Source organism: Allosphingosinicella indica (assembly GCF_900177405.1).
In the GTDB taxonomy this organism is placed as follows: Bacteria; Pseudomonadota; Alphaproteobacteria; order Sphingomonadales; family Sphingomonadaceae; genus Allosphingosinicella; species Allosphingosinicella indica.
In genome coordinates this window covers 911,283-968,953 of the sequence record NZ_LT840185.1, presented here as the reverse complement: position 1 = coordinate 968,953, position 57,671 = coordinate 911,283, and the positions used below count along the sequence as shown (strand labels likewise).

The window sequence follows — 57,671 nt, the reverse complement described above, 5'->3', positions numbered from 1 at the left end:
TTCCTGATCTGGTGGGGGCGGCGCACACTCGCCATCTGGCTTGCGGGGGATGCCGACATCTTCGCCCGCGCCGCCACGATCGCCTCGGCCGCGATCATGGCGCACAGCTTTGTCGATTATCCTCTGCGCACCGCGGCGATCTCCGCTCTGTTCGCCGCTTGCCTCGCCTTGATGGTGGAGCCGCGACCTTTCCGCGGGCGGCGCGACGAGGAAGAGCCGTCGGTGCGGCATCTCAGCGCGGACTAGCGCGTCAACGCGATGTCGAGCGCTTCGCGGTAGCGTTCGATGACGATGCGCTCGTCGAATTGGGTTTCCACCTTGCGCCGACTCTTGGCCCCCATCGCTGCGCGCTCGACCGAAGACATTTCGGCAATCGTGGTCATTCGCTCGGCGAGCGCGCACACGTCGCGCGCAGGGAAACGAAACCCGTTCCGCCCGTCCTCGACGATTTCCCGGCATCCCGGCATATCGGAAGCAATCAGGGGCCGGCCCATCGCAGCGGCTTCCAGAAGCGAACGGGGCGTGCCTTCGGGATAATAGGTCGGCAGTACAATACAATCGGCTGCCGCGATGAACGGACGCACATCATCGGCGCCGCCAAGAAATGTTATCGCACCCTCATTGACCCAGTGATCGATCTCGGCGCGCGGAATAGCGTCCTTCCCGTCCTGAACGAGACCAAGGAGCTGAAATTGCGTGTGTGGATGCTTCGTGCGCACCATTCGGCCTGCTTCGACGAAATCGGCCACGCCCTTCGAGCGCAGAAGGCGAGCCACCATCAGGAAGGTGACGGCGCCATCTTGCCGGCCGGTCGCGGCGGGGGGACTAAACCGGTCCAGGTCCACGCCGGAGCCCGGCAATAGCCGCGTTTGCGCGTCGCGGACGATCTTTCGGGACAGGAAGAGTGCGCGGTCGTCGGGATTCTGAAAGAATATTACCGGCGAACGGGAAAGAGCCAGCCGATACAATCCCCGCACCAGCCGGTTCAGCCACGTATTGCCGATGAACGTGTCGCCGAGACCTGCGATATTGTTGATCACCGGAATGTCCAGCATCCGCGCGGCGATCGAACCGTAGATGTTGGGCTTGATCGTGTAGGCGAGAAAAGCCGCGGGCCGCACCTCGCGAAGCACTTTTCGATACCGCCGCAGCAGATCGAGATCGGCGGTGACGGAAGTCCCGCGAGGGTCAAGATCGATCGGAATGAAGGTGATGCCGTGATCGGCGAGTGCGGGACTGAACCTGTCCGGCGGCGCCAAGGCTATGACTTCATAACCCGCCGCCTGCAGACCCCTGACGAGTCCAAGTCTGAAATTGATGATGTTCCAGGAAGCGTTGATCGCGAGCACGATGCGTTTGTTGGCCAACTTCGATCCCACTGCTGGTCCGGGAACGCCGAAACGACCGGCTATGCGCGACGCGGCTTTGCCCGTCGGTGCCCGGAAACTTGCGCCCCGTCCCATGCGAGGTTAGGCGCCACGGCGCAAGATCGATTGCCGCCGGACGCCCGGCGCCGGAGGATATGTGTTTCCCTACTGGGTTCTGTTTTCGGCCTACGCCATAGGCTCCGTCGGCAACAGGCTCGGCTCGCCTGAGACGGCGCGCCGGTCGATGCTGTTCGCGTTGCTCGCCGGCTTTACCGTCCTCTTTATTGGCCTCCGCTATCAGGTTGGCGCAGACTGGGACAATTACGAGATCATCTACGACACGGTCAGCCGGATGAGTTGGGACGCGATCCCGACTCAAAGCGACCCTGCCTATATGGCGTTGAACGCCGTCGCTTACGGGCTCGATCTCGACATCTGGTTCGTCAATCTCATCTGCGCGGCGATTTTTATCTGGGGGCTTTCACAATTCGCGAAGCGGCAGCCCAACCCGTGGTTGGCCTTCGTGGTTGCGGTGCCTTATCTCGTGATCGTCGTCGGCATGGGCTATACGCGTCAGGCCGTAGCCATCGGTCTCGTGATGGCGTCGATCGGCCGTTTCGAGGGTGGACGCTACGTCAGGTTCATCTTGCTGGTCATCCTCGCAGCGGCTTTCCACAAAAGCTCGATCATCGTTCTGCCGCTGATCGCGCTTTCGGCCGTTCGCCACCGGTTCGTCATCTACGCGACCGCGGCAGCGATGGCGGCGATCCTTTTCCTTCTGTTTCTCGACGTTTTTCTGGATGCGATCCTTTCCAGCTATTTCGAAACCGAAATGAGTTCGCAGGGCGCCGCGATCCGCGTTGCGATGAACATACCGCCCGCGCTGCTATTCTTGGCATTCCAAAAACGATTCGTGATTTCGGAGCAGGAGCGGCTGATCTGGCGCAATTTCTCGTTCGCCGTCATCGCGTCCATCGCGGGGCTCGCGGTTGCGTCCTCATCGACGGTGGTCGACCGCTTGGCGCTGTACCTCATTCCGCTGCAGATATTCGTTTTGTCGCGCCTGCCTTATGCGTTCCCGATCAAGCGGCGGGAGAACATTCAGCTGCTGATCGGCGTCTTTCTTTATTCGGCCGCCGTCCAAGTCGTCTGGCTGCTTCTGGCCGATCACGCCGAATATTGGCTGCCTTACCAGGTCAGCGCTTTGACCTAGCTGCGATTGCCTGCCAGTGACCGTCCAACCATGCCGCCCGGTTGCGGACTCCCTTTTTCAAGAGTTCAAGACATAAATGACTTTCTCTGGATCGAACTTCGCGCTCATCGGCGCAGCCGGTTATATCGCGCCGCGTCACATGCAGGCCATCAAGGCGACCGGCAACAGGGTCGTGGCCGCCATGGACCCCAATGATTCCGTCGGCGTGATCGACAGCTATTTCCCCGACAGCGCCTTCTTCGTCGAGTTCGAGCGGTTCGATCGCCATATCGACAAGCTGAAGCGACGGGGCGACGGGAGCGCCGTCGACTATGTCGCGATCTGCTCGCCCAATTACCTTCACGATTCGCACATTCGCTTCGCCCTGAAGGCCGGGGCGCATGCGATTTGCGAGAAGCCTCTTGTCGTCAATCCGTGGAACGCGGAGGCGCTCAAGGATATCGAGGCCGAAAGCGGGAAGAAGGTGAATACGATCCTGCAGCTTCGCCTCCACCCGAGCATCATCGCGCTTCGCGAGCGGGTCGCAGCGGCGGTTGCAGCCAATCCAACAGCGAAGTTTGCGGTCGATCTCACCTACATCACCAGCCGGGGCGCGTGGTATTTCGCGTCGTGGAAGGGCGCCGAGACGAAATCGGGCGGAATAGCCGCTAACATCGGCGTCCACTTCTTTGATATGCTGCTGTGGGTATTCGGCCCAGTGGTGTCCCAAGAAGTCGATCGGCTCGATTGGGATGCCGGAAGCGGCACCTTGGTTTTCGCCAATGCTGAGGTGCGCTGGTTCCTTTCGGTCAATGCGGATCATCTGCCGGATGGCGTAAAAGCGAAGGGTCAGCGGACGTATCGCAGCATCACGATGGATGGCGACGAGATCGAATTCTCAGATGGCTTCACCGATCTCCATACCGAGAGCTATCGTCATATCATGAAGGGCGAGGGCTTCGGCCTGGATGACGCCCTGCCGGCCATCCATCTCGTCCATGATATTCGCACGGCGCAACAATCCGGATCGACGTCGCCCTCCCATCCCTTCGCGGACGACCGGCAAACAGCGGCGGGATGAGCGTCTCGATCCATAGCAGCGCCATCGTCGACGAGGGCGCCACGATCGGAGACGGCTCGCGCGTCTGGCACTTTGTGCACATCTGCGCCGGCGCGGTGATCGGCAAGGCCGTCTCGCTTGGCCAGAACGTGTTCGTCGCCAACGATGTTGTGATCGGAGACGGCTGCAAGATCCAGAACAACGTGTCGGTCTATGATGGCGTTCGGCTCGACGAGGGCGTGTTCTGCGGCCCGAGCATGGTATTCACCAATGTCTACAATCCCCGCTCGCTCGTGGCGCGGCGGGACGAATATCGCCCGACGCACGTTCGCCGCGGAGCAACCTTGGGTGCGAATTGCACCATTGTGTGTGGCGTGACGATCGGAGAATATGCCTTCGTCGCAGCGGGGGCGGTCATCAACAAGGATGTCAAACCCTTCGCTTTGATGGCGGGCGTGCCTGCGCGGCAGATCGGCTGGATGAGCCGCCATGGCGAGCGCCTCGAACTGCCGATCCTGGGCTCAGGCAAAGCGGAGTGCCCCCATACCGGCGACCGCTATGTTCTCGATCCCGACGGTCTTCGATTGGATGACCGTTCAGCGTCCTAGCTGATCGAAGCGCCCTTCAGCACGCGTTCGCCGGTGCCGCCTTGGGCGATGATCTTCGCGGGAACGCCCGCAAGCGTTAGACCGGCCTCGGGAAACGACCTGGTCACCACCGCATTCGCTCCGATCGTGCAATTGTCGCCGATCCGGACGGGGCCATAGATCTTTGCGCCGGGGCCGATGTAGACATTGTCGCCTATACGCGGGGAGAATTTATGTTCCTCCCCCGGTTCGCAAAACTGCGCCGCGCCGCCGATATGGGCGCCCATGTGGATCCGGCAGTTTCGCCCGATCCGCGTGGTCGGATCGATCACCAGCAGACCATGATGGACGATCGCGACGCCGGGGCCGAAGATGTTGGGTCCGAGACTGAAGCCCAGCCGCACCGAAAGCCGCCGGAACCAGAAGAGGACCGGGAGCCGCAATAGCCGCGGTTTGCCCGTGTTGAGCAGATATTCGTTGCAGCGCATCAGGATGATAAGCCGGGCCACCGGGTCGAGAAACCATGTCTTGAGGCCAGCGCGGACGCCCATACTGGCAAGGTCCGCGCGGATATAAGCCTTCAATTCGGTCCAGTTGCTGATCAACCACCATTCCCTTCCGGCACTCAACGCGCCGGCTAGTGCCATAATATTCGCAAAGCTGATAGCGTAGCGCGCCTGGGCGTTGGGGCTGCCGTCGAAGCGGCCTTGACGTTGCCCTCACCCTTCGTCCAACGCCATCGCGAAGCGCCAGTCAGCGCCAATTTCCATTCTTTCGGTGTCTTATGGATGTAACGATCGTCGATTGCGGCATCGGCAATATCAAATCGGTCGAGCGGATGTTCCAGGCCGCCGACGCGACCGCGGAGATCGTGTCGGATCCGGCTAGTCTCAAGGACTGCCGGCGGCTGGCCCTGCCCGGCGTTGGGGCGTTCGATGCAGGGATGGCCGCGCTCAATGATGGCTGGCGCGCCGCGCTGGACCAAGTCGCGCTGGAGCGCCGGATCCCGGTGCTCGGCATTTGCCTTGGCATGCAGCTGCTGTGTCGTGGCAGCGAGGAAGGCGAGGCCGCGGGTCTGGGGTGGATCGCGGGGGATGTCGTCACACTCGATCTCGGCGGCAACGCCGCGCTTAGGCTGCCGCATATGGGCTGGTCGGTGGTCACCCCGGCGCGCAACAACCCGCTGATCCCTTCCGATGCGGGGGAGCAGCGCTTCTACCACGTTCACAAATATCGTGCCGTTTGTGATCGCGAGGAGGATGTGCTGGCCACCACCGAATATGGCACCCGCTTCGTTACCGCAGTCCAGCGCGACAATATCTTCGGGGTCCAATTCCATCCCGAGAAAAGCCATCGCTTCGGGCTTCAGCTCATGCGCAACTTCCTGGCGCTGCCATGCTGACCCATCGCGTATTGCCCTGCCTGTTGCTCAGCCCCAGCCGCGGCGGGCTGGTGAAGACGCTAAAGTTCGGCAAGCCGAAATATGTCGGCGATCCGATCAATGCGGTGAAGATCTTCAACGAGAAGGAGGTCGACGAGCTTCTGGTCGTCGATATCGACGCCACGCGCGAAGGTCGCGGCCCGGATTTCGAGCTTATCGAGCAGCTCGCGAGCGAATGCTTCATGCCGCTTTGCTACGGCGGCGGCATCCGCAGCGCGGAGGATGCGCGACAGTTGTTCAGCCTTGGCGTTGAGAAGGTCGCGTTGCAGAGCGCCGCGATGCGCGACCCCAACATCGTTCGCCAGATCGCCGAGCGGGCCGGGCAGCAGGCGGTCGTAGTGTCGATCGACGTCAAGCGGAACTGGCTGGGCAAGCCCGGGCTCTACAGCGCCTTCGGCGTGAAGAGCTCCTATTCAGACTGGCGTGACGCAATGCGCGGCGCGATCGCGAGCGGGGCGGGCGAAATCCTGCTCAACGCGGTGGATCGCGATGGCACCCTGACGGGGCCGGACCTCGATCTGATCCGCGAAGCCAGCGCGATCGCCGACGTGCCGCTCGTCGCGCTGGGCGGCATTTCCTCGCTTGCCGACATGAAGGCTGCGACCGATGCAGGCGCGAGTGCGGTTGCGGCCGGCGCCTATTTCGTGTTTCAGGGCCCCCACCGCGCCGTCCTCATCACCTATCCGCGCTATGAGGAGCTGCGCGCGCTGTGGAGTTCCGCCGAGTGATACCCAACGTCCGGACCTGTACGCGGTGCATCATGGACACCACCGCGCCCGACATCGTGTTCGACGATGAAGGCGTCTGCAATTATTGCACGGAATTCCTGCGCAAAAAGGAAAAGCATCTTCCGTTGAACGAAGAAGATCGCCTGCGCCGGCTCGACGCGCTGGTCGATATGGTCAAAGCCGCCGGCCGCGGGAAGCGCTACGATTGCATCGTCGGCCTCTCCGGCGGGGTGGATTCGAGCTGGTCGCTGGTGCAGGCGGTGCGGCTGGGGCTACGGCCGCTTGCCGTTCACATGGACAGCGGCTGGAACTCGGAACTTGCCCAGAACAATATCGCCAATCTGGTGCGCGGGCTTGGGGTCGATCTCTACACCCATGTCATCGACTGGCCGGAAATCCGCGGGCTCATGGAAGCGTTCTTCGCGTCGGACGTGATCGATGTGGAAGTGCTGTACGACAATGCGATGCTGGCGGTGAACTACCGGCAGGCGGCCAAGCACGGCCTCAAATACATCCTCGCGGGGACGAACATCGCGACCGAGGGCGTGGATATTCCCAAGACCTGGAATTGGCACAAGGCCGACAAGCGCAACATCGTCGGCATCTCCCGTCGTTTCGGCGGTCCGCGCCTGAAGACCTTCCCGGCGATCAGCACGCTGGACATGGCGCGCTACGTCGCGGTGAACGGCATCAAGTGGGTGTCGTTCCTAGACTATCTCGACTATCGCAAATCGCACGCGCTGGAGGTGCTGCAGAAGGATTTCGGCTACAAGCCCTATGCCTACAAGCATTATGAGTCCGTCTTCACGCGCTTCTATCAGGGCTATCTCCAACCTTACAAATTCGGCGTCGACAAACGCAAACCGCATCTTTCCAGTCTGATCATGACCGGCGAGATGACGCGCGACGAAGCCATGGAGCGCGCCGCCGGCATCGCCTATCCGAGCGAGAAGGATATGGAGGCGGACCGCCTTTACTTCATCAAGAAGATGGGATGGTCGGAAGAGAAGTTTCAGGACTACATGTCCCGTCCGGAACGCCCGCATACGGACTACCCGTCCGAAGCAGCCTTCTTTCACAAGCTGCTCGCCCTGTACCGGCGGATGAACCTCAAGATCGGGCGGATCACATGGAACTGATCATTCGAGGCGGCCGCGGATAGTTCTCGCAGGGTTTCCGCCGACGATCAAATTCGGCTCCGTGATGCTTTTGGTCACGACCGCCCCGGCTGCGATCACTGACCCGGGGGCTATCGAAATCCCCGCTAGGATCGTTACGTTGGCGCCGATCCAGACATTTGCCCCGATCGATACGGCTTTGCTTTCAACCGGTTGATATTTGATCGGGACCTTTTCGTCTCGGAAGCCATGGTTCGTCGTGACGATCGAGACACGATGGCCAATGGCCACGTTGTCGCCGATCTTCAGACCACCGGACGCGGAAAGGTTGCCGCTTCGGTTGATCGAAACATGATCGCCGATTTCAAGCCCCTCGAACCCCTCGATGAATACGTCCGGGAAGACAAATAGGTGGCGGTGCGCGCGCCCCAGCAATGCGTCGATGATCATCCGGCGAACGGGCATGAAGCGTTCGCTCTCGATGCGGATCGTCCCGCGATACAGGCGCACAAGCAACTTGTTCAGGATTTTGCGGCCAAAGTTCAGATGCCGTTGTCGCGGCTGGCTCATGGTTCCCGACGCTCCGCTCATTCTGTCGACGCCCATTATCGCGCCGCTGGTGCAGCCGAGCGTTTCGCCACGAGGATCAACGCGATCCCGAACAGGGCATATTCTAGCGACAATAGCCATGCCGCGGCGACCAGAAATTCTCGCGGCTGCAAATCACCGAGGTAGGCAAGAAGATAGGCCATGCCCAACACCGCAACATTGGCAACATTGTGAAGCAAGAGCCACTGGGGACGCCTCACCACGAAGACCGTCGTGCCGATCGACATGACGAGGCTGCGGATCGCGAGCATCGGCGCCAGGATGATCAGCATGTCCGCGGCCGGCTCCCAGGTCTTGCCGAGATAGAGGGTGATGAACGGACGCGCGAGCAGCCACATTCCCAGCAACACCGCTACCGACAGCGCGCCGGAAACGGCGAGGTTGAACTTCATCTCGTTCCAGAACCGGCCGGTCGCCTCGAAGGCCCGCGCCGCTTTCTGGAAAAACACCTGTCCTAGGGCGTCGTTGAAGAGTTGCAGCGGCACGATCGCGATGCGGCTCGCCAAGGCATAGAAGCCGACCACCCTGTCGTCGTAGAGGGCAAGCAGCGCGAAGGTCATGAGGTTGAGTGACACCGCGGCGATGAACGTGCTGGGGATGTCCACCGCGACTTGGGCGCGAAAACGGTTGAACATCGCGCGCATCCGGCGGCGATGCGGCCGGCCGGGCGGTATGTAGCGCGCGATGGCAAGCCCCAACGTCGCAGCCTGCAAAACCAGCCCCACGGTGAAGCCCAGGATCAGCGCCATCGGATCGCGCCAGACGAACGCAAGGCCGATCTGGACCAGCACCGTCGCACCGGTCCGTATGAGCAGCGAAACGGAGTTCAGCTTATAGGCGTCGTGCCGCATCAGATAGAGCGACGAGGCCGCACAGAAGCCCGTGAGGAAAACGCACAGCCCCAGCAAAAGCGAAAAGACGGGTCCGGCCTCGGTCGTCGCTAGGCGGCCGAAGACCATGAACCCGGCGGCCGCCAAGATGCCGACCAGGGCGCTCAAGGTATAGCAGAGCCAGAGGATCGCGAACCGCCCGTGGCGCGGCGCTATCGGCACCGCTAGATCGAAACGGAGACAAGCAATTGCCCCGGGGATCGCCGAGAGCGCGACGAACATCGCGAACACGCCGAAACCCGCTGGTTGATAGAGTCGGGCGAGAAACGGGTAGCTCACGAGGTTGGCCGCCTGCGCGGCAGCGGTCCCCGAGAAGAGGATCAGGAAGTGCCGGAAATATTGTTTCCGGTCCATGGGCGGGTCTACCTCGCGACCGGAGTGGGGTTTCAGGCCGCGATGCCGGCCGTCTCGCCTCGGCCGAGAAACGCATCGACGTCAGAAAGCGCCGTCCGCAACGTGCCCCAGAAATCCGCGACGAACTCGATCCCGAGCTGCTCGCGGATCTTTGCATTCGAAACGTCGAATTCCATGATGTCGCCGACCAGCGGCTCGCCATGTTCGATCATCAGCCGGCGCTCGGGATCGAGGATGTCGAGCATGCCTTGCGCGAGCTCGTTGATCGTCACGCGAATGCCCGAAGCGGCATTAAAAGCCTGGCCCGTCGCCGCGGGGTCTACGGCGGCGCGGATATTCGCCTCGACGAGATCTTTGACCCAGGTGAAGGATCGAACCTGATCGCCATGGCCGAATACGATCGGATTCTGCCCCTGCGTGATCCGGCGAAGGAAGATCGACACGACGCCGCCGAACTCGTTCGACTCCTGCCGCGGTCCATACACGTGGAAATAGCGCAGGATCGTGGTGTCCAGGCCGTAGAGCTTGTGGAACACGTCGACGTAGCGCTCTCCCGCAAGCTTCGAGACGCCGTAATAGGAAACCGGTTCGAACGGATGCGTCTCCGTGGTCGGAAAGATCTGCGGCTCGCCGTAAACCGAGCCGGTCGACGCCTGGACGAACTTCCTGACGCCGTGCTTCTTCGCCATCTGCAGCAGATTGAGCGCGCCGCCAGCATTGACTTCGAGATCGCGATGCGGGTCGATCAGGCAGACGTTCTTCTTGGACGCGGCGTTGTGGAAGACCGTGTCGACGCCTTCGAAGGCATCGTCCATCGCCGAACTGGAGTCGCAGATGTCGAGCTGCGCAAAGCGGAAGTTCGGACGGTTCGACTTGTTCTCGAGGTGCGCGACGTTGGTGCGCTTGCCTGCCGACAGGTCGTCCATGCACAGCACCTCGGCGCCGAGGTCAACGAGCGCTTCGCAAAGGTGGGAGCCGATGAACCCGGCACCGCCGGTCACGATCACCTTACGGCCCGCGAGCGCAGACGCCTTATTGTCCTGCATGAACTGGTCCTCTAATTAACTGGGATGTCGGCCATGGCCGGCCGGCGGCTGCTTAGCGCCGGGCGCCACGCGGGGCAATGCGCGTGCTTTGGTTGCAGAGCGAGGGCAGGGCGCCTATCGCTCCCGACCAGCGAGATGAAGACATGAACCGGGAGAGTGAAGGCAGCCGTTCCGGCGCCGTGTCGGACGGGCCGCGCCCGGGGCTGCTCGTGCTCGATGCGTCCTACACGCTCGAAATGATCCGGGAGCGCGGCCTGGAGCAATCGGTGACATGCCGCGATCTGGATGGTTTCTTCAGCCATGTCTGGAGCGTCCATCCCTTCGCGACCTTGCTGACCTCACCAGCATGGACGGTCCGGCACGGTGCGCCGGTCTGGCACGAGATCGCGCCGCGACACACGTTTGTTGAGGGCAAGGTCGGCCGTTTCACCTGGCTTTCCCGTATTTTCCCACTGAACTTTGCGATCGCCCAAATGGGGCTATTCATCACCTTGCTCCGCCTGATCCGGCGCGAAAATATCCGCGTGATCCGTGTCGGCGATCCACTCTATCTCGGCCTGTTCGGCCTCGCTCTCGCGCGGCTGACCGGCATCCCGATGCTGATCCGTGTAAACGGCAACAACGACAAGGTGCGAGAGAGCACGGGCCAGCCGCTCTATCCCAAGCTGTTCGGGACGGCTGCGCGCGAAAAGCGCATCGAGCGCTTCGTCTTTCCTCGCGCCGATCTCGTGGCAGCACCCAATCAGGATAATGTCGATTTCGCCGTCGCTAGCGGCGCGCGGCCGGACCGGGTGACGATCTTTCGCTACGGAAATCTTCTGGCGGACGCGCATCTGCGCCCCCCCTCCGAGCGTCCGCTCGATGCCCAATTCTTCGATCGGCTGGGTGTCCGGCCGGGCGGCTATTTGCTCTGCATCGGTCGGTTGCAGGCGGTGAAATTCCCAGACGATGCGGTGCGCGTTTCGGGCGAACTCGTACGGCGGGGGCACGATCTCAAGCTGGTGATGGCTGGGGACGGACCGATGCGTGATGAGCTTGCCGCGCTTGCCGCTTCGGAAGGCGTCGGCGACCGGGTGGTGTTCGCCGGCAATCAGAACCAGCATGCGCTTTCACAGCTTAACCCCCACGCCGCAGCGGTCATCTCGCCGCTTACGGGACGCGCCCTATCGGAATCAGCGCTCGGTGAGGCTCCGATCGCCGCCTATGATCTAGATTGGCAGGGCGATTTGATCCAGACCGGCCAAACCGGCGAGCTCGTCCCCTTCCGCGACGTCGGCGCACTTGCGGATGCCGCAGAACGTCTAATAGTGGATCGGAATTATGCCGCCGATATGGGCAAAGGCGCGCGCATCCGAGCGCTCGAATTACTCGATCCTGCGGCGCTCGATCAGCACGAACGCGACGAATATGCCAAATTGATGCGTATCGAAGGATCAGGCGCTGTCCGCCGCTAGCCTCCGCGGAAAAGTTTCTTTAAGCATGCCAGAGGCCGCATCTTAATGCCGCCCGCTCCGACACCCGGGCAAGCCGAGTTTTAGCCAGACTAAACTCGTAGTTGATTTGAAGCGCAGAGCGGCGTGACGCCGGCGCGCACAGGAGATGCGTTATGACGACTGTAGTCATCCAGGCCAGCATGTCGGGAGGCGATGATAGCGCTCGGATCAATGCCGCTTTGGCCGATCCAAACGTGACTACGGTGGTATTGGGCGCAGGCACCTTTTATGCCAGCGCGTCGATTTTCGTGCCGTCAGGCACCACTTTGATGGGGCAGGGTGCAGACGGTACGATGATCCGTGCCCTTCCGGATTTCGTGCGCGACGCTGGCTCATTCGGTGTCGTCGCGTCCGAGACGGGCGCGGTGGGCGTCACCGTTTCGGATCTCAGCATAGACGCGAGCAAATTGCTGGTGGACGGCGCACGACTCAACGGCTGCTATATGGATCAGGCAACCGGTTTCACCATCAGCAGCGTCAACACGTATAATGCGACCGGCTATGGCCATTTCGCGCAAGGAGATCTCAACGCGTTTGTTAGAGGCGATCCGAGCCCGATCTACGCGAGCGGCACCTACAATGATTGCTGGAGCTTCAACTCCAACGTCGGCTTCGAGCAGATGTTCTGTGATGGCATCACCCTGACCAACGTCCACGTCCGCGACGGCGACGGGGATATCAATACGGAATACAGCTTCCACCCGCTGTCCGGCTCCAAGAACATAACCTATGTCGGCGCGACGGCGATCGGCGCCAAAGGTGGGTTCGGGCTGGTTACGACCATCGCGCCTCTGGAGAACATTTCGATCATCGACAGCCGGGTCGAAGTCGGGACATCGCCGGCTATCACGTCAGACGGCTTCAACCCCGTGATCGGCCTGGAGATCACCAATTCGTCGTTCATTTCGGCATCGAACGCCGGCGCTCGCATCGGTGGGATCAGCGGTACTTTCCGCAATTCCTACTTCCAAGGCGCCGTGATCGGAGCCGAATTCGGCTATTCGTCGGATGGATCGATCTGCGAAATTCTGATCGTCGACACCTACTCGACCGGTATCTCGAAGCCGACCTCGCTCGCCGCTGCCTACGGCGTGAACGTGTTCGGCGATGGGATCACCTGGCAGGGCGGCAGGATTGAGGCCTGGGGGCCGCAGGGGTTGATGTACCCCGTTTCGGGCTCGCCCAGGGTCGACGCGGCGACACAGTTGGTTGCCAACGGCTATTACGGTCCGCCGCGCAACGCGGGCAGCTGGACTCTCGCCGATTTCGTCCTCGGCAAGGATACAGACGATCGCCTCACCGGAGGTGCCGGTAACGACGTTCTCGTCGGCCTCGCGGGCAATGACATCCTCGTCGGCGGCCGCGGCCGGGACGTCATGCAGGGCGGCTTGGGAGACGATCGCTATTATGTCGATGATCCGTTCGACGTGACGTTCGAGGCCGCGAACGAAGGCTTCGACATCGTTTATACCGGCACCAATTTTGCGCTTGTCCCCGGTTCGCACATCGAGGTGCTCGGCACGGTCGACTGGCGGCTGACTGATCCGCTTCAGCTCACCGGCAACGAGCTTAACAACAGGCTGATCGGCAACAGCGGCGCCAACCAGCTCTACGGTAGCGCCGGCGATGATACGCTGATGGGGATGGACGGTGACGATATCCTCGATGGGGGGCCTGGGCGCGACCTGATGATCGGCGGGGCGGGCAACGACAGCTACTATGTCGACAATCCCTTCGATGTGGTCCGCGAGGCGGCAAACGAAGGCTTCGATACGGTCTATACGAGCGTCAATTTCACGCTCGAGCGCGGTTCGCATGTCGAAGTGGTCGGAACGATCGACTGGCGGCTTACCGATCCGCTGAAGCTCGTCGGCAACGAACTTAACAACAAGCTGATCGGCAATTCCGGCGCGAACCAGCTTTATGGCGGTGACGGCAATGACAGTCTGGTCGGCCTGGACGGGGACGATCTCCTCGATGGTGGCGCAGGTAACGACATCATGGAGGGCGGCCGCGGGGACGACAGCTATTTCGTCACGCAGGGCGATCGTATCATCGAGCGCGCCGGTGAAGGGTTCGATTCGGTCTACGCCGCGGAATCCTTCACCCTCGGCGCAGACTGGTCGATCGAACTGCTTGCGACGATCAACCCGTATGCGAGGGACGCGATCAACCTTGCGGGAAACAATCTCAACAACGCCATCATCGGCAATGCCGGCAACAACCGGATCGACGGCGGCGCGGGCAGCGACACGTTGCGCGGTTTGGGTGGGGCCGACAGTTTCGTGTTCAGCACTGCGCTCGGACCGGACAATATCGATCTGCTGCCCGATTTCGAACCGGGCATCGACAAGTTCCTGCTCGTCAGGAGTATCTTTTCGAACCTGGCCGTGGGCGCGCTTGAGCCGGGGGCTTTCGTAACCGGCGCGGCGGCCATGGACAGCAACGATCGGATCATTTTCGACCGCTCGACCGGGGCTTTGTTCTACGATGCGGACGGAAACGGCGCGGGTGCGGCGGTGCAATTCGCTACGCTGAACCCCGGGCTCAATCTATCGGCCGCCGATTTCATGATCATCTAGCCGGCCTGAGCGCCGGCGCGGACGTAGAGCGCCTCGTAAGCGGAAGCCATGCTGGCAGCACTGTGGTTCGAAAGAACATATGCGTGCTGCCGTTCGGCCAGCGCCGCCCGCGCGCCCGGATCGGACAGCAACTGCGCGGCTTCTTCGCCGACGCGCTTCGGGCTCGCGTCCGACCAAATCCAGTCGCGATCGGAGAGCCGGTGGTGCGGCAAGGTTTGAAGCGCGATGAGCGGAACGTGCGTGGCTGCGGCTTCCAGGCCGGCGATGCCGGTAATAGGGCCGACGTTGATGCTGACGTAGAGGTCCATCAGCCGCATCGCGATACGCGGCTCGATCACGAGGCCCGGAAGATGCAATCGATGGCCCAGCCCCGCCTCGTCACCCGCGGCGCGGACCTCCGCCAGCATCGGCCCGCTCCCACCCATGAGAAAGTGGACGCCGTCTCCGCAACGCTTCGCGATCTCGGCGAAGGCCTCTATGATCGCAAGCGGCTTGCGCTCCGCAAGCATCCGGCCGACCGTGCCAACGACCGCGCGGGCATCGCGGGGAATGCCCACCTCCTTGCGATAAGTAGCGACGTCTTCGTCGCTGGGCATCGCTGTGCCGATGGCGATCCCGTTCGGGATGATAGCAAGGGGAAGCGCGGGGTGACGCGTGGCGAACCGCGTCCAATGCGCGTCCTCCGCCATCAGGGCAAAACCGTCGCGCTGGCTCGCGAGCGCGGTGGCCAACCGGAGCTGCCACGGCTTGATCGGCATGCCGACGCCATGAAAGGTTTCAACGACCCGGGGTTTTGTCCCGCCATGCAGCCGCCGCAAGATGCGGATTGCCGTTCCGACCAGCGCGCCCAGCGTCAGGTGGCAATGGACGACATCCTGCTCACGCAGAAAATGCCAGTGCCGCGCAACCCATGCTGGCAAAAGCCCATAACGCCGGAAGCGCGAGCGGCGCGTTGCGATAAACTCCAGCCGGACGTCCTTGTGGAGCATCGCCTGGCCTTCGGCGGGGTCCACCGGACAGGCGGCAACGACCGTCACTTCATGCCCGCGCGCCGCTGCCTCGTTCGCAAGATCGATCAGGACGCGCTCGGCACCGCCCTTCGTCAGCGCCGGAATGATATGGGTGATCTTCATGGCGCTCGGCAGGCGCTCCCAATTATCGCTTGGCGCCGAGTATGGCCGTCAGAACTTCCTCGCAGACGACCATCGCCTCGACCGCCTCGTGCGCACCGGGATTTCCAGCCGCCGTCTCGCCCCGGCAGGAGGCGAGGAATGCTTGCAGCTCAAGCTGAAGGGCCTCGCGCGGCTGGACCTCGATCTTCTCTTCGATCGCACTGATCCGGTAAGGCTCGCCGGGCCGTTGCTCGACCTCGGACTGGCGGCTGATGGTGATCTCTTTACGGAGCAGCTCGCAGTCTACGAACATGTCCTTGCAGGTAGCCTGGATGCTGCGGATTTTCTTGTCGGTGATGCGGCTCGCCTGGATGCGCGAGAAGCGGCCGTTTTCGTGCGTCAGCAGCGCCGCGGCATAGTCGATCATCGGACCCTCGGCGACCCCATGCGCGGATATGGCCGTGGTGGGGCCGTTCAAGTGCAGCGCGAGATCGATGTCGTGGATCATGAGGTCGGTGACAACGTCCACGTCGGTGATGCGTGCGCTGATCTTGTTGGTGCGCACGAAATCGACGCTGACCACCTTCTGCGACCGGTCGAGCAACTCCTTCATCTGAACGACTGCGGGGTTGAACCGCTCGATGAAGCCGACCTGGAGGTTGAGGCTGTTCGTCGCGGCGTAGTCGCGCACCGCCACCGAGCTCTCCAGCCGGTCGGTGATCGGCTTTTCGACGAATATGTTCGAGACATGCGCGGCGGCGGCACGGATATACTCGTCGTGCGTCGTCGTCGGGCTGGCGATGACCACCGCATCCACATCCGCCAGTGCGGTTTCGAGGTCGTCAGCCACAACAATGTCGCGATCGCCGACATGACGTCTGGCGGAATCGCTGTCCTTGTCGAACACGAAGCGCAGGTCTGCATCGCCGAGAAGCGACAGCACGCGCATGTGGTTCTGCCCCATGCGCCCCAAGCCGATCAGCCCGACCCGGATGGGGGATCGAGTGCTCATGCCCGGTTCTCCACGCGATTGCCGGCCTCGTCGACCTCCCCGACCTGGCGGGCCGGGTTGCCCATCACGAGCGCGAACGGGGCGACATCGCGCGTTACGACCGATCCCGCCGCGATCATCGCATATTCACCCACCTCGATTCCGCAGACCAACGTTGCGTTCGCGCCGATCGACGCGCCGCGCCGGACGACGGTCGGCGTGACCGTCCATTCGGGATTGTTCGCGCGCGGCACCTTGTCGTTGGTGAAGCAGGCATTCGGCCCCACGAACACCTCGTCCTCCATCGTCACGCCATTATAGATCGACACCGAATTCTGGACCTTGCAGCGATCGCCGATCGTCACACCATGATCGACATAAACGTCTTTGGAGAGAATGCAGTCACGGCCGATCCGCACGCCTTCGCGCACCTGAACGTTGATCCATATCTTCGTCCCCGCGCCGATCTCGGCACGCGAATCGACGCTGGCGGTAGGATGGATGAAGGGTTCCGCCACGCGCTCAGCCCTTCATCGCCGCGACGATCTCGACGATCTGCTCGTCCGGCAAATAGGGATGCATCGGCAGGCTGAACACCTGGTCGCCGAGTTGCTCCGATACCGGGAAATCGCCCGACCGATAGCCGAGCGGCGCAAAGGCACCCTGCAGATGCAAGGGCTTCGGATAATAGATCATCGTCGGTATGCCCTTGTCGGCGAGGTTCGCCTGGCAGGCCGCCCGCGCCTCGGCATCCTTAGCCTTGACGGTATATTGTGCCCAAGCGCTGAGTTGACGATCGGGGATGGCGGGCGTGATGAGGTCCAGCCCCGCCGCTTCGATCTCGCGCGTGTAGGTACCGGCCACGCGTTGCCGCTGGTCGAGCTCGTCGTCGAAGATATCGAGCTTCACCTTGAGGATCGACGCCTGGATCGCATCGAGCCGGCCAGTGATGCCGAGCCGGACATTCTCATACTTGTCCGAACCCTGCCCGTGCACGCGGATCGAGCGCAGCAGTTCGGCAAGACCGTCATCATCGGTGAAGATCGCGCCGCCATCGCCATAGCAGCCGAGCGGCTTGGCCGGAAAGAAGGAGGTGCAGCCGATCTCCGCCAGGGCGCCGGCGCGCGCGTTATCGCGGCGGCCGCCGAAGCTCTGTGCCGCATCCTCGATAACGAAGAGATCGTGTTTCGCCGCCAGCGCGTTGATCGCTTCATAATCAGCGGGAAGGCCGAACAGATCGACGGCGATGATGCCACGCGGCCGGAGCTGGCCCAGCGCGCCGTCCGGGAGCCGCGGAAGCGGATGATCTGCGTCATCGCCCTGCGCAAGCGCCTCGACCGCCCGGGTCAGCGCGGCAACGTCGATGTTGAAGGTCAGCGGATCGACATCGACGAAGATCGGCGTGGCTCCTACCGTGGCGATCGCCTCCGCACTCGCCATGAAGGTGAAGGGTACGGTGAAAACGGCGTCACCGGGGCCGACGCCCTTGGCCATCAGCGACATGACGAGGGCGTCGGTGCCGGACGCGCAAGAGATCGTGTGCTTCGTTCCGACGTAAGCAGACAGGCGCGCTTCGAGGTCGTTCACCTCCGGGCCCATGATAAACTGGCCGCTACGCAGCGTGCGGAGCGTGGCCTCTTCGACCTTGTCCTGGATGCGCGCGTATTGCGCCTTCAAATCGATGAACTGGATCACGACGTCCTCAACGGGTCAGAAAATGGAGAATCTCGGGCGGAAATTTCCCGAATAGACCGGCTTTTTGTGGCCGCGGCGGGCCTTAGCATGACGCTTCTACAAGGCAAATAGCGCCGCGGAGTGCTGGTCACTTGTCCAGCACTCCGCTAACAGCACGACGACTTGAGGCCATGGAAATTGTAGGATGTGCGGAATAGCGGGCCTGATCGCGGCCGCACCGGTCGATCGGGGGACATTGCTTGGGATGAGCGGCAGTATCGCGCATCGCGGGCCGGATGACGAAAGCTGCTGGATCGGCCTGGAAGGTCGTGTGGGTCTGGCCCATCGCCGGCTTGCGATCGTCGATCTTTCGCCGGCGGGCCGCCAGCCGATGGCGAGCGCGGACGGGCGCTTCATCCTCGCCTACAATGGCGAAATCTACAATCACGGCGAGCTACGTAAGGCGCTGGAAGCGGATACTGGGCCGCGTGCGTGGCGCGGGCGCAGCGACACCGAAGTCCTGGTCGAATGCGTCGCTGCGTGGGGACTGGACGCAACGCTTGGCCGGGCCGTGGGTATGTTCGCGATCGCGTTGTGGGACGAGCGCGAGCGAAAACTCCACCTCGTGCGTGACCGCTTCGGCGAAAAGCCGCTCTATTTCGGCTGGGTCGGCGGCGATTTCGTTTTCGCGTCCGAGCTAAAAGCGATCCGGACGCTTCCGCGCTTCGAAAACCCGATCAGTAGGCGCGCGTTGAGCCTTTTCGCCGCCCGCGCCTACATCCCTGCCCCCTTCACGATCCACGAGCGGTTGTTCAAGCTGTTGCCCGGGCACATTCTCTCGATCGACGCGAGCCGGCCGATCGCTGCGCGTGACACTCTACCTGGCCCGGGCGAGGCAGGCGCGATGAACCTGCGCAATTACTGGTCGTATCGCGATGTCGTCGAGGAAGGTCTCGCGTCGCCGTTCGGCAGCGAAGCCGACGCCGATGCAGCGTTAGAAGCGGCACTGACCGATGCAATAGCCGGTCAGGCCGTAGCCGACGTTCCCGTCGGCGCTTTCCTGTCGGGCGGGATCGATTCCTCGACCGTCGTCGCGCTCTATCAGAAGCACTGGCCGGGGCAGGTGAAGACCTTCACGATCGGCTTCGAGGAAGAGGGCTTCGACGAAGCCGGTCACGCCAAGGCGGTGGCGCGCCATTTCGGCACCGAGCATCACGAGCGCTACGTGACGGTGCGCGAGGCGCAGGACGGGATCCGCCGCCTGCCCGCGATCTATGACGAGCCTTTTGCGGATCCGTCGCAGATCCCCACCCATATCGTCAGCGCTTTCGCGCGCGAGCATGTCACCGTCGCGCTGTCCGGCGATGGCGGGGACGAGCTGTTCGGCGGCTACAACCGCCATGTCACGGTTCCGCGCGCATGGGCGGTGGCACGGCGCATTCCGCGGCCATTACGTGCGGGCGTGGGCGGAGGTTTGGCCCGGGTATCACCCCGGGCGTGGGACGCGCTCGCCGGCGCAGTACCCGGCTGGCGCCGGCCCGATATCGGCACGAAGCTGCGCAAAGGCATGCGCCTGGTGAGTTCTGCGCGCGAGTTCCGCCACGTTTACGGCGCCTTCCTCGACGAATGGCATGTCGAAGGGACACCGGTGCTTGGCGCGGACGGCGGTCCAGGCGGTCTGCCGGGTAACGCCGCAATGCCGGACGCGGTCTGGGCGCTGTATTGCGACGCGATGACCTATTTGCCCGACGACATCATGTGCAAGGTCGATCGGGCGTCCATGGCGGTCAGCCTCGAAACCCGAGCGCCGTTCCTGGATCATCGCGTGGCCGAGGTGGCAGCGCGCATACCGCTGACGATGAAGATCGCCGGCGGGGAGGGCAAGCAGGTGCTCCGCCGTCTCCTCTTCCGCCACGCCCCGCGCGAGTTGTTCGAGCGGCCCAAGGCGGGCTTTTCGGTGCCGATCGGCGCCTGGCTGAAAGGCGACTTGCGTGACTGGGCAGAAGCATTGCTCGATCCCCGCCGCTTGGCCGCTCAGGGCCTGTTCGATCCGGCCCCAGTCGCCGATCGTTGGCGGCGGCACCTTTCGGGTGAACGCGAATCGTCGCAGGCGTTGTGGGCGGTCCTCATGTTCCAGGCGTGGCTCGACGACCAGCACGCGGGCAAGGCCGCGCCTGCTCTAACCGCCGCCTGACTAGCGACGAACTGTGGCGGGAAAACGGGTCGTGCGCCCGCGGCGCACGAGCGACCAGCCATCCTCTGCCTGACCGATCGTGACCTTCCCGTCCGCACCGCCAGGCAGGCCGCCGATCGTCCCGCCGTCCTCGACAAATCGGCATCCCTTGCTGCATCGCCCGTACACGATGAGCGAGCCGGCAGTCGCGCGGATCGTCGTACCTTCGAGCGTCATCTGGTCGAGGTTGCCGTTCCGCGAACTGACCGGCTGACCATTGCGGATCTCGCCACGGATGAAGCGGACGCCTCGCACCGCATCCTGGATGATGAACCCGCTGGGGCTGAACGGGGTCTGCCCCCGCGGCGCCTCGGCCGGATCGTTGGTCAGGAGGCAGTCTTCGAAGACCTCGCCCTGCTCTCCACCGATGAGATTGACGACAGCGCCGACGATCCGGGTGCGGACGAACCGGACCGACTTCGCGCCGGAGCTGTAATAACTCCAGGTGGTCGTCCCCAGCAGCAGCGAATCGACCACGGTGATGTTGCTGACCGGCCCGCCGCCGTGGAGAAAGGCGACGCCGACGTTATCGCTCATTTCGCAGCGCTCGAAGCGGATGTCTCGCACGACTCTCCCGCCTTCGGCTTCCAGATCAACGCCGGCCCCCGGGGCGCTCTGCACCGGAACACCATCGCGGCGTGTCCGGCGGAATTTGCTGGTGCGGAAGATGTGGCCGACTCCTCCGACGAGGCTGAGCCCCTGACGTCCGTTCTGGTCGAAATCGCAGCCTTCCGTGCCCGATCCCGATGGCGGGGTCGTAGCGTCGCCGGGGTCGTTGACATGAATGCCGTCCAGAGGATGGTGGTGAGCGCGGACGTTGACCACGCGCCACCGTCCGCTGTTATTGCGGAATTGGAGGCCGCTGCCGGGAAGCTGGTAGCCGGCGTCGCCCCAAGGTCCGCCGATCCGTGCGCGGCCGACGTTGCCGTCCAGCTCAAGGTTCTCGATGAGAACGGAGCCGCTGCAGCCTTCGACGAAGATCATCGCGCTATAGCCTGCGGCGATCTGCGGACCGTAATAGGGCAAGGCGTTGCGGGTCGGCGCGCCGTCGGACGAGAAGGTGCCGAAACGATAGCCGTCGACGGCGCGCAACGTCGCCCCATTGCCATGGACGACTACCGCGTTGCGACAGTCGGTGAAGCGCAGGATATCGGCGGGGGTGAAGGTGTAGCCGCCGCTCCGCTTCGGGTCAGCCGGCTTGCTCCCGCCCACGATATAGACCGCGCCCTTGCGTAACATGACGGTGCCGCCGCTGCGGGCGTTGATCGCGGCGGACAGCGCTTGGAAAGCAGCCGTGTCGTTGGTCCGTCCGTCGCCTTTCGCGCCGAACCCTTCCGGCGTGTAGGCCGCAGCCTGCTCCGCGGTGGCGCGCTCGTTTCCGCAGGCCGTAACGAGCACGGCGCCCGCGGCCCTAATGAATCCGCGACGCGTTACGTCCCATCTGCCTGGCTTTATCGATGTCATATCGGTCATGGCCACTCGCTTCGATTTCCGCTCGATTTCCTAGCAGCAGGACGCTGCAGGTCCAGCCATAGGACGCGGTGTCGGCTGCGCCGCCGCGGTAGGCATGGGGCGGGAGAGCGGTTAAGGCCAGCCAATGCCGCTACGTTGTGCAATGGTCGCGCTGCTCTTCATCGCATCGCCGCTATCCGCCGCGCCCGACCAGATCGCAGAGCTGCATGCGCTGCGCGATCTGGACAGGCGGGTCTCGGATGCCGGCTTCCGCCTGGCGGTATCCAACACAGCCTTGTGTGTACCCGGAGAGCAGTTGAGCGGCTTGTCGCTGCACGCACTCGATCAATATGGCGCGGGTTTTCGCGAGGCAGCGAAGACAGCATTCGGCCTCGGCGAGCATATGGCGGTTTTGACCGTGACCGCCGGCGGGCCGGCAGCACTGGCGGGCATTCGGCCGGACGATGCGATACTTGAGATCGACGGCGTTTCCACCGCCGCCCCGGCCGCGGGAAAGAGCGGCAGCTACGATCGCGTGGAAACCTTCACCGATCGCCTTAACGAGGCACTGTCGCACGGGCACGTAATACTCACTGCCGCTCGCGCCGGGCAGCGTTTGGTGATCACAATGACGGGCGCCAAGGGCTGCGGCAGTCGTTTTCAGGTGGTGCCGGGGAAGAAGCTGAACGCCGCGGCCGATGGTTCCTATGTCCAGTTGAGCAGCGCGCTGGTTCAATATGCGCGCGGTGACGACGAACTCGCGGCGATCCTCGCGCATGAACTGGCGCACAATATCCTGGGGCACAGAATACGTCTCGACAGCGCCGGTGTGCCGAGCGGGCTGTTGCGCAACTTCGGGAAAAACGCGCGCCGGGTCCGGGCTACCGAGGAAGAAGCAGATCGGCTGAGCGTTCGGCTGATGATCAATGCAGGCTATGACCCGGGCGCGGCCGTCCGTTTCTGGCAGCGCTTCGGGCCGGAGCACGGACATGGCATCCTCGCCAGCGCCACGCATCCCGGATGGCGCAAGCGCGTCGCGATTTTGCAGGCTGAGATCCAGGCCTTGGCGGACCCGGAGCCGACCTCCGAATAACGGGCGCCAGCAATCCTCGCGCGCTTGCAATCAGACATCTTACCCTGATCATGGGATGCGGCGCGGAAAGTGTCGGTCGTAGTCTCATGCAAGTGGCGGCGCACGGGGAGGCGTCGCCGCACGAAATTTACGGTGAGCCAGGGGCTTTTGCGACGAAGCGATTCGGCCTATGGTTTTCTAGTTAAGCCACGGCTCAACGAACGGGGTGGAAATGGGGGTTTGTTTGACTGGCCGGGCGTCCGGCCGCGTCCGCGCGGCTTGGGGCCTCAGCGGTGCCGCATCGCTATCTGCGGCTCTTTTGCTTTCATCGCAGGCTCTTGCGCAGGCCGCTCCTGCGGTCGGTCAGATTGCGCCGACGCGCGAGGAAGTCGAGCGCGTGCCGGTGCGGCCCGAGACGCCGCAGCCGCCGCGGCTGACGGTCGAGGGCGGCATCGAGCGCGCGCCCTGCGCGCTGGAAGGGCAGGACGTCAGCTTCCAGATCAACGCTGTCACATTCGAGGATCTACAGGGACTCGCGCCAGACGCGCTGCGCCCGGCCTACGAGCAATATATCGGCACCACCCAGCCGGTCTCGGTGATCTGCGAGATCCGCGACCGCGCCGCGACGATCCTCCGCGATGCCGGTTATATCGCCGCGGTCGAAGTGCCCGAGCAACGCATCGCTGACGGCAACGTCCGATTCCAGGTGTTGATGGCCAAGCTGGTCGGCGTTCGCGTCCGTGGCAATGCCGGCAATGCCGAGCAGACGATCGCCGCCTATCTCAACCGTCTTACCGAACAGCCGGTGTTCAACCGCTACCAGGCGGAGCGTTACCTGCTGCTGGCGGGCGACTTGCCCGGCTACGACGTGCGCCTCTCGCTGCGTTCGGCCGAAGGCGCGCGCGGCGAGGTGATCGGCGAGGTGGCGGTGATCCGCCAGCCCGGCCAGATCGACTTCAACGTCCAGAATTACGGATCGAAGGATCTCGGCCGCTTCGGCGCGCTGCTGCGTGGGCAGTTCTACGGGCTGACCGGTCTTGGCGACCGCACGACGGTCGCGCTCTTCAGCACGCTCGACTTCGACGAGCAGCAGACGCTGCAGCTCGGCCATGATTTCCGCGTCGGCGGCGAGGGGCTCACCGTCTCCGGTCAGTTCACCTACAGCTGGGCCGACCCGGACCTCGGGCTTCCCAACATCGACGTCAAGGCGCGGACGCTGCTCGCGACGCTCGAGACGAGCTATCCCTTTGTCCGCACGCAATCCGCTAACGTGCGCGGCGCGGTTGGGCTGGATCTGGTCAACCAGCGGGTGCGCTTTAACGCTTTCCCGCTAAGCCAGGATAAGCTGCGCGTCGCCTATCTCAAGGTCGACATGGACGCGGTGGACCGGCCGAGCCTCGATCGGTTCGGCGGCTTTTCGGGCGCGGAGCCGCGCTGGCGGCTCGCCGGCAACGTCCAGCTCCGCCAGGGGCTCGATATCTTCGACGCGACCGATCGCTGCTTCACCATTGCGGGCTGCACGGCGCGCGGCCAAATCTCGCCGAGCCGGCTCGGCGCCGATCCCACCGGGCTCGTCTATCGCGCCGAGGCGTTCGGCGAATATCGCCCGGTGCCCAACATCACCTTCGCGCTCAACGTGCGGGCGCAGTACAGCGGCGATCCGCTGCTGAGCTTCGAGGAATATTCGGTCGGCAACTATACTGTCGGCCGCGGCTACGATCCGGGCACCTTGCTCGGCGATCGCGGTGCCGGCTTCCAGGCGGAGCTGCGCTTCGGCAGCATCGTGCCGCAGGCGATGGATGCCTTCTCGTTCCAGCCCTACGTCTTCATGGACGCGGCCTGGGTGCGCAACAACGATCTTGTCCAGCCTTATGGGCCGGGCCGCCGCAACGCGACCTCGATCGGCGGCGGCGTCCGCGCGCTCTACGGCGACAAGGGGCAGTTCGACGTCCTGATCGCGGTGCCGCTCGAGCGCGCCGGGCTGCAGATCGATAAGCCCGATCCCCGCATCCTCCTCTCGTTCACCACCAAGCTTTGGCCATGGAGCTACTGATGACGGCTCAGCGTAACCAGACCGGCGTCACCCCCCAGCCGCGGCTCCGCCGCAAGCGGCAGGCGCTGCTCCTCTCCTGCGCGCTCGGCACCGCGCTTGCCGCCGCAAAGCCCGATACGGCGCTGGCCCAAGCCTTTGCGGGCACGCCGAACGTGACGTCGGGCTCGGTGAGCATCGATCGCAGTGTCTCCGGCGTCGACACCTTCACGATCGGCGGCGGCACGTCCGTCATCGACTGGATCCCGACCGACAACGCGACCGGCGGCGGGTCGATCAATTTCATGCCGTCCGGGACGACCGCGAACTATTACGGCACGGGCAGCAATTTCGCGGTTCTGAACCGCATTCTCCCGAGCGACGTCAACCGCGCGATCCAGCTCAACGGCACCATCATCAGTCGCCTGACACCCTCGGCGACGCAGGCCGGCGGCAACGTCGCTTTCTACAGCCCCAGCGGCATTCTCGTCGGATCGACCGGCGTGTTCGACATCGGCGGGCTGCTGCTGACGGCATCCGATCCCGTCAGCTACGGCCTCAACGCGTTCGACCTGCAATTCGACAGCGGCGCGAACGTCAACGCGCAGGTCAGCATCGCGGCTGGCGCGCAGATCAATGCGCTTTCGGAAGGCAGCTATGTGGCGATAGTCGCGCCGCAGGTGGTCCAGGGGGGCAACGTCCAGGTCAACGGCAGCGTCGCCTATGTCGCGGCGGAGAGCGCGACGCTCAGCATCAACGACGGCCTGTTCGACATCACGGTCAACGGCGGCACCGGCGTAGGCACGCCGATCAACCACTCCGGCACGACCGGCGGCCCCGCCAGCACCGGCGGCCTCGACAATCACGCGATCTACATGGTCGCGGTGCCCAAGAACCAGGCGATCCTCGCCCTGCTCAGCGGCTCGGTCGGCTTCGCCAGCCCGGTGAGCGCCTCGATCGAGAATGGCGAAGTGATCCTGTCGGCGGGTTACAACGTCCAGACGGTGGCCGGAATCCCGACCTTCACCGGCCCGGTGCTGCCGGCGCAGGATGCCAGCTTCACCATCACCAATGCGAACGTGACATCGGACGTGCGGGGCATCGCGACCGATCAGTTCCTCGTCACGACCAGCGGGTCGTCGATGAACTTCTCGGGCGATCTCGACATCCAGGGCGATGTGTCCGCTCAGGTCGGATCCAACGGCAACTTGCTGTCGGTGGCCGGCGATCTCACCATCAGTGCCGACAATCTCGGCGGCACCCTGGCGCCGGGTAGCGCCGCGACAGCAGGGCTCGCCTCCATCTTCACCGCGACCGGCGGCCAGGTGCAGGTCGGCGGCGATCTGGTGATCAGCGCGGTCGCGATCGGTCAGGACGGCAACAGCGGCGTCGCTGGCGGTGCGGCGACCGGCGGCCAGGCCCGGATCAATTCGCAATCGGGCGGAAGCGTGACGGTGTCCGGCACGACGCTCATCGACGCCAGCGCGCTCGGCGGTGATGGCTCCGCAGGCGGTGCGGCAACCGGCGGCTCGGCGCAGATCTTCGGTGCGGGCGGAGACGTTACCTTGGGCTCGCTTGCGATGGACACCAGCGCGGTGGGTGGCGATGCGCTGATCGGATCGACCGGCAACGGCGGAAGCGCGCGCGGCGGCCTCAACCAGATTTTCACGGATAACGGCGGCGATTTCGTCGCGACGACCATCACGCTCAATAGCGATGGTGAGGGCGGTATCGGCCTGAACGGTGGCGCGGGCGCGGGCGGCTTCAGCTCCAACCCCGTCGAACAGCCGCCGAACGGCGGCACGTTCGTCTCCACGCGGTCCGGGTCGATCAACGCAACATCGCTTCAGGTCAGCGCCATCGGCACCGGCGGCGCCGGTCGCGCAGGTGGCGGCAGCGGCGGGGCAGGTTCCGGCGGACAGGTCGAGCTTGCGGCGCTTAACGGCACCGCGACGAGCGTCGTACAGCTCAGCAGCTTTACTGTGGATGCGCGCGGTATCGGCGGATCGGGCGGCAACGGCGGCGGCGCGGGAGGCGCGGCGCGAGGGGGCTTCGGAAATATCGTCTCGCAATCACTGACCGGCGACATCGACGTCACGACAGTTTCGATCAACGGCAACGCAACCGGCGGCTTGGGTGGCGCAGGTGTCGGCAGCGGTGCGGGCGGACGGGGTGGCGACGCCTTCGGTGGAGGTTCCGTAAACGTAGGTACGGCCAGCGGCACGCAGACGGGCACGCCGAACGGCAGGGCGGACTTCGGCACAATCGCCATTTTCGGAAATGCGACGGGTGGCACCGGCGGCGCGGGCGGGACAGGCGGCGGGGCAGGTGGCGCAGGCGGCAATGCCGTCGGCGGCCGTGGGACGATGCTGGTGCGCGGCAGCACCGTCACGGCGAACAGTCTCGCCATAGACGTCAACGGTTCCGGCGGAACCGGCGGGCTCGGCGCTGGCGGTGTCCGCGGCGAAGGCGGTTTCGGACAAGGCGGCAGTGCGCTTCTGCTGGCAACCGAACGCTTCCAGACGCTCGAGCCGGGCAACGTTACGCTTGGCTCCTTCACTGCCAACGCAAATGGGTTCGGTGGCGGATCCGGCGACAGCCGTTATGGCTCGGCGCGGATCGAGGTCACTGGTGGGACGACGGCGACTATCGGCACAGTCGATCTATTTGCCGGTGGAGAGTTCGAAGGCTTTTTCGAAGACGGGGTCACACGGGTAGAGCCGAGTGGCGTCCGCGCGGCGAACAGCATCGTGAATATCACGAACAATGCCGATTTCGTCGGTAACGACCTTCAGTTCGGAGCAGACGGCACTGGCAAACTGGTGGTGGGTGGCACGCTCACGGCCCTGGCGTTCAGTAATGACAGCGACATTTCGTCGCAGATCGACGTCGAGCACCTGAACCGTCCAGCGGGCGCCAACACGATCGAGGCGCAGAACATCTTCTTCTCGACCGGCACGATTGACGCTGATAATGCCGACGCCGGTTTTTCGGGGATTTTCGCCTCCAACACGATCTCGCTGCTTGGCGATTCGATCCTGCTCGGCGATGTGACCGCGGCAACCGCGCTGTCGATCGGGCCGCGCGCCGATAATCTTCAAGAACTGGAAATCGAGGGGCAGCTTGCATCGCCTTCTATCACCATCGAATCCGACGAGATCAGCTTCCGGGAAGACGATGACGAACCGGTCACCGGCTCGATCCTCGCCGATCAGCTTAACCTGATCGTCGGCGAGGGGCGGCGCGCCTTCATCGGCGACGGCGCCCCTGGGGATTTTGACGGCTACATTCTCGATCAGGCGACGGCGACCCAGATCGAGGCGAATACCATCGTTTTGCTCTCGCAAGCGGTGAGCACAGACCCGGCGCGTGCGCCTGACGTCACGATCGGCAATCTGATCATCCAAGGGTCCGAGAACGACGACGGCGTCTCCAACGTCACGCTGTTCGCCGAGGGCATATTGCGCGTCTCGGGCGCGCTCACCTTCATCGATGCCGCGCCGAGCGATGTGCTCAGCCTCTACGGGTTCGAGCGGTTGGAGGTCATCACGCCGACCGGCAGCATCGCGATGCGCAACGGCGCCAACCAGCTTTCGGGCTTTCTGTCGCTGGGGTCGGACGGGCTTGTCACCATCGCTAATGCGTCGCTCGCCGCGCAGCTCGCCGCCGATCCTAATTTTGCAGGGCGGAACGATGCGCTGCGCACCAACACCGGCCAGGTTAATCCGGCCGGCTATGTGCAGGCTGGTGGCATCGCTTTCGTTAGTGGCAGCAATTATTTCATCCAGAACACCGGCACGGCCACCAACTTCGCGGGCGTCACCGTGGGCCAGAGCGGCCTGATCTTCGCCGGGGACGGGGAGGAGGTGACGCTTGTCGGCTTCGGGCGGAAGCAGAATCCGAACGGCAGTATCGTCACCGGCCGCGCCTTCTTCGACGAGGTGCAGTTCACGAACGTCGGCGAAGGCGCGACGGCTTATACTGACGATTCCGAGTTCAACACCGTCTCGATCAACAACCCGGGTGTGACGCCGCCCCCGCCACCACCACCACCTCCGCCGCCGCCGCCGCCTCCTCCTCCGCCGCCGCCGCCTCCTCCTCCGCCGCCGCCACCACCGCCTCCGCCCCCGCCGGTCGAGGAAAGTCCGCCGGGTGCGGGTTCGGAAGTGATCCTCGGGCCGGTCGAGGGCACGACCAACGATTCGCCGGCCGAGCGCGCGTCGGACGAGGCCGGCAACGGCGGCTTCGGATCGGGCTTCACCGGGCTGATCAACACATCGAGCCTGTCGTCCGAAGCGCTGATCGAGGAGCCGGTCGCGTCCGGCGGCGACAGCAGTTTCTGGACCGACGAGGGCAATTGCCCGCCGGACGAACGGCCCTGTCCGGCCAATGACGGGAACGAGCCATGATGAAGACCCGCCTTCTCGCCACCGCGATTTTCGCGGCGCCATTCGCCTTCGCAGGCGCCGCGCCCGCGCAGCAGATCAGCCTGCAGGACAGCTTCCGCATCGGCAGCGGCATGGGCGTGCTCTGCTCCGCGCAAACGGCGACACAGAGCCGTGCGCTGAAGGATATGTTCGACCGCGCTTATGCCGTCACTTGCCGCGACGCCGCGGTGCCGGTCGGCCAGCTCTATGCGCTGCGCGTCCGCGGTGATGATCCTGCTGCGCGGCTCGCCGCCATGCGCGCCGCGACGCAGTGCCAGCCGGCGCAGTCCGGCGGCATCGAGGGGCTGGGTTCGGCGCAGGTCGAGAATTGCACGATGACCGACGTCGCCGTGGGCTACCGGGTGTATTCGGTGCGCCAGGGTAATACGCTTTATGTCGCCGAAGGCTTGGCGGGTTACGACAGCGCGCTGCAACTCGGTCTCCGCACGCTCGTCTCCGACGCACCGGTGGACGGCGAGGTGTCGATCGCGACGACCGAGGCCGGTGACCCAGCGGCGTTCGCGCGCGTGCAGGCCGGCACGCTCGATCCCGAGCGCGCGCTCGCCGAGGCTTATCGCCGCAACAACAGCGGCAATTATGCCGAATCCGCCGAATTCTTCGGCGCACTGCTCGCCGGTGGTGCTGCGGGCCGCACCGAAGCGCTGGTAAACCAGGCGCTCCAGCAATCGAATCTCGGCAATTATGTCGAGGCCAACCGGATGTTCCGCGAGGCCGAGGCGCAGACCGGCGGCGATCCGGTGATGAGCCGGATGCTGCGCAACTATCAGGCGATCCACCTGCTCAACCAGGGGCGTCCGACGCAGGCGCTGGCGCGGCTCGATGCCGGGCTGCCGCAACAAGAGGCGCGCAGCGGCGCTGCCTTGTCGGAACTCGTGATCGACGCCGAGACCGCGTCGCGGCTCAACGCCGACAGCTCGGTCTCGCGACAGCTTTCCGCCGCGGGCTCGGGGCTGCTGCCGGAGGACAAGGCGCAGATCCTCGACGGTCAGGCGCAATATCTGCGCGGCACCGCGCTTCGCCTGCTCAACCGTCCTGTCGATGCGGCGCAGGCGCTGGAAAGCGCCGAGGCGCAGCTCGCCGCGGTGCGCGGCGGGCGGGTCGCTTCGACCGTGTGGCTCCGCGCTCAAATGATGATGGAGCTTGCCGCAATCGCTGAGGAACGCGGCGATACCGCTGGCGCGCAGCAGCGGCTCGAATCCGCCGCCGCGCTGATGGGCAATTATTATCCCAATTCGACGACGCTGCTGAATACGCAGGCGCGGCTCGCGTCCTTCTATCAGCGCACCGGCCAGACTGGCCCGGCGCTGGCGCTGTTCAAGCAGATCGTCGATGCCAATGCCGAATCGGGCAACAGCGCGCCGGCACTGCGCCGCACGCTCGCGCCCTATTTCGCCTTGCTCGCCGATCAGTCGAACGATCCGGCGGCGGTGGCCGACATGTTCAAGGCGAGCCAGGTGCTCGTCCGCCCCGGCGTCGCGCAGACGCAGGCGGTGCTGGCGCGCGAGCTTTCGGGCGGCAGCGACGAGGCGGCGCGGATGTTCCGCCAGTCGGTCAACCTAACCCGCGACATCGAGCGGTTGCGCGGCGAGAGCCTGCGCCTCGCCGCGCTCGCCCAGCCCACCGCGGCCGAGGTCGCGCGGCTGAACGAGGTGCGCACGCAGCTCGGCAATATGAAGCGCGACCAGACCGCGACGCAGGCGAAGCTGGCGGAATTCCCGCGCTATCGCGTGGTATCCGGCGGCGCGATGGCGCTGTCCGATCTCCAGTCGGTGCTCCGCGAGGGCGAGGCCTATTACAAGATGATGGTGGTGGGCGACGCGGCTTACGCCATCCTCGCGACGCCGAATTCGGCGCGCGCCTTCCGCATCGCCGCGCGGCCGGCCGATCTCGAGAAAGAGGTCGATGGCATCCGCAACACCATCTCGACCGTCGAGAATGGCCAGATGGTGACCTATCCGTTCGACGTCGCGCTTTCGCACAGGATGTACGGCCAGTTGTTCGGCCCGGTCGCGGGCGAGATGGCATCGGTGCGCCACCTGGTGTTCGAGCCGGACGGCGCGATGCTGCGGCTGCCCGCGAACCTTCTCGTCATGGAGCAGGCCGGGGTCGATGCCTATCTCGCCAAGGCGCGCCGCCCCGGCGACGACGGCTTCGATTTCACCGATGTCGCCTGGCTGGGCCGTGATCGCGACGTCAGCACCGCGGTGTCCGCGCGCGCCTTCCGCGACGTGCGGCAGGTGCGCCGCTCGGCTGCGTCCAACGACTATATCGGCTTCGGCCAGAATGCCGTGCCGAGCGGCGAGCGGGTGAGCCAGGCGGCGACGCGCAGCCTGCTCGGCGAATCCGATAGCTGCGACTGGTCGCTCGCCGAATGGGGCCGGCCGATCTCGTCGGAAGAGCTGGTCACCGCCAGTAACATCATTGGCCAGTCGCGCCGCGAGGGCGACGCGCAGGTGGTGACGGGCGATGCCTTCACCGACACCGCGATCAAGGAGCGCGGCGATCTGTCGCAATATCGCATCATGCATTTCGCGACGCACGGTCTCGTCACCGCGCCGCGCGCCGAATGCCCGGCGCGGCCGGCGCTGATGACCTCGTTCGGCGATCAGGATTCGGACGGCCTCCTCACTTTCGCAGAAATCTTCGATCTTAAGCTCGACGCCGATCTCGTCATCCTTTCGGCCTGCGACACTGCGGGCAAGGCGACGGTGGCGGCGACGCGCGAGGCGGGCGTAACGACGGGCGGCGATCAGGCGCTCGACGGGCTCGTGCGCGCCTTCGTGGGCGCGGGCGGCCGCTCGGTCGTCGCCAGCCACTGGCCGGTGCCAGACGATTATGATGCGACCAAGCGGCTGATCTCCGGCCTCTTCACCGCACCGGCCGGAACGCCGACTGCGACGGCGCTGCGCATGGCGCAGGACGAGTTGATGAAGACGCCGGAAACGTCGCATCCCTACTACTGGTCGGGCTTCGCGATCATCGGCGACGGCGCCGCGCCGGTCATCGCCGCGGGGGATACTGCTGTTGCCGATAGGTCGCACTCCGAAAGCCAGTCCGGCAACTAGGGGCGCTTAAGCCTTTCAATCCCGCGGCCTTTTGGCCAAGGCTGGTCCCGTCAGCAGGCGGGACCAGATTTTGGCGGGCAGAAAGTCGACATTGGCGATCGCGGTCAGCATGCTTGCGCTCGCCGCCAGCGCTGCCGCTGCCCTGCCTGCCGATCCGCCGGAAACCGACGCGCCGATCGTCTCGGACAGGGAGTTCGAGGCAGCGCTGCCGCCGCTCGACGCGGAGCTTGGCGCTCCGCTGGAGCCGATCGAGAATTTCGACGCCGGTCTGCCGCCCGCCACGGATGCCGCACCCGATGTCGCGCTGCCGCAGCCGCCCGTCGTCCCGCTCGATCCGGCGCTCGCCGAGCCGCTGCCGCCGCTCGCGACCTTCGACGTCACCACGCCCGAGGCGAGCCCCGAGGACAGCGAGGAAGCGCCGCCCGTCCGCTATACGCTCGCCATCGAGGGGCTGAAGGATGTCGGGCTTCAGGGCCGCTTCCGCGATCTTTCGGCGCTGGAGCAGGGTGACAACAAGGCAACCAACGGCGCGATGGTCGCCGCGCGCGCACGCGAGGACGAGGCGCTCGCCGTCCGGCTGCTGCGTTCCGAGGGCTATTATGACGGCACCGCCGTCGTCGCGATCGAGCAATTGCCCGATCAGCCCGGCCAGCTTCGCGTCACCGTCACCGCCGCGCCAGGCGAGCGATACAATCTCGGAGAGATTGCGGTCACCGGTCCGGAGACGGTGCCGCCCGGCCTGGCGCGCGAGGCGCTGCCGCTCAAGACCGGATCGCCGATCGTCGCCGCCGAGGTCGAAGGCGCCGAAGCGAATGTCGCGCTCAAGCTGCCGCAGCAGGGCTATCCCTTCACCCAGATCGGCCAGCGCGATGTGCTGCTCGATCCGGTCACCCACATCGGCGATTATACGCTGCCCGTCGATCCCGGCCCGCGCGCGCGCTTCGGCGGGTTCACGACGGAAGGCGATCTCGCGTTCGATGCCGAGCATGTCGGCGTCCTGTCCCGCTTCGAGCGCGGCGATCTCTACGACAGCCGCAAGGTCGACGATCTGCGCGAGGCGATGGTCGCGACCAGTCTCTTCAGCAGCGTCTCGGCCGAGCCGGTCCGCACCGGCGAGCAGGCCGAGGACGGCACCGAATATGTCAATATCCTCGTCCGCCAGGATGCCGGGCCGCCGCGCGCTCTGACCGCGACCGCCGGCTATGCCACGGGCGAGGGCTTCCGCGTCGAGGGCGCTTGGGAGCATCGCAATCTGTTTCCGCCCGAAGGCGCGCTCCGCTTCGGCGCGATCGCCGGCACCCAGGAGCAGTCCGCACGCGCCACCTTCCGCCGCTCGAACGCCGGCAAGCGCGACCGGACGGTGGTGGTCAATCTGGAAGCAGGCCGCCGCGATTATCCCGCCTACACCGGCTACACCGCGCGGCTGAATGGGCTCATCTCGCGCGAATCCACGCCGATCTGGCAGAAGCGCTGGACCTGGGCCTATGGCGCCGAGCTCATCGCGACCAACGAGAATGCGTTCGACACCGGCCTGCTGGCTCGCGAGCGGCAGACCTATTTCATCGGCGGCCTGACCGGCCAGCTCGGCTATGATGCGTCGGACAGCCTGCTCGATCCGACCAAGGGCTTCCGCCTGCTCGGCCGTGTCAATCCGGAAGTGTCGCTGAACGACGGCACGCGGCCCTATGTCCGCAACCTCATCGAGGGCAGCGCCTATTTCCCGGCGAGCGACAGCATCGTGTTGGCCGGGCGCGTCCGGTTCGGCTCGATCAGCGGCATCGACCGCGACGATCTCGCACCCTCGCGGCGCCTCTATGCGGGCGGCGGCGGATCGGTGCGCGGCTTCGGCTATCAGGAGCTCGGCCCCAAGGATCTCGACAACAATCCGATCGGCGGGCGCAGCCTCAACGAGTTCGCGCTCGAGGCGCGCTATCGCTTCGGCAATTACGGCGTGGTCGGCTTCGTCGATGCGGGCCAGGTCTATTCCAGCGCGCTGCCGCAATTCTCGAACCTGCGCTACGGCGTTGGCGTCGGCGGGCGTTTCTACACCAATTTCGGGCCGATGCGCCTCGACGTCGCGATGCCGATCGATCGCCAGCCGGGCGAATCGAAGTTCGCCGTCTACATCTCGATCGGGCAGGCCTTCTGATGGCCGACGAGGTCGAGCTGGCGGAGGAGGCGCCGCGCCGAGGCCGCGGGTGGACGATCGCCAAATGGGCGGGCATCGCCGTGCTCGGCGTGCTGCTTTTCCTCGCCGCGATCTTCGCTGGGCTCAACACCGATCCCGGCCGCCGCTTCGTGGTCGATCAGATCAACAAGCTGGAGCTGGCATCGGGCCTCGACATCCGGATCGGGCGGATCGACGGATCGGTCTACGGCAAGATGACGATCCGCGACCTGCGGCTGGCCGACAATCGCGGTGTGTTTTTCGAGGCGCCCGTCGCGGAAGTCGATTGGCGGCCGTTCGCCTATCTCTCCAACCATATCGACATCCGCTCGCTTGCCGTGCCGAGCGCGACGCTGGCGCGGCTGCCGGAACTCAACCCGAGCGAGGATCCCGACGCGCCGCTGCTCCCCGATATCGATGTCGACGTCGGGCGTCTGCAGGTCGGGCGGCTGCTGATCGGCCCCGCGGTCACCGGCCAGCGCCACCTGCTCACCATGGATGGTCGCGCGAAGATCGCCGACGGCCGCGCCGAGATCGCTGCCAATGCCGCGACCATCGCCGCGCCGGGGATGCCGGGCGGCGACCGCTTCGTGCTGCGGCTCGATGCGGTGCCCGAGCAGGACAGGCTGGCGATCGCCGCGCGGCTCGATGCGCCGGCGGGCGGCTTCGTCGCGCGCGTGGCCGGGTTCGATCAGCCCTTCGCCGCGCGCGTCGAGGGGCAGGGGCGCTGGTCCGACTGGCGCGGCCGCGCGCAGGCGACGCTGGGCGGCGCGGCGATGGCGAACCTCGCGATCGCCGCGCAGAACGGCACGTTCCGCGTCTCCGGTCCGCTGCGGCCGGGGCTGATGTTCGAAGAGGGGTCGGTCCGCCGCCTCGTCGAGCCGGTCGTCCGCCTCGATCTCACCAGCATATTCGATCAACGCCGCGCCGATACCAAGCTGCGCCTTCAGTCCGATGCTCTGGCGGTGGCGGCCGAGGGCATGGTCGATCTCGGCGAGAGCCGCTTCTCGGGCGTGCGCGTTGCCGCGCGCCTGCTGAAGCCCGGCGCGATCGCCCCAAATCTCAATGGCCGCGACGTGCGCATCGCGCTTTTGCTCGACGGGCCGTTCGGAACGCCGGTCGTCGCTTATGATCTCCAAGCGAGCGCGCTCGGCTTCGACACGACCATTGTCGAGGGGCTACGTGCACAGGGCCGCGCTCGCGTCGATGCCGACCGGATCACCATTCCGGTCTCGGCTCGCGCCCGCCGCATCACCGGCTTGAACCCGGCGGTCGGCAGCCTCGCCACCAATGTCGCGATCGATGGATCGTTCGCGATCAGCGGCACAACGGTTCTGTCGGACAATCTCAAGATCCGGTCGGACCGGATCAACGCCACGGCGGTGATCGTCGCCGATCTCGCGAAGGGCATGTACCGCGCCGGCATTCAGGGCCGGATCAACAATTATCTGGTCGAAGGCGTTGGCCTCCTCGATCTCGATTCGAACATCGACATCGTCACCGAGGGCGATGGTTTCGGGCTGAAGGGCCGCGTCGCCTTCCGCACGCGCCGGATCGATAATGCATCGGCGCGCGATTTCCTCGGCGGCAATGCGGTGGGTTCGGTCGGCATAAGGATGAACTCGGGCGGCACCTTCTTCATCGATTCGGTGCGGATGACGGCGCCGCGGTTCCGCATCCTCTCGGGCAGCGGTCGCTACAATCCCGACGGCCGCATTGCGCTCCGCGCCAGCGCGGTATCGGCGGAATACGGGCCGCTGTCGGTGGTCATCACCGGCACGGCGGAGCGTCCGCAGATCGATCTTCGCGCCGAGCGACCAGGCCTCGGCATCGGGTTGCGCGGCGTCCAGGCACGCGTGCGCGCCACTGCCGAAGGCTATGCGATCACCGCGACGGGCGAGTCCGACTACGGGCCGTTCTCGGCCGATGTGGTGGTGCTGTCGGGCCGCGGCCCGCTGACCGTGCAGGTCAATCGCGTAACGATCGCGGGCCTCAACTTCGCCGGACGCATCGTCCAGACGCCCGCCGGGCCGTTTTCGGGCACGCTGACGCTGAGCGGATCGGGGCTGAACGGCACCGTGCGGCTGAGCGCCGAAGGCGCCAACCAGCGCGCCGACATCGCCGCCACCGCCAATGGCGCCAGCATCCCGTCCGAGCCGCCGATCCTCATCCAGCGCGCGATCGTCCGCGCCACCGCCATCCTCTACCCGCAAGGCCCCGCGATCACGGGCGACGCGCAATTCGCCGGCGTGCGCCGCGATCAGACGCTGATCCGCACCGCACGCGCGAAGATCGACTATCGCGGCGGACGCGGGAAGCTTCAGCTCACCGCCGACGGCACCAGCGGCGTTCCGTTCCGCATCGCCGCCAATGCGGACATCACGCCCGATCATATTCGCGCTGCCATGCAGGGCAGCGTCAACAACCTCGCCTTCCGGCTCCAGCGTCCCGCCGACATCCGCCGCGACGGGCGCGATTGGGTGCTGTCGCCCACCGCGATCGTCTTCCCGCAGGGCCGCGTGCTGGTCGCCGGCCGCTACGGCGACGGGCTGACGCTGCGCAGCCGCATCGACAATCTCGATCTGTCGATCGTCAACGCCTTCTCGCCGGCACTCGGCATCGGCGGCAAGGCGAGCGGCACGCTCGATTTCGCGCAGGCCTCGTCCACCGCATTCCCGCGCGCCGACGCACGGCTCAACATCACCGGTTTCACCCGCGCGGGCGTCGCCACGCTCTCGGCGCCGGTCGACATCGCGCTCGCCGGACAGTTGAGCCCCGACGGTGGGCTCGCCAATGCCGTCATCCGGCGGCGCGGCGGCGCGGTGATCGGGCGGCTGCAGGCGCGGCTCCAGCCGCTTTCCGCGGCGGCGGGAAGCTGGAGCGAGCGGCTGCTCGCTTCGCCGCTGACTGGCGGCATCCGCTACAACGGTCCGGCGGAAGTACTGTGGTCGCTGAGCGGCATCGCCGGGCGCCAGCTCTCCGGCCCGATCGCCATCGCCGCCGATTTCGGCGGCCGCGTCCAGGCGCCGCAACTGAACGGCATCCTGCGCGCCAATGCGCTGACCTTCGTCGATGAAACCTATGGCACGCGCATCACCAATATCGCGCTCCAGGGTCGCTTCACCCAGTCGCGGTTCGAGATCACGCAATTCAACGGCCGCGCGGGCGAGGGGACGATCAGCGGGCGCGGCAGTGTCGGCCTTGCCGCCGATGCCGGCTTCCCGATCGACATCCGCGTGCAGCTCGATCGCGCGCGGCTGGCGCGGAGCGACGCGATCGGCGCCACCGCCACCGGCAATATCGCGATCAGCAACGGACCCAACCAGCCCGCGCTGATCAGCGGCGATCTGCAACTGCCTGAGGTCCGCTACGAGATCGTCCGCCAGGGTGCAGCGGAGATCGCCGAGCTGGAGGGGGTCCGCCGCAAGGGTGATCCGCTGCCACGGCCGGGTGAGCAGGCCAACGCCCGTCCGGCGGCGCCGAGCATCTGGAACCTGGATCTGCGCGTCCGCGCGGACAATGAGGTGTTCGTCAGCGGCATGGGGCTGGAATCGGAATGGTCGACCGATCTGCGCGTCCGCGGCACCAGCAATGCGCCCGTCGTGGTCGGCACCGCCGATCTCATCCGCGGCACCTATAGCTTCGCCGGCAACCGCTTCGAGCTGACGCAGGGCGAGGTTGCCTTCACCGGATCGACGCCGATCAACCCGCGGATCCGCATCGCGGCGACGACCGAGGTCGACAATGTCGCGATCACGATCAACATCACGGGCACCGGCACCAATCCGCAGATCGTGTTCAGCTCCTCGCCCGCGTTGCCGCAGGACGAGATCCTGTCGCGGCTGTTGTTCGGCGGGCCGGTCACGCAGCTCTCGGCGCTGCAGGTCGTCCAGCTCGGATCGTCGCTCAACGCGCTGCGCGGCGGCGGTGGCGGGCTCAACCCGCTCGGCAAGCTGCGCTCGGCCACCGGTGTCGATCGCCTGCGCGTGCTCGGCGCGGACGAGGCGACCGGCCGCGGCACCGCGGTCGCGGCGGGCTTTTACGTCAGCAACGACATCTATATCGAGGTCATCACCGACGCCCGCGGCTTCACCGCCACGCAGCTCGAGATCGCACTGTCCAAGTCGCTCAGCCTGCTCTCGCAGGCAGGATCGCAGGGCAGTTCGAGCGCGAGCATCCGCTACCGCAAGGAATATTAGGTTGCACGGCAACGCATGCCGCGCTTGATAGCGCCCCGGGTGGTTCGAAACAGGGGTTTGCAAACATCATGAAAGCCAAGTCGCTCGCCATCGCGGCCCTGCTCGCCACCGCCGCACCGGCCGCCGCCCAACAGGCAGCCTCCGCGGCGCCAGCCGTCACCGTCATCCATGCCGGCACCCTGCTCGACCGGCCCGGCCGCGCGCCCAAGCGCAACGCCAGCATCATCGTGCGCGGCGGCAAGATCGAGCGCGTCGCCGACGGCTTCGTCGATCCGCCGGCGGGCGCGACCGTCATCGACATGCGCGACAAGTTCGTGCTCCCCGGCCTCATCGACAGCCATGTCCATCTCTCTTCCGATCGCGCGGGCAACGAAGGGCTGCTCGCCAGCGTCACCGAGAATGTCGCGCTCGCCGCGCACGAGGCGCAGTGGAACGGCATGAAGACGCTGCGCGCGGGCTTCACCACCGTCCGCAATCTCGGCGACGAAGGCGTGACCCTGGGTCTGCGCGACGCCATCGCGCGCGGCTGGACGCAGGGGCCGCGCATCGTCGATGCGGCGATGTCGATCTCGACCACTTCGGGCCATATGGACGGCCGCCTGGGGCTGCGCGACGAGCTCCACGATATCGCCCCGCACGACAACCTGTGCGACGGCGCGGACGAATGCCGCAAGGCGGTGCGCCGCCAGGTCGGCCGCGGCGCCGACGTCATCAAGATTGCCACCACGGCGGGGGTCAACAGCCGGATCGGCGCCGGGCTCGGCAAGCAGATGTTCGACGACGAGGCGAAGGCGGTGGTCGAGACCGCGCACCTCTACGGCAAGAAGGTCGCGGTCCACGCGCATGGCGCCGACGGTATCGCCGTCGCGCTTCGCGCCGGTGCGGATTCGATCGAACACGGCACCTTGCTCGACGACGAGAGCATCCGACTCTTCAAGTCGAGCGGCGCCTATTACGTGCCGACGCTGTCCACTGTGAACGGCTATCTCGAGCGGCTGGCGAGCAACCCCGATGCCTATTCGCCGGAGGTGCGCGCCAAGATCGAATGGCGTATCGGCATCACCGGCAAGTCGCTGCAGAAGGCGGTGCCCGCCGGCGTCAAGATCGCCTTTGGCACCGATGCCGGCGTCTCCAAGCACGGCCGCAACGCCGACGAGTTCGAGCTGATGGTGAAGCACGGGATGACACCCGCGACCGCCATCCAGGCCGCGACCGTCAACGCCGCCGACCTGCTGGGCCTCGCCGATCAGATCGGCTCGCTGGAAGCGGGCAAGGCCGCGGACATTATCGCCGTCGCCGGCGATCCGCTTAGCGACGTCACCGTGCTTAAGAGCGTCGGCTTCGTGATGAAGGGCGGCGAAGTGGTAAAGGACGAAAGCTGAGGATTCACGCGTCCAGTCCATCCGCTCATCCTGAGGAGGGACTGAGCGAAGTCGAAAGCCCGTCTCGAAGGATCCTTCGAGACGCCATTTCTCCAAGCTCAATGGCTCCTCAGGATGAGCGGGAGTCGGACGCATTATGACCGGCTGGACCTTCGCCATCGATCGCGGCGGTACCTTCACCGATGTCGTCGCGCACGCGCCGGATGGGACACGGCACGTGATGAAGCTGCTGTCCGAAAATCCGGAAAGCTATGAGGATGCTGCGGTCGAGGCGATCCGGCGGCTTACCGCAGCGCATGGCGGCGGCGCGGTGACGTCGGTCAAAATGGGCACCACCGTCGCGACCAACGCTTTGCTCGAGCGCAAGGGCGAGCCGGTGGCGCTCGCGATCACCCGCGGCTTCGGCGATGCGCTGCGCATCGGCTATCAGGCGCGCCCCAACATCTTCGCGCGGCGGATCGTGCTGCCCCAGCCGCTCTACGAAGCGGTGCTCGAGATCGACGAGCGCGTGACGGCGGAGTGCGAGGTGCTGGAGCCGCTCGACCGGGAAGCGGCGCGTGCCGGGCTGCAGGCGCTGTTCGATCGGGGCTATCGCGCGCTGGCGATCGTGCTGATGCATGGCTGGCGCTGGACCGAGCATGAAGCCGCGCTCGCCGACATCGCCACCGCGATCGGCTTCACGCAGATTTCCGCCAGCCACCGCGTCGGGCCGCTCATCAAGCTGATCGGCCGCGGCGATACCAGCGTGGTCGACGCCTATCTGTCGCCGGTGCTGCGGCGATACGTCGACCGCGTGATTGGCGCGCTGGCACCGTCGACATCTGGCGACGAGACCGCGCCGCGCCTCTTTTTCATGCAATCTTCTGGCGGGCTCACCGACGCGTCCGCGTTTCAGGGCAAGGACGCGATCCTTTCCGGTCCGGCGGGGGGCATCGTCGGCATGGCACGCACTGCGGCGGAGGCCGGCTATGGCAAGGTGATCGGCTTCGACATGGGCGGCACCTCGACCGACGTCTCGCATTTCGCGGGGACCTACGAGCGCAGCGAGGAAAAGCCGGTCGCCGGTGTCCGCGTCCGCGCGCCGATGCTGGAGATCCACACCGTCGCCGCGGGCGGCGGATCGATCTGCCATTATGACGGCTCGCGCTTCCGCGTCGGGCCGGATTCCGCCGGCGCGGTTCCCGGCCCCGCCTGCTACCGGCGCGGCGGCCCGCTCACCATCACCGACTGCAACGTGCTGCTCGGCAAAATCCGCGCGGACCATTTCCCTGCCGTTTTCGGCCCCGGCGGCGATCAGCCGATCGACAGCGATATCGTCGCGGCCAAGTTTGCCGAACTTGCTGAGACAACCGGCATGGCGCCGCGCGACATCGCCGAAGGGTTCGTGCGCATCGCAGTCGAGAATATGGCCAATGCGATCAAGCAGATCTCGATCGCGCGCGGACATGACGTGACGCGCTACACGCTGCAATGCTTCGGGGGCGCGGGCGGGCAACATGCGTGCCTCGTCGCCGACGCGCTTGGCATGGAGCGCGTGATGATCCATCCGCTCGCCGGGGTGCTCTCCGCGCACGGCATGGGCCTCGCCGACATGATCGCGCTCCGCCAGCGCACGCTCGCGCCCGGAGAGGATCTGGATGCGGCGCTGGCCGATCTCGCCGACGACGCGCGCGGCGATCTGCTGGCGCAAGGCGTCGGCGCGGAAGGCGTCGCGGTCCATCGCCGCGCCGCGCTCCGCTACGAGGGCAGCGACACGACGATCGAGGTCGAGGCCGGCAACGCGGATGCGATGCGGGGCGCCTTCGCCGCGCTCCACCGTGCCCGCTTCGGCTTCGTGTCGGACAATGCGATCGTCATCGACAAGGCAGTGGTGGAAGCCATCGGCTCATCCCCGGTACGGGCAGGGGGACCGCCGGCGCAGCTGGTGGTGGAGGGGCTGGCGCAGGCGGCGGAGCAGCCCCTCCACCAGCCCGCGGCTGGTCCCCCATCCCGTGCCGGGGAGGATTTGTTCGATCGCGACTCGCTCGCTCCCGGCACCGTCATTCCCGGCCCCGCGCTGATCATCGACGCATCCGCGACGACGGTGGTCGAGCCCGGCTGGCAGGCAGAGGTCGATCCGCAGCTTAACCTCATCCTCACCCGCGCCGTGCCGCGCGCTTCGGCTCCGGCGGCGGGAACTGCGGTCGATCCGGTGATGCTCGAAGTGATGGGCAATCTCTTCATGGCGATCGCCGAAGAGATGGGCGTCGCGCTCCGCGCCACCGCATCGTCGGTGAACATCAAGGAGCGGCTCGATTTCTCCTGCGCGATCTTCGACGCCGAAGGCGCGCTGATCGCCAACGCGCCGCATATCCCCGTTCACCTGGGATCGATGGGCGACAGCATCCGTACGATCATCGCATCGCGCGGCGGCGGCGCGGACGGGCGCGGCATGAAGCCGGGCGACGCCTACGCGCTCAATGCGCCCTATCGCGGCGGCACGCACCTGCCCGACATCACCGTGATCGTGCCGGTGTTCGCCGGCGAGGGCGATGCGGCCCCCGCCTGGTATGTCGCGGCGCGCGGCCACCATGCCGATATCGGCGGCAGCGCACCGGGATCGATGCCGTCGGACAGCCGCAGCGTCGAGGAGGAGGGCGTTCTGATCGACGACATGCTGCTCGTCGATGCGGGGCGCTTCTGCGAAGGAGAGATGCGCGCGCTCTTGGCTTCCGACCGCTGGCCGGCGCGCAGCCCGGATCGCAACATCGCGGATCTCAAGGCGCAGGTCGCCGCCTGCACGCGCGGCGCCAACGAGCTTTGCCGCGTCGCGGGCGAGTATGGGCGCGAGGTGATCGACGCCTATATGGGCCACGTCCAGGATTATGCCGAGGAAGCAGTGCGGCGGCTGATCGGCACGCTCTCCGACGGCAGTTTCACTTATGCGATGGACAATGGCGCCGAGATTTCCGCGCGCATCACCGTCGATCGCGCCGCGCGCTCGGCCGCCATCTCCTTCGCTGGCACCAGCGATCAGCGGCCCGACAATTTCAACGCGCCTTACTCGATCTGCCGTGCGGCGACGCTCTATGTGTTCCGGACTTTGGTCGACGACGCCATCCCGATGAATGACGGGTGCCTGAGGCCGATCACGCTCGACGTGCCGGACGGGTCGATGCTGCGGCCGCGCTATCCGGCGGCGGTGGTGGCGGGCAATGTCGAGACCAGCCAGGTCATTACCGATACGCTGTTCGCCGCGGTCGGCGCGCTGGCGCCGAGCCAGGGGACGATGAACAATTTCACCTTCGGCGACGGCACGCATCAATATTATGAGACGATCGCGGGCGGCGCCGGCGCCGGGCCGGATTTCGACGGGGCAAGCGCGGTGCAGACGCATATGACCAACAGCCGCCTCACCGATCCCGAAGTACTGGAGACGCGGCTGCCGGTGCTGCTCGAGCGGTTCGCGATCCGGCAGGGATCGGGCGGCGCGGGCGCGCACCGGGGCGGCGACGGTGTGGAGCGGCGCATCCGGTTCCTGAAGCCGATGCGCGCGAATATTCTCTCCAACCGCCGGAAGATCGCGCCAGCCGGACTGTGCGGCGGCGAAGCGGCGGCGCCCGGCGTCAATCGGGTGATCCGCGCGGATGGCACGGTCGCGCAGCTCGGCGCCACCGCCTCGGTCGATATGGCGCCGGGCGATGTCTTCGCCATCGAAACTCCGGGCGGCGGAGGATATGGAGCACCTCCTTCCGGCACGCCGGAGGAGGACCTGTGACCTATCTCCCGCTTCTCGGCATATTGGTTGTCATCATCGGCTTCCTGCTGCGGCTGAACCCGCTGCTGGTGGTCGCCACCGCTGCTTTCGTCACCGGCATCACGGCGGGGCTGGATCCGGTCGCGGTGGTCGCGGCGTTCGGCAAGGCGTTCAACGACAATCGCTACATCACCGTCGTCTATGTCGTGCTGCCGGTGATCGGGCTCATCGAGCGTTTCGGTCTCCAGCAGCGCGCGCGCGCCGTGATTCTCGATCTCCGGCGCGCAACCACCGGCCGCCTGCTCATCGTCTATCTGCTCATCCGCCAGGCGGCAGCCGCCGTCGGTCTAACGCACGTCGCGGGCCACGCCCAGACGGTGCGGCCGCTCGTCGCGCCGATGGCGGAGGCCGCGGCGGAGAAGCAGCACGGCGACCTCGACGAACCGACCCGCGAGAAGGTGAAGAGCTATGCCGCGGCGACCGACAATGTCGGGCTGTTCTTCGGTGAGGACATATTCATCGCAATCGCTTCGATCCTGCTGATTAAGGGCACGTTCGAAAGCTACGGCATCGTCCTTGCGCCGCTTGAGTTGTCGGTCTGGGCCATCCCAACGGCGATCCTCGCATTCATCATCCACGGCACGCGCCTGCTGATGCTCGATCGGCGCCTGGCCGCCGCCGGGCGGACGCGCGGCGTTGGCGATAGCCCGCCCGCGGCGGACGGGGAAGCGGACCGATGATCACCGTCTCCTGGCTCTACGCGCTCGGTGGCGCGATGTTTGCGGCCTTTGCGCTGCTGAGCGCACTCGATAGCAGCAATGCCAAGCGCTGGGGCAACGCTGCCTTCTGGGGATTGCTGGCGCTCAGCTTCTTCGCCGGCGACCGGCTCGGCGATCTCGGCAACGGTCTGCTGGTCGTGGCGCTCGTCGCGATCGCGGGATGCGGGCTGCTCGGGCGCGGCGATCCACCGACGACGACGGCGGAGCAGCGCACGGCCTTTGCCGCGCGGCTGGGCAACCGCCTGTTCCTGCCCGCGCTCATCATCCCCGCGACCGCCTTCCTCGGCACGATCGCCTACAATTACACGCCGTTCGGAGAGTCGGGCATTTTCGAGCAGCGCTGGGTGACCTTGATCCTGCTCGGCCTCGGCGCGGTGATCGCGATCGCGGTCATCATGGCGTGGCTGCGTCCGCCGCCGCTGGCGCCGCTGCAGGAAGGGCGGCGGCTGATGGATTCGATCGGCTGGGCGGCGGTGCTGCCGCAGATGCTCGCCGCGCTCGGTGCAGTCTTCGCGCTTGCCGGCATCGGGGATCTGGTCGGGGGCATCGCTGGTAACGTCATCCCTCAGGGAAATTTGTTCGCCGCAGTCGCGGTCTATGCGCTCGGCATGGCGCTGTTCACGATGATCATGGGCAATGCGTTCGCCGCCTTCCCGGTGATGGCGGCGGCGATCGGCATTCCACTGCTCGTCGTCGGCTATGGCGGCAATCCCGCCGTCATCGGCGCGGTCGGCATGCTCGCCGGCTTCTGCGGCACGCTGATGACGCCGATGGCGGCCAACTTCAACATCGTGCCCGCGGCATTGCTCGAGCTCAAGGATCGCAACGGCGTCATCAAGGCGCAGATCGGCACCGCATTGCCGCTACTCGTCTGCAACCTCCTTCTCATCTATTTCCTGGCGTTCCGATGACACTCACCCCCGATATCGCCGGCCGTTTCGCGCGGATCGCGCTCGGCCATGTCGCGCGCGAATATCCGCACAAGCTCGATCATGTGATGGATGGACCGGAAGACGTGCTCGGCCCGCGCGCGCTGCACCCGATCTTCTACGGCAGCTTCGATTGGCATAGCTGCGTCCACGGTCACTGGCTGCTGCTCCGGTTGCGGCGGCTGTTTCCCAATTTGCCCGAAGCGCGCGAGATCGAAGCGCTCGCCGATGCGAGCTTTACGGCAGCCAAGGTTGCGGGGGAGCGAGACTATCTCCTCCGCGCCTATTCCGGCGGGTTCGAGCGGCCTTACGGTTGGGCATGGCTGCTCGCGCTGCACGGTGAGGCGGCACTGCATGAGGATCGCGAATGGGCGGCAGAGCTGGAGCCGCTGGCGCGCGACTTCGCCGAGCGGTTCGCATCCTATCTCCCCAGGCTGACCTATCCGATCCGCACCGGCACCCATTTCAACACCGCCTTCGCGCTGGTGCTCGCGCACGAATGGGCGACTGCGCATGACCCTTCGCTCGCAGCGCTGATCGTCGAGCGCGCGCGCAACTATTATGACGCGGACCGCGATTGTCCGGGCTGGGAGCCCGGCGGTGACGACTTCCTGTCCGGGGCATTGATCGAGTCGCTGCTGATGCGGCGCGTGATGGATAGGGAGGCCTTCACACGCTGGTTCGCCGCCTTCCTCCCTCGGTTGGCGGAGGGCGAACCGGCCAGCCTCTTCACCCCGGCTCAGGTCTCGGACCGCAGCGACGGCAAGATCGCACATCTCGACGGTTTCAATCTCAGCCGCGCCTGGTGCTGGCACGGCATTGCCGATGCGCTCGATCCTTCGTTGCGGGATCGTGCGACCGCCACCGCCGACGCACATCTCGCCGCGAGCCTGCCGCACGTCGCCGGGGATTATATGGGCGAGCATTGGCTCGCCACCTTCGCGCTGCTCGCGCTGGAGGCTTAACCCTTCACCACCTGCCGCAGCGTCCGGTCGAGCCAGTCCATCCGCGCGCGTAGCGATCCGACCGCATTGTCGTGGACGAATTCCTTGAACGGCACGGTCACGCCCTCGCCATAATCCTCGACCTCGGCGAGCTTCTCGGTGAGCTGCGCCTTGGCCTCGACGAGCCATTCGATCTGCTCGTCACGCGACAGGAGGTCGAACGACTGCACCTTGGTGCGCAAAGGGTCTTCGAGCAGCAGGTGGGTCGGGCGAATCTGCCGCAGCCAGCTCTTGATCGTCTCGCGTCCGGCATCGGTGCACACCAACCGCTCGGTGCCGCGCGCATCGCCCTCCACCGCTTCGGCGGACAACAGGCCGCGATCACGCAGCCGGCGGATCAGCGGATAGATCTTGCCCTTGCTGGTGTTGAAATTGCTGACCGGCGATTCTTCGTAGATCTTGGCGATCTGATAGGCGGTGATGGGCTGCTGGCGCAGCACCAGGGCCAGCAACGTCCCTTCGTTGTCGGTGAGATCATTGCCTTTGCTCGCCAAAATCCGCCTCGCGCCCCTTGCGGTGAGGCCCAAGCAATGACGACGCTGCCCCCCCTGTCAATAGCGCAGGAACCGTCAACTCGTTGCGCCACCTCCCGATGCGCGCACACCGATGATCAAACCTCTTGATAAAGTGGTACGAAACGCACTAGAAGGATGACGATCTTTTGGAGGGCGTCGTTCGTGGCAAGTCAGGCACAGCGGGAAGAGAACCGGTTGCGGCTGGTCAATGGCGCGCTCGATCTGATCGCGGAAAAGCCCTTCGCCAGCGTGACGGTGGAGGAGCTCGCCGAGCGCTCCGGGGTCTCCTACTGGTCGACCTATCGCAATCTGCCGACCCGCGAGCAGATCTTCCGGATGGCCGCAACGCATCTCGCCCGCCGTATCCTCGATGCGATGCGGGCAGGCGGCGAGCCGACCTCCGGCGTCTTGGCTGCCACGCAAGACTTCGCGCGTCGGCTGATGGCGGTGATGCAGGGGGAAGACTATTTTCGCCTGCTCGCGATCGTGATCCGCGAAGGCCGGGGCTCGGACTGGTTGGCGGACGTCTATTCGGAGCAGGTCGCGACGCCGCTCGTCCGGTTGCTCGAGCACATCGTCCGCGCCGCGGGCGAGAGCCTGGGCGCCGTCGTGCTGATCCGCGATGGCGCAGCGCAGCGTTTCCTGATGCAGATGGAATCGGCGCTTGTGCTACCGCGGCTCCATCCAATGTCGCATGGGCCGGACCACGGGGCTGCGACCGGCCTGGTCGATGCTGCTGCGCGCGCGCTCGTCGCTGCGACCTATGCCCATGATTGGCAGAGCGCGGCCTGACGCTGCGCGAGGCTTCAGTAGAGGCCCGGCTTCAACTTACGATTCACCGTCGCGGCTTTAGGCGCTGGACGGCCGCGCTTCGAGGGCTTTCTCAGCACGGGCGCGTCGTCGTGCGATTCGGTGTGGACGAAAGACTGTTCCATCGCATCCTCCGGCCTTCTTTCCTCTCTCTTTACGCGCGATCCCGGCATCGTTCCTCCTCCGGGGTAAGCGTTCGTTCGCTTAGGACCACTGTCCCATCCGAGCAATACACCTTGGCGATCCGCAATGCCGATTGGCGCGCGCGTTTCGACAAGCGGCAGGTCTGCTTCGACGGATGACATGCCGAACCAAGCAAGACGTACGAATGTGACCACTTTGTCACACTGTCTGTCGGAAGTGCGGCCTCCGGGTCGCCCCGCGTTGACCAGCTCTGCGCGACTATTTAGTCCGTCAAGCACCAAAAACAGCCTGCGCGCGCCGCGTGCAGGGCCAGGAGGAATTATGAAGCCCTATCTCAACTATCTGCTGGCGACGACGATCATCGGGGGGATGGCCGCTCCGGCGCTTGCGCAGCGGGCCGACACGACCGAGCCCGCCGCCGGTCCGGTCGAAGCCCTTCCCGCCAACGCGCCCGACGCCGCCGGCGATACGGGGAGCCCGATCGTCGTCACCGGTTCGCGCATTCCGCAGCCGAACCTGACCGCGGTTTCGCCAGTCACGGTGCTCAACAGCCAGGAAGTGAAGCTTCAGGGCACGACCCGCACCGAGGATCTCGTCAATTCGCTGCCGCAGGCCTTCGCTTCGGTCGGCGGCAACCTCGCCAACGGCGCGACTGGCACCGCCACCGTCAACCTGCGCGGCCTCGGTTCGGCCCGGACGCTGGTTCTCGTCAACGGCCGCCGCCTGCTCCCGGGCGATCCAACCTTCCCGGCGCCGGATATCAACACGATCCCGACCGCGATCGTCGAGCGCGTCGACGTGCTCACCGGCGGCGCCTCGTCGGTCTACGGTTCGGACGCCGTCGCCGGCGTCGTGAACTTCGTGATGAACACGAATTTCGAAGGTCTGCGCCTCGACGGCCAGTACAGCTTCTATCAGCACGACAATCGCAGCAAGACGGGCATCGTCGAAGCGCTGCAGGGCCGCGGTTTTGCCTATCCGAAGGGCAGCGTGACCGACGGTGGCGCGATCGACATTAACGCCGTCTTCGGTGCCGGTTTCGATGACGGCCGCGGTCACATCACCGCTTATGCCGGCTATCGCAAGCTCGACCCGGTCACCCAGAACCGCCGCGACTATTCGGCCTGCGCCAGCCAGGCGCGCACGCCTGCGCAGGTTGCCGCCTATCCAGGCGCGGGTTCGGGCATTCCCGGTTCGCCGCTGATCTTCTGCGGCGGTTCGGCGACGTCGCCGGAAGGCACCTTCTTCACCAACGTCGGCACGTTCCAGACCTCCCCGACCGGTCGTGGCTTCATACCCGGCTCGACGCCGTACAACTTCGCACCGACCAACTTCTACCAGCGCGCCGACGAGCGTTACACGTTCGGCGCCTTCGCGGAGTATGAGATCAGCCCGGCTGTAAAGCCGTATCTCGAAGTCATGTTCATGGACGATCGCACGATCGCCCAGATCGCGGAATCGGGCGCGTTCGGCCAGACCACGAACATCAACTGCGACAACCCCCTGCTGTCGCCGGCGCAACTCGCGCTGGTCTGTCAGGATGCCAACTTGGTTCGTCCGTTCGACGATCCTGCGACGCCGGAGGATGAATCCGACGCGCCGCCCATCGACTTTGTCGATCCGGTCACCGGCAATACGTACAACCGCGGTGTCTTCCAGATTCTGCGGCGCAACGTCGAAGGCGGTCCGCGTCAGGACGATCTGCAGCACACCAACTTCCGCACGCTGATCGGCGTGAAGGGCGACATCAGCCCGGCGTGGTCATACGACGCTTACTATCTCTACGGCCGCGTGAATTTCGCTCAGACTTATCTGAACGAGTTCTCCGCAACCCGCCTGACCCGCGCCGTTGATGTCGTTACCAACCCGGCGACCGGCGCTCCCGTCTGCCGCTCGGTGCTCGACGGCACCGATCCCAATTGCATCCCCTACGACGTGTTCGCCCGTAATTCGGTTTCCGACGCGGCGCTCAACTATCTGTCGATCCCAGGTTTCGCCCGTGCGGTTGTCGATCAGTCGGTTGCGTCTGCCTCGATCACCGGTCTTCTCGGCGAATATGGCCTGCAGTTCCCGTGGGCGAACGAGGGTCTGGGCATCAACGTCGGCCTCGAATATCGTAAGGACTCGGTCGATTATCGCAATGACGCCGCGTTCCAAACCGGCGATCTGACCGGGCAAGGCGCGCCGCAGCTCGACGTGCAGGGATCGTTCGACGTTCGCGAGCTTTATGCCGAAGCGCGTCTCCCGATCGTGACCGACGGCTTCTTCCACTACCTCGCAGTCGAGGGTGGCTATCGCTACTCGAAGTATGAGATTGGTGGCGGCGGCAGCTTCTCGACCGACTCGTTCAAGCTCGGTCTGGACTTCTCGCCGATCCGCGATATCCGCCTGCGCGCTTCGTACAACCGCGCGGTCCGTGCGCCGAACATCCAGGAGCTCTTCGCCCCGCAGCGCGTAGCCAATAACGGCAATTCCGATCCGTGCGCGGGTGACTTCAACCCCGACACGCCGCAGGAAGCGCCCACCGCAACGGCCGCGCAGTGCGCCCTCACCGGCGTCACGGCTGCCCAGTACGGCAACATCGTAGGCAACCCGGCGGGCCAGTATAGCGGCCTGATCGGCGGCAATCCCAACCTGACGCCGGAGAAGTCGGACACCTACTCGGTCGGTGTCGTCCTCCAGCCGCGCTTCCTTCCGGGCTTCGCGGCGACGGTCGACTACTTCAACATCAAGGTGAAGAACACGATCTCGACGATCGGTCAGGATACCATCATCCAGACCTGCATCGACACCGCCAATCCGGAGTTCTGCGATCTCATCAACCGCGATCCGCGTGGATCGCTGTGGCTGACGCCGGCGGGCTTCGTGCAGGATCTCAACACCAACATCGGCAGCCTCAAGACTTCGGGCATCGACGTCGGCGTGTCCTACACGACGGACATCGGCGATTGGGGCAACATCGGCCTCAACTTCCAGGGCACCTGGCTGGACAAGCTCGTCACCGACAACGGCGTGTCGACGCCGTATGACTGCACCGGATATTACGGCATCCAGTGCGGCACGCCGAGCCCCGAGTGGCGGCACAAGGCGCGCCTGACCTATACCTCGCCCGAAGGTATCGGTCTGTCGCTCCAGTGGCGCTATTTCGACAGCGTGACGGTCGATCGCCTGAGCCCGAACCCGACGCTGAACGCCACGCCGACGGCGCCGTTCAACGAGAAGATCAAGGCGCAGAGCTACTTCGATCTGACCTCGACCTTCCGCATCGGCGAGAATTACAGCTTCCGGCTTGGCGTGAACAACATCCTCGACAGGGCGCCGCCGATCATCGGCTCGAACGGCACCTCGGGCGTGATCAACGCCTGCCCGGGCGTGTTCTGCTCGGGCAATACCTTCCCGCAGGTCTATGACGCGATGGGCCGGTACATCTTCGCCGGCGTCACCCTCGACTTCTAAGTCGAAGGCCAAAGGCAAACTCGAACGGCGGGCCCGGTGCCCGCCGTTTTCTTTTGGGGCGCGGGAAAGCCCCGGAGCAATCTTTACGCGGCCTTAGCCATCTCTGATTACCCTATGCGGCGCAGACTGCCGAAGATCACAGGGACGATGGGCGCCGAACAGATTCCCCCGCATGACGCCGAGACAGGGCAACGCCGCGCCAAGCGCGCGCGCGTGCTGCTGTCCGCCGTCCTGCGTACGGGCCTCGGCGACACCCAGGTCCGCCTCCGCGACATGTCGAGCACCGGCGCGCTCATCGAGAGCGGCAAGCCCATGCCGGTGGGAAGCGAAGTGATCTTCATCCGCGGTGCGACCGCCGTTCCCGCCCGCGTCGCCTGGGCCGGCCATGGCAAGCTCGGCATCGAATTCGCAGAACCGATCGACGAGGCGGAATTGCTCGTCCACATCGGCCGCCGTCCCCCGCCACCGCCGCCGCCCGAGCCGGTGGTATTGCCGCCCCAACGCCCCATGCCGCCGCCTCCCAGCGCCGAGGACTGGAAGCCCGTGCGCGTCTGGGATGCCAAGACGGCGAGCTGGCGCAATCGCGGAGATGCGGGATGAGCTTCCATGCGCCGATTTCGATCCCCGGCAAGCTCGCCACCAACCCGTTCCTCGGCCGCAAGGCGGAGCGGATGGGGGTGCGGATGCACGCAGGCCTCCGCCAGCGCGGCGCCGGCGCGGTCGACGTCCGCGTGATCGATCTCTCCACCCACGGCTTCCGAGCCGAATGCCATCTCGACCTGACGGTCGGCAGCGACATCTGGCTGCGCTTGCCGGGCCTCGAGGCCTGGCACGCGACCGTGGCGTGGCAGGAAGAGTACATCATCGGTTGCGCATTCGAGCGTCCTTTGCACGCTGCCGTGCTGAGCACGCTCTTGCGGCGGACATAGCCGCTCGAGCGCCCTAGGCGCTTCATCTGGGCTATCGGGCGTCGAACGCGGCCCGTGGCGCGGGAAAAATGGTGCTGCCGGTGAGGATTGAACTCACGACCTCAGCCTTACCAAGGATGCGCTCTACCACTGAGCTACGGCAGCATCGCCCGACCGCGCAAAGGCTCGCGCGGGGAGAAGTCGCGGCGCTATGGCCGTTCGCCCGCCACCCTGTCAAGGCGGCTTGCGGCCTGGTGCGGCGCCCGGTAGCGATCCAAGCGATGAGCAAGCAGGATGCCGAGCGCGAAAAGCGGCTGGCCGAGGCGCTACGCGAGAATCTGCGCCGCCGGAAGGCGCAGGCCCGCGACGCGGCCGACGGTGGCAACACGCCCCCGCGCGAAGACTGATCGCTCAGCCGCGCTCGGGCGGCGTCGTCTCGTACGCCAGGATCTGATCGACGAAGCGCGGCGGCAGCGGTACGCCCTTGCGCGCCACAGGATCGGCATTCACGTAGACCATCCGGACGTCGGCGATCCGCTCCGCATCGCGCAGCATCGCGATCAGGACGGTGAAGCTCGACCGGCCGATCCGCTCGGTGCGCGTCGCGAGGGTCAATACGTCGTCGAACCGCGCGGAGGCGCGGAAATCGACCTCCGATCGCACCGCATACATGTTCGCGGTGTCGCCCGACATCGGATCGGTCACCGGCTGGCCGATCGCGCGCAGATATTCGGTCAGCGCGATATCGGCGTAGATCAGATAATTGGGGTTGAAGACCACCTGCTGCGTATCGACTTCGGAGAAGCGGACGCGAAGTTCGGTGGCGAAGCGGAAACCGTCGGGCAAGGTCACAGTGGCGCGCACTCCGCCTCGAGCCAGGCGCGGTCCTCCCCCTCCAGCTCCGGCCCGATCACCGCGACCACCCTGGCGTGATAGTCGTTAAGCCAGCGTCGCTCGGCACCGGTGAGCAGATCCGTATCGATCAGCCGCCGGTCGATCGGCGCGAAGGTCAGCGTCTCGAAGCCCAGCATCTCTTTCTCCGCCCCCGCGATCTCGCGCGGCACGACCAGGATCAGATTCTCGATCCGGATGCCGTAGTCACCCGTCTTGTAATAGCCGGGCTCGTTGGAAAGGATCATGCCGGGCTTCAACGGCTCGTCGCCGCCCGCCTGGCTCGATCCGGCGGGCGAGATGCGCTGCGGCCCCTCGTGCACCGACAGATAGGCGCCGACGCCATGGCCGGTGCCATGCGCATAATCGACCCCTGCGGCCCACAGGAACTGGCGGGCGAGCGTATCGAGCTGCACGCCGCGCGTGCCGGCGGGGAAGAGCGCGGTGTCGATCGCGATATTGCCCTTGAGCACGCGGGTGAAGCGGTCCTTCATCTCCGCGGTCGGCGTGCCTACGATGACCGTGCGGGTGATGTCGGTGGTGCCGTCGCGATACTGGCCGCCCGAATCGACGAGGTAGATCGAATCCATCTCGAGCGGACGGTTGCTCTCCTCGCTTACGCGATAATGCGGCAGCGCGGCATTGGGCCCGGCGCCCGATATGGTGTCGAACGAGAGATCGGCGAGCAGGCCGGTCGCGGCGCGGAAGTCCTGGAGCTTGGCTGCTGCCGAAAGCTCGGTCACCCCGCCCTTGGGCGCCTCGATCGAAAGCCAGCGCAGGAAGCGGACGATCGCCGCGCCGTCGCGCACCTGCGCCGCCACGTGGCCGGCGATCTCGGTCTCGTTCTTGATCGCACGGGGGAGGACGGACGGGTCGCGCGCCGCGATCACCTTTGCGCCGGCGCCTTCCAGCGTCTCGAAGATCGCCGCGACGGCAAGCTGCGGATCGACGACGACCGACTTGCCCCTGAGCGTTTTCAGGAACGGTTCGAAATCGGCGCGTTCGTGCACGCGGACGCCGTTGCCGAGATGCTGACGGACATCGTCGCCGAGCTTTTCCGAAGCGACGAAGAGGTCCGCCGTACCGTCGTCGCTGACCAGCGCGAAGGCGAGTGCCACCGGCGTGTGGCTGACGTCGGTGCCGCGCACGTTGAACGTCCAGGCGATCGATTCCAGCGCGGAGAGCACCGCGGCGTCGGCTTTCTTTTCCTTGAGCCAGTCCGCCATCTCCTGCCGCTTGGCGGCGGACGAGCGGCCGGCATGCGCATCGCCTTGCACCGAGAGCCGGGCCGTCGAAGGCTGCGGCCGGTCCGCCCAGACCGCATCGATCGGGTTGCGCGTCACCGCGATCAGCTCGGCGCCTTTCTCGGCAAGCGCCTTCTTCGCGCGCTTCACCCAATCGGCGGTGTGCAGCCAGGGGTCATAACCGATGCGCGCGCCGTCCGCGGCATTGGCCTGGAGCCATTCGGCGACGCTGGTGTCGGGGATCGACTGATAGGACCAGTGATCGCCATCCACTTGCGCGCGGACCTGCACGGTGTAGCGGCCGTCGGTGAAGATCGCGGCTTCCTCGGGAAGCACCACCGCGGTCCCGGCCGAGCCTTCGAACCCGGTCAGCCAGGCGAGGCGCTGCGCGTAGCTGCCGACATATTCGCTCATATGCTCGTCGGTCAGCGGCACGACGAAGCCGTCGAGCCGGTCGGACTGAAGTTGCGCGCGGAGAGCGGCGAGGCGGTCGGCGTGGGAGGACATGGACGGTCTTTCTGAAGATTATGCGTTCAGGATGAAGGGCAGGCGGCACCATAAGCAAATCATCCGTCATTGCGAGCGCAGCGAAGCAATCCAGCTCTGGATTGCCGCGCCGCTGCGCGGCTCGCAACGACGGGCCATTATACGACAGCGGGCTCGAGGATGCGGATCGTGCCGGCATCGGCGTCGATCTCGGCCTCGCAGCCGACGGGGAGGCTGAACTGGTTGGCGACATGGCCGAACAGCGCGCCTTGGAACACCGGCACGCCGAGCGGCGCCAGATGCTGCTGCAGCACTTCGTTCACGGTGAACCCCCCATAGGATGCGCCCGATGCGCGGCAATCGGTGCATTGGCCGAAAACCAAGCCCGCAACACGCCCGAGGATGCCGGCGAGGGCAAGCTGGGTCAGCATCCGGTCGATCCGGTACGGCGCCTCGTCGACATCCTCCAGAAACAGGATCGCGCCGGAAAAGTCAGGCAGATAGGGTGTGCCGACCAGCGCGGCGAGGACGGTGAGATTGCCGCCGAGCAGCCGCCCGCGCGCCTTGCCGGGCCGGATGGCGCGCGTCCGCCACTGGCGCTGCACCAGCCGGTCCTCGCTCGCCTCCGGGTTTGCGTAGACCGGCGTCGCGCCGTCGAAGGTGAGTGCGCGGAAGCTGTCCCACGAGAGCTTGCCCCACGAACTCGCCGCGTTCGGCCCGTGGATGGTAGTGAAGCCGGCGCGTGCGGCAAAGGCCAGGTGCAGCGCGGTGATATCGCTGAACCCGATCAGCAGCTTCGGGTTGGCACGGATCGCGGCGAAATCGAGGTGCGGCAGGATGCGCGCGCAGCCCCAACCGCCGCGCACCGCGAAGACGGCGCGAACGTCTTTGTCGCGATACATGGCGTTGAGATCGGCGGCGCGCGCCTTGTCCTCCCCCGCGAGATAACCGTAGCGCTGCGCGAGATGCGGCGCGGGCTTGGGCACCAGCCCCATCGCGCGCACCGTCTCCATCACCGTGGCAAGATCGAAGGCATCGTCGGTGAAGCCCGCAGGCTCGACCAGCCCGACGGTGTCGCCCGGCCGGAGACGCGGCGGCTTCACCGTGCCGCGTCGCGCGGCAGCGACCGAAATCGGAAGCGCGAGGGCTGCGGCGGTGGCGCCGAGGCCGGCAAGCGCAGTGCGTCTGTTGAGCATGACGCGCATTGCAGCACGGCGATGCGGGAAAAGGCAAGGCCGCCCCCGTTGCAGCAGGCCGCACGAGCCCCCACTATCGGCTTGACCCCACGCACAGGAGACCCGCCGATGCAGACGCAAGCTTATGGCACCGAGGCTGCCGACCGCCCGCTGGAGCCGATGACCATCGAGCGCCGCGAGCCCGGCCCGCGCGATGTCGCGATCGACATCGCCTTCTGCGGCGTCTGCCACTCCGATCTCCACACCGCGCGCAATGAATGGGGCGGCACGGTCTATCCGTGCGTGCCGGGGCACGAGATCGTCGGTCGCGTCACCGCCGTCGGCGGCGAGGTGGACGGCTTCAAGGTCGGTGATGCGGTCGGCGTCGGCTGCATGGTCGATAGCTGCCGCACCTGCCCGTCGTGCCAGGACGGCGAGGAGCAATATTGCACCGGCAGCGGCTTCGTCGGCACCTATGGCGGCACCGATCCGGTGCTCGGCGGGCCGACGCACGGCGGCTACACCCGGCACATCGTCGTCGATCAGGATTTCGTGCTGCGCATCGGCCATGACGAAAAGGATCTGGCCGCGGTTGCTCCGCTGCTCTGCGCAGGCATCACCACCTATTCACCGCTCGCCCACTGGAAGGTCGGGCCGGGGCAGAAGGTGGGCGTCGTCGGGCTGGGCGGGCTCGGCCATATGGGCGTCAAGATCGCCGCGGCGATGGGCGCGGACGTCACCGTCTTCTCCACCTCGCCCGACAAGCGCGACGATGCGCTGAAGCTCGGCGCGAAGGACGTGATCGTCTCCCGCGACAAGGACCAGATGCGGGCGGCCGCGGGGACGTTCGACTTCATCCTCAATACCGTGGCCGCGCCGCACGATCTCGATCCCTTCGTCGCCGCGCTGAAGCGCGACGGCACGATGGTGCTGGTCGGCGTTCCGGCCGAGCCGCACCCGTCGCCTGCGGTGTTCAATCTGGTGATGAAGCGCCGCTCGATCGCCGGCTCGCTGATCGGCGGCATCCGCGAGACGCAGGAGATGCTCGATTTCTGCCACAAGCACGGCATCACCTCGGACATCGAGATGATCGACATGGACGAGATCAACCACGCCTATGAGCGGATGCTGAAGAGCGACGTCAAATATCGCTTCGTCATCGATATGAACTCGCTGAAGGTCGCATGATCAAGCCGCCCGTCGCCGCCCGTCGCCCGCATAGCTACGAACGCCACGGCGTCACCATCGACGATCCGTATCACTGGCTGCGCGATCCGGGCTATCCGAAGGTCGAGGACGAGGA

Annotated in this window: 42 protein-coding genes and 1 tRNA gene (2 of these 43 cut by a window edge); 28 read left to right on the top strand and 15 right to left on the bottom strand. The window is 65.6% G+C overall.

Annotation, left to right across the window (positions count from 1 at the left end; genetic code table 11):
- Window positions 1-246 carry the 3' portion of an O-antigen ligase family protein gene (locus tag B9N75_RS04765; protein ID WP_244552477.1) on the top strand. 942 nt of this gene lie to the left of the window's left edge, so only the last 246 of its 1,188 coding nucleotides appear in the window; its start codon lies beyond the left edge, outside the window; its stop codon occupies window positions 244-246.
- Here the strand turns inward: B9N75_RS04765 and B9N75_RS04760 are convergent.
- Entirely contained in the window at window positions 243-1,367 is a 1,125-nt protein-coding gene (locus tag B9N75_RS04760) for a glycosyltransferase family 4 protein (RefSeq protein ID WP_244552428.1), read from the bottom strand. The two genes, B9N75_RS04765 and B9N75_RS04760, sit on opposite strands and share 4 nt — an antisense overlap.
- Before the next feature lie 157 nt (window positions 1,368-1,524).
- Here B9N75_RS04760 and B9N75_RS04755 point away from each other — a divergent pair, with 157 nt between their 5' ends.
- The 3 genes from B9N75_RS04755 to B9N75_RS04745 all read left to right on the top strand — a co-directional run bounded on the left by B9N75_RS04755 (window position 1,525) and on the right by B9N75_RS04745 (window position 4,227).
- Window positions 1,525-2,580 (top strand): EpsG family protein, encoded by a 1,056-nt coding sequence (locus B9N75_RS04755; RefSeq protein ID WP_085217757.1) that lies wholly within the window; start codon window positions 1,525-1,527, stop codon window positions 2,578-2,580.
- Between the two features lie 76 nt (window positions 2,581-2,656).
- Window positions 2,657-3,640, top strand: a complete 984-nt coding sequence (locus tag B9N75_RS04750; RefSeq protein WP_085217756.1) for a Gfo/Idh/MocA family protein — start codon at window positions 2,657-2,659, stop codon at window positions 3,638-3,640.
- A complete protein-coding gene (locus B9N75_RS04745; protein ID WP_085217755.1) occupies window positions 3,637-4,227 on the top strand; it encodes an acyltransferase in 591 nt (196 codons plus the stop codon). The genes B9N75_RS04750 and B9N75_RS04745 overlap by 4 nt, the downstream gene beginning before the upstream one ends.
- On the opposite strand, the gene B9N75_RS04740 is transcribed toward B9N75_RS04745, so the two are convergent.
- Window positions 4,224-4,811, bottom strand: coding sequence for a serine O-acetyltransferase (locus B9N75_RS04740; protein ID WP_172840816.1), 588 nt, complete (start codon window positions 4,809-4,811; stop codon window positions 4,224-4,226). The two genes, B9N75_RS04745 and B9N75_RS04740, sit on opposite strands and share 4 nt — an antisense overlap.
- Window positions 4,812-4,990: 179 nt before the next feature.
- Between B9N75_RS04740 and hisH the strand changes: the two genes are divergently transcribed.
- The 3 genes from hisH to B9N75_RS04725 are packed head-to-tail and all read left to right on the top strand — an operon-like array spanning window position 4,991 to window position 7,514.
- Window positions 4,991-5,608, top strand: a complete 618-nt coding sequence (gene hisH / locus B9N75_RS04735) for an imidazole glycerol phosphate synthase subunit HisH (RefSeq protein ID WP_085217753.1) — start codon at window positions 4,991-4,993, stop codon at window positions 5,606-5,608.
- The gene (locus tag B9N75_RS04730; RefSeq protein WP_085217752.1) at window positions 5,602-6,375 is read left to right on the top strand and encodes an AglZ/HisF2 family acetamidino modification protein; all 774 of its coding nucleotides are present in this window, start codon (window positions 5,602-5,604) and stop codon (window positions 6,373-6,375) included. Before hisH ends, B9N75_RS04730 begins: the two co-directional genes overlap by 7 nt.
- A complete protein-coding gene (locus tag B9N75_RS04725; protein WP_342039342.1) occupies window positions 6,357-7,514 on the top strand; it encodes an N-acetyl sugar amidotransferase in 1,158 nt (385 codons plus the stop codon). Before B9N75_RS04730 ends, B9N75_RS04725 begins: the two co-directional genes overlap by 19 nt.
- On the opposite strand, the gene B9N75_RS04720 is transcribed toward B9N75_RS04725, so the two are convergent.
- From B9N75_RS04720 to B9N75_RS04710, 3 genes are read right to left on the bottom strand one after another with little or no spacing between them, the layout of a single operon-like run.
- On the bottom strand, window positions 7,515-8,063 hold the full coding sequence (locus B9N75_RS04720; RefSeq protein WP_172840815.1) for an acyltransferase: 549 nt from the start codon (window positions 8,061-8,063) through the stop codon (window positions 7,515-7,517).
- 35 nt (window positions 8,064-8,098) lie between these two features.
- Entirely contained in the window at window positions 8,099-9,346 is a 1,248-nt protein-coding gene (locus tag B9N75_RS04715; RefSeq protein WP_085217750.1) for a lipopolysaccharide biosynthesis protein, read from the bottom strand.
- Window positions 9,347-9,378: 32 nt separating this feature from the next.
- Window positions 9,379-10,392: an SDR family NAD(P)-dependent oxidoreductase gene (locus B9N75_RS04710; RefSeq protein ID WP_085217749.1), complete on the bottom strand. Its 1,014-nt coding sequence runs from the start codon at window positions 10,390-10,392 to the stop codon at window positions 9,379-9,381.
- Between the two features lie 143 nt (window positions 10,393-10,535).
- On the opposite strand from B9N75_RS04710, the gene B9N75_RS04705 reads away from it, so the two are divergent.
- Both B9N75_RS04705 and B9N75_RS04700 read left to right on the top strand, forming a co-directional pair.
- A complete protein-coding gene (locus B9N75_RS04705; RefSeq protein WP_172840814.1) occupies window positions 10,536-11,846 on the top strand; it encodes a glycosyltransferase family 4 protein in 1,311 nt (436 codons plus the stop codon).
- 152 nt (window positions 11,847-11,998) lie between these two features.
- Complete coding sequence (locus B9N75_RS04700) at window positions 11,999-14,467, top strand: glycosyl hydrolase family 28-related protein (protein ID WP_085217747.1); 2,469 nt, start codon at window positions 11,999-12,001, stop codon at window positions 14,465-14,467.
- On the opposite strand, the gene B9N75_RS04695 is transcribed toward B9N75_RS04700, so the two are convergent.
- The 4 genes from B9N75_RS04695 to B9N75_RS04680 are packed head-to-tail and all read right to left on the bottom strand — an operon-like array spanning window position 14,464 to window position 18,265.
- Window positions 14,464-15,600, bottom strand: a complete 1,137-nt coding sequence (locus B9N75_RS04695) for a glycosyltransferase family 4 protein (RefSeq protein WP_085217746.1) — start codon at window positions 15,598-15,600, stop codon at window positions 14,464-14,466. The two genes, B9N75_RS04700 and B9N75_RS04695, sit on opposite strands and share 4 nt — an antisense overlap.
- 22 nt (window positions 15,601-15,622) lie before the next feature.
- Window positions 15,623-16,591, bottom strand: coding sequence for a Gfo/Idh/MocA family protein (locus tag B9N75_RS04690; RefSeq protein ID WP_085217745.1), 969 nt, complete (start codon window positions 16,589-16,591; stop codon window positions 15,623-15,625).
- Window positions 16,588-17,088: an acyltransferase gene (locus tag B9N75_RS04685; protein WP_085217744.1), complete on the bottom strand. Its 501-nt coding sequence runs from the start codon at window positions 17,086-17,088 to the stop codon at window positions 16,588-16,590. The genes B9N75_RS04690 and B9N75_RS04685 overlap by 4 nt, the downstream gene beginning before the upstream one ends.
- A gap of 4 nt (window positions 17,089-17,092) precedes the next feature.
- Window positions 17,093-18,265, bottom strand: a complete 1,173-nt coding sequence (locus tag B9N75_RS04680; protein WP_197685135.1) for a DegT/DnrJ/EryC1/StrS family aminotransferase — start codon at window positions 18,263-18,265, stop codon at window positions 17,093-17,095.
- Between the two features lie 184 nt (window positions 18,266-18,449).
- Between B9N75_RS04680 and asnB the strand changes: the two genes are divergently transcribed.
- On the top strand, window positions 18,450-20,438 hold the full coding sequence (gene asnB / locus B9N75_RS04675) for an asparagine synthase (glutamine-hydrolyzing) (RefSeq protein ID WP_085217743.1): 1,989 nt from the start codon (window positions 18,450-18,452) through the stop codon (window positions 20,436-20,438).
- Here the strand turns inward: asnB and B9N75_RS04670 are convergent, their stop codons facing one another.
- Window positions 20,439-21,956 (bottom strand): glycoside hydrolase family protein, encoded by a 1,518-nt coding sequence (locus B9N75_RS04670; RefSeq protein ID WP_157123696.1) that lies wholly within the window; start codon window positions 21,954-21,956, stop codon window positions 20,439-20,441.
- Between the two features lie 136 nt (window positions 21,957-22,092).
- On the opposite strand from B9N75_RS04670, the gene B9N75_RS04665 reads away from it, so the two are divergent.
- The 11 genes from B9N75_RS04665 to B9N75_RS04615 all read left to right on the top strand — a co-directional run bounded on the left by B9N75_RS04665 (window position 22,093) and on the right by B9N75_RS04615 (window position 46,700).
- Entirely contained in the window at window positions 22,093-23,022 is a 930-nt protein-coding gene (locus tag B9N75_RS04665) for a M48 family metalloprotease (RefSeq protein ID WP_172840813.1), read from the top strand.
- Window positions 23,023-23,320: 298 nt separating this feature from the next.
- Entirely contained in the window at window positions 23,321-25,054 is a 1,734-nt protein-coding gene (locus tag B9N75_RS04660; RefSeq protein WP_244552425.1) for a ShlB/FhaC/HecB family hemolysin secretion/activation protein, read from the top strand.
- Complete coding sequence (locus tag B9N75_RS14245; RefSeq protein ID WP_157123695.1) at window positions 25,054-29,439, top strand: beta strand repeat-containing protein; 4,386 nt, start codon at window positions 25,054-25,056, stop codon at window positions 29,437-29,439. Before B9N75_RS04660 ends, B9N75_RS14245 begins: the two co-directional genes overlap by 1 nt.
- A complete protein-coding gene (locus B9N75_RS04650; RefSeq protein ID WP_157123694.1) occupies window positions 29,436-32,543 on the top strand; it encodes a CHAT domain-containing protein in 3,108 nt (1,035 codons plus the stop codon). The genes B9N75_RS14245 and B9N75_RS04650 overlap by 4 nt, the downstream gene beginning before the upstream one ends.
- A gap of 109 nt (window positions 32,544-32,652) precedes the next feature.
- Window positions 32,653-34,692 carry an autotransporter assembly complex protein TamA gene (locus tag B9N75_RS04645; RefSeq protein WP_085219406.1) on the top strand — a complete coding sequence of 680 codons (2,040 nt, stop codon included), beginning with the start codon at window positions 32,653-32,655 and terminating at the stop codon, window positions 34,690-34,692.
- A complete protein-coding gene (locus B9N75_RS04640) occupies window positions 34,692-38,909 on the top strand; it encodes a translocation/assembly module TamB domain-containing protein (protein ID WP_085217738.1) in 4,218 nt (1,405 codons plus the stop codon). The genes B9N75_RS04645 and B9N75_RS04640 overlap by 1 nt, the downstream gene beginning before the upstream one ends.
- 68 nt (window positions 38,910-38,977) lie before the next feature.
- Window positions 38,978-40,291, top strand: coding sequence for a metal-dependent hydrolase family protein (locus B9N75_RS04635; RefSeq protein WP_085217737.1), 1,314 nt, complete (start codon window positions 38,978-38,980; stop codon window positions 40,289-40,291).
- Window positions 40,292-40,427: 136 nt separating this feature from the next.
- Window positions 40,428-44,048: a hydantoinase B/oxoprolinase family protein gene (locus tag B9N75_RS04630; RefSeq protein WP_085217736.1), complete on the top strand. Its 3,621-nt coding sequence runs from the start codon at window positions 40,428-40,430 to the stop codon at window positions 44,046-44,048.
- A complete protein-coding gene (locus tag B9N75_RS04625; RefSeq protein WP_085217735.1) occupies window positions 44,045-44,767 on the top strand; it encodes a DUF969 domain-containing protein in 723 nt (240 codons plus the stop codon). The genes B9N75_RS04630 and B9N75_RS04625 overlap by 4 nt, the downstream gene beginning before the upstream one ends.
- A complete protein-coding gene (locus B9N75_RS04620; RefSeq protein WP_085217734.1) occupies window positions 44,764-45,717 on the top strand; it encodes a DUF979 domain-containing protein in 954 nt (317 codons plus the stop codon). Before B9N75_RS04625 ends, B9N75_RS04620 begins: the two co-directional genes overlap by 4 nt.
- Window positions 45,714-46,700 (top strand): DUF2891 domain-containing protein, encoded by a 987-nt coding sequence (locus tag B9N75_RS04615; RefSeq protein ID WP_085217733.1) that lies wholly within the window; start codon window positions 45,714-45,716, stop codon window positions 46,698-46,700. The genes B9N75_RS04620 and B9N75_RS04615 overlap by 4 nt, the downstream gene beginning before the upstream one ends.
- On the opposite strand, the gene B9N75_RS04610 is transcribed toward B9N75_RS04615, so the two are convergent.
- Window positions 46,697-47,233 carry a PadR family transcriptional regulator gene (locus B9N75_RS04610; protein ID WP_172840812.1) on the bottom strand — a complete coding sequence of 179 codons (537 nt, stop codon included), beginning with the start codon at window positions 47,231-47,233 and terminating at the stop codon, window positions 46,697-46,699. The genes B9N75_RS04615 and B9N75_RS04610 overlap by 4 nt on opposite strands.
- A gap of 183 nt (window positions 47,234-47,416) precedes the next feature.
- Here B9N75_RS04610 and B9N75_RS04605 point away from each other — a divergent pair, with 183 nt between their 5' ends.
- The 4 genes from B9N75_RS04605 (at window position 47,417) to B9N75_RS04590 (ending at window position 52,593) form a co-directional block, all read left to right on the top strand.
- Window positions 47,417-48,046: a TetR/AcrR family transcriptional regulator gene (locus tag B9N75_RS04605; protein ID WP_172840811.1), complete on the top strand. Its 630-nt coding sequence runs from the start codon at window positions 47,417-47,419 to the stop codon at window positions 48,044-48,046.
- Window positions 48,047-48,529: 483 nt separating this feature from the next.
- The gene (locus B9N75_RS04600) at window positions 48,530-51,664 is read left to right on the top strand and encodes a TonB-dependent receptor domain-containing protein (protein ID WP_085217730.1); all 3,135 of its coding nucleotides are present in this window, start codon (window positions 48,530-48,532) and stop codon (window positions 51,662-51,664) included.
- A 114-nt stretch (window positions 51,665-51,778) separates the two neighbouring features.
- Window positions 51,779-52,264: a PilZ domain-containing protein gene (locus B9N75_RS04595; RefSeq protein ID WP_085217729.1), complete on the top strand. Its 486-nt coding sequence runs from the start codon at window positions 51,779-51,781 to the stop codon at window positions 52,262-52,264.
- Window positions 52,261-52,593, top strand: coding sequence for a PilZ domain-containing protein (locus B9N75_RS04590; RefSeq protein WP_085217728.1), 333 nt, complete (start codon window positions 52,261-52,263; stop codon window positions 52,591-52,593). The genes B9N75_RS04595 and B9N75_RS04590 overlap by 4 nt, the downstream gene beginning before the upstream one ends.
- 69 nt (window positions 52,594-52,662) lie before the next feature.
- Here B9N75_RS04590 and B9N75_RS04585 read toward each other — a convergent pair.
- Window positions 52,663-52,737, bottom strand: a tRNA-Thr gene (locus tag B9N75_RS04585).
- Window positions 52,738-52,853: 116 nt separating this feature from the next.
- Here B9N75_RS04585 and B9N75_RS14410 point away from each other — a divergent pair.
- A complete protein-coding gene (locus B9N75_RS14410; protein WP_280173581.1) occupies window positions 52,854-52,979 on the top strand; it encodes a hypothetical protein in 126 nt (41 codons plus the stop codon).
- A 4-nt stretch (window positions 52,980-52,983) separates the two neighbouring features.
- On the opposite strand, the gene B9N75_RS04580 is transcribed toward B9N75_RS14410, so the two are convergent.
- The 3 genes from B9N75_RS04580 to B9N75_RS04570 form a co-directional block, all read right to left on the bottom strand.
- A complete protein-coding gene (locus tag B9N75_RS04580) occupies window positions 52,984-53,436 on the bottom strand; it encodes an acyl-CoA thioesterase (protein ID WP_172840810.1) in 453 nt (150 codons plus the stop codon).
- Window positions 53,421-55,214 carry an aminopeptidase P family protein gene (locus B9N75_RS04575; RefSeq protein WP_085217726.1) on the bottom strand — a complete coding sequence of 598 codons (1,794 nt, stop codon included), beginning with the start codon at window positions 55,212-55,214 and terminating at the stop codon, window positions 53,421-53,423. Before B9N75_RS04575 ends, B9N75_RS04580 begins: the two co-directional genes overlap by 16 nt.
- Before the next feature lie 137 nt (window positions 55,215-55,351).
- Window positions 55,352-56,389 carry a S66 peptidase family protein gene (locus B9N75_RS04570; RefSeq protein ID WP_425292409.1) on the bottom strand — a complete coding sequence of 346 codons (1,038 nt, stop codon included), beginning with the start codon at window positions 56,387-56,389 and terminating at the stop codon, window positions 55,352-55,354.
- A 108-nt stretch (window positions 56,390-56,497) separates the two neighbouring features.
- On the opposite strand from B9N75_RS04570, the gene B9N75_RS04565 reads away from it, so the two are divergent.
- On the top strand, window positions 56,498-57,556 hold the full coding sequence (locus B9N75_RS04565) for an NAD(P)-dependent alcohol dehydrogenase (protein ID WP_085217724.1): 1,059 nt from the start codon (window positions 56,498-56,500) through the stop codon (window positions 57,554-57,556).
- Window positions 57,553-57,671: the 5' end (the start) of a S9 family peptidase gene (locus B9N75_RS04560; RefSeq protein WP_085217723.1), read on the top strand. The gene runs 1,924 nt beyond the window's last position; only the first 119 of its 2,043 coding nucleotides appear in the window; it begins with the start codon at window positions 57,553-57,555; its stop codon lies off the right edge, out of view. Before B9N75_RS04565 ends, B9N75_RS04560 begins: the two co-directional genes overlap by 4 nt.

Coding starts and splice junctions, on each gene's coding strand:
- B9N75_RS14245 (WP_157123695.1), top strand. CDS start 25,054: ATGACGGCTCAGCGTAACCAGACCGGCGTCACCCCCCAGCCGCGGCTC.
- B9N75_RS04640 (WP_085217738.1), top strand. CDS start 34,692: ATGGCCGACGAGGTCGAGCTGGCGGAGGAGGCGCCGCGCCGAGGCCGC.
- B9N75_RS04720 (WP_172840815.1), bottom strand. CDS start 8,063: ATGAGCCAGCCGCGACAACGGCATCTGAACTTTGGCCGCAAAATCCTG.
- B9N75_RS04630 (WP_085217736.1), top strand. CDS start 40,428: ATGACCGGCTGGACCTTCGCCATCGATCGCGGCGGTACCTTCACCGAT.
- B9N75_RS04590 (WP_085217728.1), top strand. CDS start 52,261: ATGAGCTTCCATGCGCCGATTTCGATCCCCGGCAAGCTCGCCACCAAC.
- B9N75_RS04665 (WP_172840813.1), top strand. CDS start 22,093: ATGGTCGCGCTGCTCTTCATCGCATCGCCGCTATCCGCCGCGCCCGAC.
- hisH (WP_085217753.1), top strand. CDS start 4,991: ATGGATGTAACGATCGTCGATTGCGGCATCGGCAATATCAAATCGGTC.
- B9N75_RS04635 (WP_085217737.1), top strand. CDS start 38,978: ATGAAAGCCAAGTCGCTCGCCATCGCGGCCCTGCTCGCCACCGCCGCA.
- B9N75_RS14410 (WP_280173581.1), top strand. CDS start 52,854: ATGAGCAAGCAGGATGCCGAGCGCGAAAAGCGGCTGGCCGAGGCGCTA.
- B9N75_RS04750 (WP_085217756.1), top strand. CDS start 2,657: ATGACTTTCTCTGGATCGAACTTCGCGCTCATCGGCGCAGCCGGTTAT.
- B9N75_RS04690 (WP_085217745.1), bottom strand. CDS start 16,591: ATGAGCACTCGATCCCCCATCCGGGTCGGGCTGATCGGCTTGGGGCGC.
- asnB (WP_085217743.1), top strand. CDS start 18,450: ATGTGCGGAATAGCGGGCCTGATCGCGGCCGCACCGGTCGATCGGGGG.
- B9N75_RS04615 (WP_085217733.1), top strand. CDS start 45,714: ATGACACTCACCCCCGATATCGCCGGCCGTTTCGCGCGGATCGCGCTC.
- B9N75_RS04700 (WP_085217747.1), top strand. CDS start 11,999: ATGACGACTGTAGTCATCCAGGCCAGCATGTCGGGAGGCGATGATAGC.
- B9N75_RS04705 (WP_172840814.1), top strand. CDS start 10,536: ATGAACCGGGAGAGTGAAGGCAGCCGTTCCGGCGCCGTGTCGGACGGG.
- B9N75_RS04565 (WP_085217724.1), top strand. CDS start 56,498: ATGCAGACGCAAGCTTATGGCACCGAGGCTGCCGACCGCCCGCTGGAG.
- B9N75_RS04650 (WP_157123694.1), top strand. CDS start 29,436: ATGATGAAGACCCGCCTTCTCGCCACCGCGATTTTCGCGGCGCCATTC.
- B9N75_RS04710 (WP_085217749.1), bottom strand. CDS start 10,392: ATGCAGGACAATAAGGCGTCTGCGCTCGCGGGCCGTAAGGTGATCGTG.
- B9N75_RS04715 (WP_085217750.1), bottom strand. CDS start 9,346: ATGGACCGGAAACAATATTTCCGGCACTTCCTGATCCTCTTCTCGGGG.
- B9N75_RS04570 (WP_425292409.1), bottom strand. CDS start 56,389: ATGCTCAACAGACGCACTGCGCTTGCCGGCCTCGGCGCCACCGCCGCA.
- B9N75_RS04620 (WP_085217734.1), top strand. CDS start 44,764: ATGATCACCGTCTCCTGGCTCTACGCGCTCGGTGGCGCGATGTTTGCG.
- B9N75_RS04645 (WP_085219406.1), top strand. CDS start 32,653: ATGCTTGCGCTCGCCGCCAGCGCTGCCGCTGCCCTGCCTGCCGATCCG.
- B9N75_RS04600 (WP_085217730.1), top strand. CDS start 48,530: ATGAAGCCCTATCTCAACTATCTGCTGGCGACGACGATCATCGGGGGG.
- B9N75_RS04730 (WP_085217752.1), top strand. CDS start 5,602: ATGCTGACCCATCGCGTATTGCCCTGCCTGTTGCTCAGCCCCAGCCGC.
- B9N75_RS04745 (WP_085217755.1), top strand. CDS start 3,637: ATGAGCGTCTCGATCCATAGCAGCGCCATCGTCGACGAGGGCGCCACG.
- B9N75_RS04595 (WP_085217729.1), top strand. CDS start 51,779: ATGCGGCGCAGACTGCCGAAGATCACAGGGACGATGGGCGCCGAACAG.
- B9N75_RS04575 (WP_085217726.1), bottom strand. CDS start 55,214: ATGTCCTCCCACGCCGACCGCCTCGCCGCTCTCCGCGCGCAACTTCAG.
- B9N75_RS04695 (WP_085217746.1), bottom strand. CDS start 15,600: ATGAAGATCACCCATATCATTCCGGCGCTGACGAAGGGCGGTGCCGAG.